This is a genomic window from Cellulomonas sp. plas2 (assembly GCF_057221735.1).
Genome location: NZ_CM170155.1, coordinates 3,720,643 through 3,778,313 on the forward strand (window position 1 = coordinate 3,720,643; position 57,671 = coordinate 3,778,313).

General features: G+C 77.2%; 46 protein-coding genes (2 of these 46 only partly in view). 24 read left to right on the forward strand and 22 right to left on the reverse strand.

The features are described from left to right. From AC2TDM_RS16475 to AC2TDM_RS16495, 5 genes are all read right to left on the reverse strand, one after another. On the reverse strand, nucleotides 1–11 hold the 5' end (the start) of the coding sequence (locus AC2TDM_RS16475; protein WP_484635347.1) for a GGDEF domain-containing protein. The gene continues 1,465 nt to the left of window position 1, outside the view; 11 of the gene's 1,476 nt are visible here — the first part of the coding sequence; the start codon lies at nucleotides 9–11; its stop codon lies beyond the left edge, outside the window. A gap of 127 nt (nucleotides 12–138) precedes the next feature. Next, the gene (locus AC2TDM_RS16480) at nucleotides 139–426 is read right to left on the reverse strand and encodes a hypothetical protein (protein WP_484635348.1); all 288 of its coding nucleotides are present in this window, start codon (nucleotides 424–426) and stop codon (nucleotides 139–141) included. Between the two features lie 42 nt (nucleotides 427–468). Further along, nucleotides 469–1,518: a chymotrypsin family serine protease gene (locus AC2TDM_RS16485; RefSeq protein ID WP_484635349.1), complete on the reverse strand. Its 1,050-nt coding sequence runs from the start codon at nucleotides 1,516–1,518 to the stop codon at nucleotides 469–471. 108 nt (nucleotides 1,519–1,626) lie between these two features. Beyond that, nucleotides 1,627–3,774: a S9 family peptidase gene (locus AC2TDM_RS16490; RefSeq protein WP_484635350.1), complete on the reverse strand. Its 2,148-nt coding sequence runs from the start codon at nucleotides 3,772–3,774 to the stop codon at nucleotides 1,627–1,629. Between the two features lie 58 nt (nucleotides 3,775–3,832). Further along, nucleotides 3,833–5,932 carry a bifunctional copper resistance protein CopD/cytochrome c oxidase assembly protein gene (locus AC2TDM_RS16495; protein WP_484635351.1) on the reverse strand — a complete coding sequence of 700 codons (2,100 nt, stop codon included), beginning with the start codon at nucleotides 5,930–5,932 and terminating at the stop codon, nucleotides 3,833–3,835. A 161-nt stretch (nucleotides 5,933–6,093) separates the two neighbouring features. On the opposite strand from AC2TDM_RS16495, the gene AC2TDM_RS16500 reads away from it, so the two are divergent. Then, nucleotides 6,094–6,531, forward strand: coding sequence for a nitroreductase family deazaflavin-dependent oxidoreductase (locus AC2TDM_RS16500; protein WP_090032618.1), 438 nt, complete (start codon nucleotides 6,094–6,096; stop codon nucleotides 6,529–6,531). 21 nt (nucleotides 6,532–6,552) lie between these two features. Here the strand turns inward: AC2TDM_RS16500 and AC2TDM_RS16505 are convergent, their stop codons facing one another. The 4 genes from AC2TDM_RS16505 to AC2TDM_RS16520 form a co-directional block, all read right to left on the reverse strand. Next, the gene (locus tag AC2TDM_RS16505) at nucleotides 6,553–8,142 is read right to left on the reverse strand and encodes a dihydrolipoamide acetyltransferase family protein (RefSeq protein WP_484635352.1); all 1,590 of its coding nucleotides are present in this window, start codon (nucleotides 8,140–8,142) and stop codon (nucleotides 6,553–6,555) included. A 31-nt stretch (nucleotides 8,143–8,173) separates the two neighbouring features. After that, nucleotides 8,174–9,166: an alpha-ketoacid dehydrogenase subunit beta gene (locus AC2TDM_RS16510; protein ID WP_239078779.1), complete on the reverse strand. Its 993-nt coding sequence runs from the start codon at nucleotides 9,164–9,166 to the stop codon at nucleotides 8,174–8,176. 128 nt (nucleotides 9,167–9,294) lie between these two features. Continuing rightward, the gene (gene pdhA / locus AC2TDM_RS16515; protein WP_484635353.1) at nucleotides 9,295–10,521 is read right to left on the reverse strand and encodes a pyruvate dehydrogenase (acetyl-transferring) E1 component subunit alpha; all 1,227 of its coding nucleotides are present in this window, start codon (nucleotides 10,519–10,521) and stop codon (nucleotides 9,295–9,297) included. Between the two features lie 44 nt (nucleotides 10,522–10,565). Beyond that, nucleotides 10,566–11,423, reverse strand: coding sequence for a glycosyltransferase family 2 protein (locus AC2TDM_RS16520; RefSeq protein WP_484635354.1), 858 nt, complete (start codon nucleotides 11,421–11,423; stop codon nucleotides 10,566–10,568). A gap of 104 nt (nucleotides 11,424–11,527) precedes the next feature. Between AC2TDM_RS16520 and AC2TDM_RS16525 the strand changes: the two genes are divergently transcribed. The 4 genes from AC2TDM_RS16525 to AC2TDM_RS16540 all read left to right on the forward strand — a co-directional run bounded on the left by AC2TDM_RS16525 (nucleotide 11,528) and on the right by AC2TDM_RS16540 (nucleotide 16,145). Next, on the forward strand, nucleotides 11,528–12,574 hold the full coding sequence (locus AC2TDM_RS16525) for a glycosyltransferase family 2 protein (protein WP_484635355.1): 1,047 nt from the start codon (nucleotides 11,528–11,530) through the stop codon (nucleotides 12,572–12,574). 290 nt (nucleotides 12,575–12,864) lie between these two features. Further along, nucleotides 12,865–13,944 (forward strand): iron-containing redox enzyme family protein, encoded by a 1,080-nt coding sequence (locus AC2TDM_RS16530; protein ID WP_484635356.1) that lies wholly within the window; start codon nucleotides 12,865–12,867, stop codon nucleotides 13,942–13,944. Continuing rightward, a complete protein-coding gene (locus tag AC2TDM_RS16535; RefSeq protein ID WP_484635357.1) occupies nucleotides 13,941–14,168 on the forward strand; it encodes a CDGSH iron-sulfur domain-containing protein in 228 nt (75 codons plus the stop codon). The genes AC2TDM_RS16530 and AC2TDM_RS16535 overlap by 4 nt, the downstream gene beginning before the upstream one ends. A 159-nt stretch (nucleotides 14,169–14,327) precedes the next feature. After that, nucleotides 14,328–16,145 carry a putative bifunctional diguanylate cyclase/phosphodiesterase gene (locus tag AC2TDM_RS16540; RefSeq protein ID WP_484635358.1) on the forward strand — a complete coding sequence of 606 codons (1,818 nt, stop codon included), beginning with the start codon at nucleotides 14,328–14,330 and terminating at the stop codon, nucleotides 16,143–16,145. A 39-nt stretch (nucleotides 16,146–16,184) separates the two neighbouring features. Here AC2TDM_RS16540 and AC2TDM_RS16545 read toward each other — a convergent pair whose 3' ends face one another. The 5 genes from AC2TDM_RS16545 to hisC form a co-directional block, all read right to left on the reverse strand. Beyond that, a complete protein-coding gene (locus AC2TDM_RS16545) occupies nucleotides 16,185–17,276 on the reverse strand; it encodes a YihY/virulence factor BrkB family protein (protein ID WP_484635359.1) in 1,092 nt (363 codons plus the stop codon). Nucleotides 17,277–17,354: 78 nt separating this feature from the next. Next, nucleotides 17,355–18,104, reverse strand: a complete 750-nt coding sequence (locus AC2TDM_RS16550) for a DUF3618 domain-containing protein (protein WP_090032632.1) — start codon at nucleotides 18,102–18,104, stop codon at nucleotides 17,355–17,357. Further along, entirely contained in the window at nucleotides 18,101–18,553 is a 453-nt protein-coding gene (locus tag AC2TDM_RS16555; RefSeq protein ID WP_373308416.1) for a phage holin family protein, read from the reverse strand. Before AC2TDM_RS16555 ends, AC2TDM_RS16550 begins: the two co-directional genes overlap by 4 nt. Beyond that, nucleotides 18,550–19,458, reverse strand: coding sequence for a hypothetical protein (locus AC2TDM_RS16560; RefSeq protein WP_090032634.1), 909 nt, complete (start codon nucleotides 19,456–19,458; stop codon nucleotides 18,550–18,552). The genes AC2TDM_RS16555 and AC2TDM_RS16560 overlap by 4 nt, the downstream gene beginning before the upstream one ends. A 427-nt stretch (nucleotides 19,459–19,885) precedes the next feature. Beyond that, complete coding sequence (gene hisC / locus AC2TDM_RS16565; protein WP_484635360.1) at nucleotides 19,886–20,941, reverse strand: histidinol-phosphate transaminase; 1,056 nt, start codon at nucleotides 20,939–20,941, stop codon at nucleotides 19,886–19,888. 164 nt (nucleotides 20,942–21,105) lie between these two features. On the opposite strand from hisC, the gene AC2TDM_RS16570 reads away from it, so the two are divergent. Continuing rightward, complete coding sequence (locus AC2TDM_RS16570) at nucleotides 21,106–21,486, forward strand: phage holin family protein (RefSeq protein ID WP_090032638.1); 381 nt, start codon at nucleotides 21,106–21,108, stop codon at nucleotides 21,484–21,486. 43 nt (nucleotides 21,487–21,529) lie between these two features. On the opposite strand, the gene AC2TDM_RS16575 is transcribed toward AC2TDM_RS16570, so the two are convergent. The 3 genes from AC2TDM_RS16575 to AC2TDM_RS16585 form a co-directional block, all read right to left on the reverse strand. Beyond that, nucleotides 21,530–22,915, reverse strand: a complete 1,386-nt coding sequence (locus tag AC2TDM_RS16575; RefSeq protein ID WP_484635361.1) for a hypothetical protein — start codon at nucleotides 22,913–22,915, stop codon at nucleotides 21,530–21,532. Beyond that, on the reverse strand, nucleotides 22,888–23,211 hold the full coding sequence (locus AC2TDM_RS16580; protein ID WP_484635362.1) for a hypothetical protein: 324 nt from the start codon (nucleotides 23,209–23,211) through the stop codon (nucleotides 22,888–22,890). Before AC2TDM_RS16580 ends, AC2TDM_RS16575 begins: the two co-directional genes overlap by 28 nt. A 161-nt stretch (nucleotides 23,212–23,372) precedes the next feature. Continuing rightward, nucleotides 23,373–24,041, reverse strand: a complete 669-nt coding sequence (locus AC2TDM_RS16585; RefSeq protein WP_484635363.1) for a DUF305 domain-containing protein — start codon at nucleotides 24,039–24,041, stop codon at nucleotides 23,373–23,375. 260 nt (nucleotides 24,042–24,301) lie between these two features. Between AC2TDM_RS16585 and AC2TDM_RS16590 the strand changes: the two genes are divergently transcribed. Genes AC2TDM_RS16590 through purB form a run of 3 tightly spaced genes read left to right on the forward strand, consistent with a single transcriptional unit; the run spans nucleotide 24,302 to nucleotide 27,642 of the window. Continuing rightward, a complete protein-coding gene (locus AC2TDM_RS16590) occupies nucleotides 24,302–24,991 on the forward strand; it encodes a response regulator (RefSeq protein ID WP_484635364.1) in 690 nt (229 codons plus the stop codon). Beyond that, nucleotides 24,988–26,118, forward strand: a complete 1,131-nt coding sequence (locus tag AC2TDM_RS16595; protein WP_484635365.1) for a HAMP domain-containing sensor histidine kinase — start codon at nucleotides 24,988–24,990, stop codon at nucleotides 26,116–26,118. Before AC2TDM_RS16590 ends, AC2TDM_RS16595 begins: the two co-directional genes overlap by 4 nt. A 51-nt stretch (nucleotides 26,119–26,169) precedes the next feature. Then, a complete protein-coding gene (purB, locus tag AC2TDM_RS16600; protein ID WP_484635366.1) occupies nucleotides 26,170–27,642 on the forward strand; it encodes an adenylosuccinate lyase in 1,473 nt (490 codons plus the stop codon). Nucleotides 27,643–27,688: 46 nt separating this feature from the next. On the opposite strand, the gene AC2TDM_RS16605 is transcribed toward purB, so the two are convergent. Continuing rightward, complete coding sequence (locus AC2TDM_RS16605) at nucleotides 27,689–27,913, reverse strand: hypothetical protein (RefSeq protein ID WP_484635367.1); 225 nt, start codon at nucleotides 27,911–27,913, stop codon at nucleotides 27,689–27,691. Nucleotides 27,914–28,026: 113 nt separating this feature from the next. Next, nucleotides 28,027–29,349: a glutamyl-tRNA reductase gene (locus tag AC2TDM_RS16610; protein ID WP_484635368.1), complete on the reverse strand. Its 1,323-nt coding sequence runs from the start codon at nucleotides 29,347–29,349 to the stop codon at nucleotides 28,027–28,029. A 9-nt stretch (nucleotides 29,350–29,358) separates the two neighbouring features. Here AC2TDM_RS16610 and hemE point away from each other — a divergent pair, with 9 nt between their 5' ends. The 7 genes from hemE to hemL all read left to right on the forward strand — a co-directional run bounded on the left by hemE (nucleotide 29,359) and on the right by hemL (nucleotide 38,597). Further along, nucleotides 29,359–30,438 (forward strand): uroporphyrinogen decarboxylase, encoded by a 1,080-nt coding sequence (gene hemE / locus AC2TDM_RS16615; RefSeq protein WP_484635369.1) that lies wholly within the window; start codon nucleotides 29,359–29,361, stop codon nucleotides 30,436–30,438. After that, nucleotides 30,435–31,925 carry a protoporphyrinogen/coproporphyrinogen oxidase gene (locus AC2TDM_RS16620; protein WP_484635370.1) on the forward strand — a complete coding sequence of 497 codons (1,491 nt, stop codon included), beginning with the start codon at nucleotides 30,435–30,437 and terminating at the stop codon, nucleotides 31,923–31,925. Before hemE ends, AC2TDM_RS16620 begins: the two co-directional genes overlap by 4 nt. Nucleotides 31,926–32,097: 172 nt before the next feature. Further along, nucleotides 32,098–33,099: a hydroxymethylbilane synthase gene (gene hemC / locus AC2TDM_RS16625; protein WP_484635371.1), complete on the forward strand. Its 1,002-nt coding sequence runs from the start codon at nucleotides 32,098–32,100 to the stop codon at nucleotides 33,097–33,099. Beyond that, nucleotides 33,096–34,022, forward strand: coding sequence for a uroporphyrinogen-III synthase (locus AC2TDM_RS16630; RefSeq protein WP_484635372.1), 927 nt, complete (start codon nucleotides 33,096–33,098; stop codon nucleotides 34,020–34,022). The genes hemC and AC2TDM_RS16630 overlap by 4 nt, the downstream gene beginning before the upstream one ends. An 80-nt stretch (nucleotides 34,023–34,102) precedes the next feature. Continuing rightward, nucleotides 34,103–35,071 (forward strand): porphobilinogen synthase, encoded by a 969-nt coding sequence (gene hemB / locus AC2TDM_RS16635; protein ID WP_090032764.1) that lies wholly within the window; start codon nucleotides 34,103–34,105, stop codon nucleotides 35,069–35,071. A gap of 135 nt (nucleotides 35,072–35,206) precedes the next feature. Beyond that, on the forward strand, nucleotides 35,207–37,132 hold the full coding sequence (locus AC2TDM_RS16640; protein WP_484635373.1) for a reprolysin-like metallopeptidase: 1,926 nt from the start codon (nucleotides 35,207–35,209) through the stop codon (nucleotides 37,130–37,132). Between the two features lie 55 nt (nucleotides 37,133–37,187). After that, nucleotides 37,188–38,597 (forward strand): glutamate-1-semialdehyde 2,1-aminomutase, encoded by a 1,410-nt coding sequence (gene hemL, locus AC2TDM_RS16645; protein ID WP_090032661.1) that lies wholly within the window; start codon nucleotides 37,188–37,190, stop codon nucleotides 38,595–38,597. Between the two features lie 97 nt (nucleotides 38,598–38,694). On the opposite strand, the gene AC2TDM_RS16650 is transcribed toward hemL, so the two are convergent. From AC2TDM_RS16650 to pulA, 3 genes are all read right to left on the reverse strand, one after another. Further along, a complete protein-coding gene (locus AC2TDM_RS16650) occupies nucleotides 38,695–39,255 on the reverse strand; it encodes a DUF2382 domain-containing protein (RefSeq protein WP_175499450.1) in 561 nt (186 codons plus the stop codon). A gap of 208 nt (nucleotides 39,256–39,463) precedes the next feature. Further along, on the reverse strand, nucleotides 39,464–40,930 hold the full coding sequence (locus AC2TDM_RS16655; RefSeq protein ID WP_484635374.1) for an HNH endonuclease signature motif containing protein: 1,467 nt from the start codon (nucleotides 40,928–40,930) through the stop codon (nucleotides 39,464–39,466). Nucleotides 40,931–41,028: 98 nt separating this feature from the next. Then, entirely contained in the window at nucleotides 41,029–47,112 is a 6,084-nt protein-coding gene (gene pulA, locus AC2TDM_RS16660; protein ID WP_484635375.1) for a pullulanase-type alpha-1,6-glucosidase, read from the reverse strand. Nucleotides 47,113–47,488: 376 nt separating this feature from the next. On the opposite strand from pulA, the gene AC2TDM_RS16665 reads away from it, so the two are divergent. The 8 genes from AC2TDM_RS16665 to AC2TDM_RS16700 all read left to right on the forward strand — a co-directional run. After that, the gene (locus tag AC2TDM_RS16665) at nucleotides 47,489–49,201 is read left to right on the forward strand and encodes a hypothetical protein (protein WP_484635376.1); all 1,713 of its coding nucleotides are present in this window, start codon (nucleotides 47,489–47,491) and stop codon (nucleotides 49,199–49,201) included. Between the two features lie 168 nt (nucleotides 49,202–49,369). Beyond that, nucleotides 49,370–49,666 (forward strand): metal-sensitive transcriptional regulator, encoded by a 297-nt coding sequence (locus AC2TDM_RS16670; protein WP_090032766.1) that lies wholly within the window; start codon nucleotides 49,370–49,372, stop codon nucleotides 49,664–49,666. A 76-nt stretch (nucleotides 49,667–49,742) separates the two neighbouring features. After that, nucleotides 49,743–49,985, forward strand: coding sequence for a heavy-metal-associated domain-containing protein (locus tag AC2TDM_RS16675; RefSeq protein ID WP_090032670.1), 243 nt, complete (start codon nucleotides 49,743–49,745; stop codon nucleotides 49,983–49,985). After that, nucleotides 49,982–52,519, forward strand: coding sequence for a heavy metal translocating P-type ATPase (locus AC2TDM_RS16680; protein ID WP_484635377.1), 2,538 nt, complete (start codon nucleotides 49,982–49,984; stop codon nucleotides 52,517–52,519). The genes AC2TDM_RS16675 and AC2TDM_RS16680 overlap by 4 nt, the downstream gene beginning before the upstream one ends. Nucleotides 52,520–52,696: 177 nt before the next feature. Next, nucleotides 52,697–53,464, forward strand: a complete 768-nt coding sequence (locus tag AC2TDM_RS16685) for a CPBP family intramembrane glutamic endopeptidase (protein ID WP_484636489.1) — start codon at nucleotides 52,697–52,699, stop codon at nucleotides 53,462–53,464. 52 nt (nucleotides 53,465–53,516) lie between these two features. Further along, complete coding sequence (locus AC2TDM_RS16690; RefSeq protein WP_484635378.1) at nucleotides 53,517–56,042, forward strand: flippase-like domain-containing protein; 2,526 nt, start codon at nucleotides 53,517–53,519, stop codon at nucleotides 56,040–56,042. 103 nt (nucleotides 56,043–56,145) lie between these two features. Beyond that, complete coding sequence (locus AC2TDM_RS16695; RefSeq protein ID WP_090032673.1) at nucleotides 56,146–56,475, forward strand: YciI family protein; 330 nt, start codon at nucleotides 56,146–56,148, stop codon at nucleotides 56,473–56,475. A 126-nt stretch (nucleotides 56,476–56,601) separates the two neighbouring features. Further along, nucleotides 56,602–57,671 carry the 5' portion of an RNA polymerase sigma factor gene (locus tag AC2TDM_RS16700; protein ID WP_484635379.1) on the forward strand. Its footprint extends 166 nt past the window's final position, so only the first 1,070 of its 1,236 coding nucleotides appear in the window; its start codon is at nucleotides 56,602–56,604; its stop codon lies off the right edge, out of view.

Genomic DNA, 57,671 nt, shown 5'->3' on the forward strand with positions numbered 1-57,671 from the left:
TGCGTCGTCACCGCGTCCTCCACGCGGCCATCATGCTGTCCCCCGGGGACGGGCACGAGGGCACGGCCCTGTCCGGGCGCACGCGTCACCCGTCCGGCAGACCCCGTGGCCTCGTCGAGGGGGGGTGAGGACGGGGGGCTACTGCGCGTGCAGCGCCCCGACCACGCGGACGTGCACGCCGACGCCGCGGACGGCCGCAGGCACGTCGTTGGTCGGCACGCCGTCGGCGGGCACGCCGTCGGTGGGCACGCCGTCCGTGGCGCCGGTCGCCGCACCGGCGCCGCGCTCGCCCGACAGGTTGACCTGGAGCTCGTAGTCGTCGCCCGGCGCGAGCCGCCGGATGCCGATGCCGCGCACGTCGTCCCGTCCCGCGAGCGCGGACGCCAGCTGCGCCTTCGCGACGCGGGCCTCCTCGATGCCGGCCATGGTCCCTGCCTCCCCCGGTCCCGCGGGGGCTGCGGGGACCGGTCAGACGAGCGTGGCGTCGAGCGCCGAGAGCACGGCGTCGATGGGGTTGACGTACGTCAGCCCGGTGCCATTCTCGCCCCCCGACTCCGACCCCGCAAAGAGCAGGCCCACGGCCACACCGTCCTGGGTGTACACGAGCGACCCGGAGTCACCACCACGGCTGAACGGGCCCGTGCCGGTGGACTCGACCTCGATCTGGTCGTCGAAGGCCAGGTCCCCCAGACCCTCGCCGTAGCCGACGACGACGTCGTCGAGCTCGATGGCGGTGATGCGACCGGCCGTGACCGCGGTGGTGCGGCCCGTCTTGCCGACCGCCTCCCCGCCCAGGACGGCCGCCGTCGTGGTGATGCGGCCCACGGGGTACGTCGGGTCGACGGCCTCGGGGTCGTCGAGCAGGGCGACCGCCGCGTCGACGAGCGCGGTCCGTCCGGGGGCGAGCGGGACGGTCGCCGCGAGGGTCCCGATCCGGTCCCGGGAGGCGGTGCCGCCGTCCGCCGGGCCGGGCTGCACGACGACGTCGCCCACCTGCGCCGCGGGCGACCCGGCGAGGACATGGTAGTTCGACAGCACGTGCAGCGCGCCGCCCACGGTGACGAACGCGCCCAGGGTGCCCGCGGAGACGTCCACGTGCGCCACCGAGATGCCCGGCCGCAGCGGCCGGGTGCGGTCGGTGGGGCCGAGCGCCAGGGCCGTGGCCACCGGTGGCCTCGGCCCGACCGTCCCCGCGAGCGGGCGGATGCGTCCGGTGCGCCGCACGTCCACCGCGCTCCCGCCCTCCTGCGCGAGCCGCCGGGCCACCGCGCGCACCTGCGGCAGCCCCAGCCGGTAGCGCACCGCCACGCCGAAGGACCCGTCGTGCCGGGGCGCCAGGCCCACGGCGACGGCCGGCCGCGCCTCCTCCGCCCCGGACGCGCGCACCCGCGTGCCCTCGAGCTCACGGGCCAGCGCCAGCAGGTCCCCCTTCCGCCGGCGCGCCTCCTCGTGGCCGAGACCCGTGCCACCCGTCGTGCCACCCGTCGTGCCCTGCCGTGCTGCCCCCGTGCCGTTCATCCTCGTCCCCTCCGGCTCAACTCGTCCGACTCACCCGTCCGGCTCACTCGTCCGCGTGCCTGCAGTGTGCCGGGGACCACTGACACGCGGCCCGTGGACCCGGCGACCTCAGCCCAGCACCTCCGGGTACGCCACCGCGTCCTCGTCCGTGCGCCCCAGCACGTGCTCGGCGAGGAACGCCTCGACCGTCCCGTACCAGACGGCCGCGTGCTGCGGGGTGAGCACCCAGTGGTTCTCGTCGGGGAAGTAGAGGAACCGGTGGGGGCTGCGCCCCTCGTCGTCGGCGGGCAGGCCGGAGCGGGACTGCAGCTCCCACCACAGGCGCAGGCCCTCCCCGATCGGTACGCGGTAGTCCTTGTCCCCGTGCACGACGAGCACCGGCGTCACGATCCGCTCGACCGAGCGGTGCGGGGAGTAGGCGGCCTCCATCTCCGGCGTCATCTCCTCGCGCCAGTAGAAGGCGGCGTCCGTGGTGGGGCCGAACTGGTCGAGGGCCCAGAGGCTGGCGTGCGTGACGATCGCGCGGAAGCGGTCCGTGTGCCCGGCGACCCAGTTGGCCATGTACCCGCCGAAGGACCCGCCCATGGCGGCCGTGCGGGTCTCGTCGACGTCAGGCCGGGCGACGGCGACGTCCGTGACCGCCATGAGGTCCGTGTACGGCTCGGCGCCCCACCGGCCCCAGCCCGCCTGCACGAAGTCCTGCCCGTACCCGGTGGACAGCGCGGGGTCCGGCAGGAGCACCGCGTAGCCGCGGGCGGCCATGATCCAGGGGTTCCAGCGCCAGGACCAGGCATTCCAGGAGCTCAGCGGGCCGCCGTGGATCCACAGCAGCAGCGGGGCGGGGGCGTCGGCACCCGCCCCCTCGGGCAGGACGAGCCACGCCCGCACGGTCCGCCCGTCCTCGACGGTGGTCGAGACCTCGGTCAGCGTCCCGGGCAGCGGCGGCAGCGGGGCCGGCGCCCGCAGGGGCTCGGCGGCCACGGGCGCGCCGCCGTCGGCGACCGCCGCCAGGTCGAGGCGCACGGGGTGCGCGGGCGCGGCGTAGGACGTGCGCAGCGCGTAGGCGGTCCGCCCGTCGGGCGACACCCGCACGTCGGTGAACGCGGCGTCGTCGGCCGTGACGCGGACGGGCTCGCCGCCGTCGAGGTCGAGGCGGAAGACGGGCGCGCGGCCCTCGTCGTCGGCCACGACGAGCACGCCGGAGGAGTCCGGGAGCCACACGGGGCCGTGCGGCCAGCGGTCCCAGTCGGGCGCGAGGACGCGGACCTCGGGCAGCCCGCCGCCCTCCACGGGCGCGAGCGGGACCACGGCGACGTGCGTGGACGGGGCCGTCGTCGGGCTCGACCGCCGCTCCGCCGCGAACGCCACCCAGCGGCCGTCGGGGGAGACCTCCGGGTGGCCGGCGTCCGTCGTCGGGTCGTCGACGAGGGTGCGGCGCTCGCCCGTCGCGACGTCCACCGCGACGAGCAGGCTGCGCTGGCCGCCGCCGGCCGTCGGCCGCATCCAGCCCGTGACGAGCGTGCGCCCGTCCGGGCTGAGCGCGACGGGCTGCTCGCGCAGGGCGCCGCGGGCGTCGGGGGTGACGTCGGCCAGGGCGACCCGGGCGTCGCTCTCCGCGGCCGCCGCCGGCGTGGTGTCGAGGCTCCCGACGAAGGCGTGCGGCGTGCCCGGGCCCAGGTCGTGGTCCCAGTACCGCACGGGGTAGGACTCGTGCAGGACGGCCGTCACCTTGCGCTCGGTGCGCAGGTCGCGCAGGCGGTCGTCGTCGGCGTCGTCCGTGGCGTGCGGCAGGACCTCGCTGGTGACGGCGACGACGGGGGCCGCCGTCGCGACGCGCAGCCCGCCGACCCCGGCGCCACGCCGGGCGACGAGGCGCGCCTCCCCGCCGTCGCGCGGCAGGAGCCACAGCGCCGGGCGGGGGTCGTCCTCGCCCTCGGCCTCCGGGTCGGGCCGGGCGGCCGTGACGAGCAGGTCGCCGTCGGGGGTGAAGGCGGCCCCGGACTCGCCGGTCGTGCCGCGGGTGAGGCGGCGCGCGGGCCGCTCACCGGCGGGGTCCACCTCCCACAGCGCCGTCACGTACGCGGTGCGCTTGCGGTCGAGCGTCGCGACGGAGGTCACGAGACGCGTGCCGTCGGGCGAGAGCACGAGGCCCGCGGTCCGCGGCAGGGCGACGTAGGCGTCGAGGTCGTGGAAGGGCGTGGGCGCGTCGTCGGAGGTCACCGAAGAGGTCACCGAGGAGGTCACGGAGGAGGTCACGCCTCGTCCTACCACGCGGGTCCGCGGGCGGTCCTGGTGGACCCGCCGCGTCCGGCCGTCACCGGCCGGCGTCGCCCCCCGAGCGGCCCGACAGCCGCGCGAGCATCGCGTTGTAGTCCTCGAGCTCGGTGTCCCCCGTGCGGGCCACGGTCCGGTCGCGGCGCCGGGCCACGCGCTCGTCGTCGCGCGCCCAGGCGAACACGAGTCCGACCGCGAGCGCCAGCGTCGGCAGCTCGCCGATGCCCCACGTGATCGCGCCACCTGCCTGCTGGTCGGCGAGCGCCGACGGGCCCCACGGCCGGCCCATGAGGCCGAACCAGTCGGCGACGAGGAGCGAGCGCCCGGACACGAGCGCGACGCCGAAGAACGCGTGGAACGCCATCGTCGAGAACAGCAGGAGCAGCCGCTGCGGGAACCCCAGCCGCGTCGGACCCGGGTCGAGCCCGACCATCGCGTTGACGAACAGGTACCCCGCCACGGAGAAGTGCAGGATCATCGCGACGTGCCCGACGTGGCTCTCCAGGGCCCACCGGAAGGCGTCGGTGTAGTAGAAGGCGATCATCGAGCCGACGAAGTTCACCGCCGCGATGACGGGGTGCGCGAGGAACGACCCCACCCGGCTGTGCACGAGCACGAGGATCCACTCGCGCGGCCCGCGGGACGCGTCGCCGGGGGTGCGCGCGGCCCGCACGGGCAGCGCCCGCAGCGCGAGCGTCACGGGCGCGGACAGCGCGACGAGCACCGGCACCACCATGACGAGCACCATGTGCTCGAGCATGTGGGCGCTGAACAGCACCTTGCCGTAGGCGGCGGGGCCGCCGGAGGTGGTCCAGAAGAACACGGCCATGCCGGTGAGGAACGAGACCGTGCGCAGCACCGGCCACCGGTCCCCGCGGGCGCGCAGCCGCCGCACCCACCGCACGTAGACGACCGCCCCGCTGACGGCCGCCGTCGCGGCGAGGAGGTCCCAGCGCCACTCGGTCAGCCAGCGCAGCGCGGTGGGCTCGGGCGGGAGCGGCGCGCCGGTGAGGATCTCGGCCGGCGTGGGGTCGGTCGGCGCGTCGTCGGGCACGGGCGGCGCGGTGGACCCGAGCGCTACCGCGACCCCCGAGACGGCCCCCATGACCGCGAGCTCGACCGCGACGAGCCGCCACAGCAGCCCCCGGACGGTGCCGACCCCCGGCCCGGCGGCGAGGCGGCCGACGACGCGGCGCCGGTGCGCCAGCCCCAGCAGCCCCAGCACCGCCAGCAGCCCGACCTTCGCCAGCAGCAGCAGGCCCCACGGCGTCGTGAGCCCGTCGAGCCCCGTCCGCAGGGCGCCGTTCACCGTGCCCGACACCGCGACGAGCACGAGGCACCACCCGGCGACGACCGAGAACCGCGACACCGCGGGTGCCACGTCGTCGCCCAGGCGGGGCCGCAGCACCGCGAGCGCCAGCAGGGCGCCCACCCAGATCGCGGCGCCGACGAGGTGCAGGAACATCGAGGAGACGGCGAGCTCGTGGCTGGCGGCCGCGGCGGAGTGGCCCGTCTGCGCCTGCTGCCACAGGGCCGCGAGCGCCACGAGGGACGTCCAGGCCGCCCCCGTCGGCGTCTGGACCAGCAGCGCCAGGACGGTGACGACGGCGGCGAGCGCGACCACCGACAGCGTCGTGCGGCCGAGCTCGATCTGCGTGACGTAGACGCCGAGCTGCGCCCCGAAGCCCGGGTCGGACGGCGGCTGACCGGCCACCTGCGCGTACCGCAGCACCAGCCCGACGAGGGCCAGCACCGTCCACGCGCCGGCCGCGCCGGCGGCCAGCACACCGGCGACCGGCCACGCCGTGCCGTCGACGACGGAGGAACCCGGTCCGCGGCGGGACCCGTCGCCCACCGCTGCCCGCCGGGGCAGGACGCCGACGGCGAGGACGAGCGCCCCCACGGTGAGCGCCGCCGCCAGCTCGGACAGCGTCGTGACGGCCGGCAGCCCCCAGCGGACGAGGGCGCCGGGGTCGACGAGCTCGGGGGCGTCGGCGGCCCCCGACAGCACGAGCCCGACGAGGACCGCGACGAGCCCGGCCGCGACCGTCAGGGCGAGCAGCGCCACGGGACCGGGCGCACGGCGCGCCGGCCGCGCCGGGGCTGCCGGGGCGGCGGTCGTGCTCACCGGCGCGTCCACGCGTCCAGGGTAGGTGGCCCTCGCCGCGCGGCGGTCGCGCCGCCCGTCCCCTCTCAGGGGCGGCCCGGTGCACGACGACGCCGGTCACGACCCGGGGGCGACCCCGGTGAACGGAGGTGCTGGCGGGAATACGCGCCGCCCGGCCGGCCGTTGGCGCCGGCATGCCCCTCACCGGTGAGTACGCCCCGTCCGACTCCGACTGGGCCCGGCAGCAGGCCGAACGCTTCGAGGCGTCGGGCGGCTCCGAGGCGAACGAGCTGCGGGGGGTGCCGATCGTCGTCATGACGAGCGTCGGCGCGCGCTCCGGCAAGCTGCGCAAGACGCCGGTCATGCGCGTGGAGCACGGCGGCGAGTACGCGGTCGTGGCCTCGAAGGGCGGCGCCCCCGAGCACCCGACCTGGTACCACAACGTCGTCGCGCAGCCGCACGTGGAGCTGCAGGACGGCCCGGTGCGCAAGGACTACGACGCCCGCGTCGTCACGGGCGACGAGCGCGCCGCCTGGTGGGAGCGGGCCGTGGCCGTGTGGCCGGACTACGCCGACTACCAGACGAAGACCGACCGCGAGATCCCGGTCTTCGTCCTCACCCCGCGCGACTGAGGCCGGCCCCGGCGACCCGGCTCAGTAGCCCCAGACGAGGGCCTGGGCCGGGTCGTGCAGGACCGCGGCCACGTCGGCCAGGACCCGCGAGCCGAGCTCGCCGTCGACGAGCCGGTGGTCGAAGCTCAGCGCGAGCTGCGTGACGTGCCGCGGCTTGACCTTGCCCTTGTGCACCCAGGGCTGCTGCCGGATCGCCCCGAACGCGAGGATGGCGGACTCGCCCGGGTTGAGGATGGGCGTGCCCGTGTCGATGCCGAAGACGCCGACGTTCGTGATGGTGATCGTGCCGTCCGCCATGTCGGTGGGCGACGTGCGGCCGGCGCGGGCGGTGGCCGTCAGGGCCGCGATCGACTCCGCCAGGTCGTGCAGGCTCTGGCGGTGCGCGTCCTTGATGTTGGGCACGACCAGGCCCCGCGGCGTCGCGGCGGCGATGCCGAGGTTGACGTAGTGCTTGTAGACGATCTCCTGCGCCGCCTCGTCCCACGCCGCGTTGATCTCGGGGTGCCGGCGCACGGCCAGCGTGAGGGCCTTGGCGGCGACGAGCAGCGGCGTCACGCGCACGTCCGCGAACTCCCGGTCGCCGCGCAGCCGCTCGACGAGGCGCATCGTCGCCGTGACGTCGACCGTCTGGAACACCGTGACGTGGGGCGCCGTGAACGCGCTGCTCACCATCGCCTCCGCCGTCCGCTTGCGCACGGACCGCACGGGCACGCGCGTCTGACGGCCGTCGGGGGACACGGTGCCGCTGGCGAGCCACGGCGTGTCGTCGGCGGCGTAGGTGGCCAGGGCCCTGGGCTCGGCGCGACGGCTGTGGCCGAGGACGTCCTCGCGCGTGACGATCCCGCCCGGGCCGGTCGGCGTGACGGTGTCGAGGTCGATGCCGAGCTCCCGGGCGAGCTTGCGCACGGGCGGCTTGGCCAGCGCGTGGCGGGGCGTGCCCGGCGCCCGCGGTGCCGGGGGTGCCGGCGGCTCGGGCGCCGCGACGACGGTCGGCGCGCCCACGGCGACCGGCGCGGCCTCGAGGCGGGCCGGCGTCGCGGTGGCGGAGACAGGGGCTGAGACCGGGGCTGGGACAGGGACAGGGGCTGAGACCGGGGCTGGGACAGGGACAGGGGCTGGGGCAGGTGCCGGGGCAGGGGCAGGGGCGTCCGCTGCCGCCGGGGCGGAGGCCGCGGGGGTCACCGACGCCGGCTGCGCCTCCGCGGCGACCGGCGCGCCCGCGCCACGTCGGCGACGGCTGCCGCCGCCCTCCCCCAGCCCGTAGCCGACGAGCACCGCGCCCGACGTCTCGTCGCCGCCGGTGCCGTCGTCCGCACCGGACGCCCGCTCCTCCGGGCCCCCCGGCGCCGGCGCCGCCCGGCCGCCCGGGTCCACGTCCATCTCGATGATCGGCGTGCCGACCTCCACGGTCGCCCCCGGCTCGACGAGCAGCCGGTGCACGACGCCCGCCCACGGCGACGGCAGCTCGACGAGCGACTTGGCGGTCTCGATCTCGACGATCGGCTGGTTGACGCTCACGGTGTCGCCCGGGCCGACGAGCCAGGTGACGATGTCGGCCTCGGTCAGCCCCTCACCGGCGTCGGGGAGGAGGAACTGCTCGTACGTGGGCATGGCGGGGAGCTCCGGGGGAGATGGGGGCCGGTCAGAAGGCGAGGGCGCGGTCGACCGCGTCCAGGACCCGGTCCGTCGTCGGCAGGTACTCGTGCTCGAGGCGGGCCACCGGGTAGGGCGTCGCCCAGCCGCCGACCCGCAGCACCGGCGCCTCCAGGTGGAAGAAGCACTCCTCCGCGACGCGGGCGGCCACCTCGCCGCCGATGCCGTGCGCCACGGGGGCCTCGTGCACGACGACGCAGCGGCCCGTCCGGCGCACCGACGCCAGCACCGGCCCGAGGTCCAGCGGGCTCAGCGTGCGCAGGTCGACGACCTCCAGGCTCGTCCCCTCGCGCGCGGCCGCCTCCGCGGCCTTGAGCGCGGTGCCGACCGTGGGCCCGTAGGCGACCACGGTGACGTCGGTGCCGGCACGCACCACCCGCGCCCGGTCCAGCCCGCCCGCGCCCTCGTCGTCGGCGGGGTGCGCCGGCGGGAGAGCGGCGTCGAGGTCGACCTCGCCCTTCTCCCAGTAGCGGCCCTTGGGCTCGAAGAACAGCACCGGGTCCGGCGAGGCCACGGCCTGCTGGATCATCGTGTACGCGTCCGCCGGCGACGAGGGCGAGACGATCCGCAGGCCCGCCGTGTGCGCGAAGAGAGCCGTCGGGTCCTCGCTGTGGTGCTCCACCGCGCCGATGCCGCCGCCGTAGGGCACGCGGATGACGACGGGTACCTGGAGGCGCCCGCGCGACCGGTAGCGCATCTTCGCGAGCTGGGTCGTGATCTGGTCGTACGCCGGGAAGATGAACCCGTCGAACTGGATCTCGCACACCGGGCGGTAGCCCCGCAGCGCCAGGCCGATCGCCGTTCCGACGATGCCCGACTCGGCGAGCGGGGTGTCGACCACGCGGTCCTCGCCGAAGTCGGCCTGCAGCCCGTCGGTCACGCGGAAGACGCCGCCGAGCCGGCCGATGTCCTCGCCCATGAGCAGCACCTTCGGGTCCTGCTCGAGGGCGCGACGGAGGCCGAGCGTGATCGCGCGGGCCAGGGTGACGCGCTGCGTGCCGGTCGTGGGCTCGGGGGCCCGGCGCGGGCTGCCCGGGCGCGCACCGGGGGCGCCGGCGCCCTCGGCGGCGGGCGGCGTGTCGGCCTGCGTGCGCTGCGGGGTCGTGGTGCTCACCGTCCGTGGCCTCCCGTCGTGCCGGTCGTCATGCCGGTCGTCGTGCCCGTCGTCGTGCTCGTCGGGCCGCCCGTGCCCTCCATCGCCGCCTCGAACCGCTCGTAGGCGGCGCGGTCGGCGTCCACCCCGGCGTGCGGGGTGGCGTAGACGTGCTCGAACATCGACGCCGCCTCGGGACGGCCCATGGCCCGCACCGCCGTGCGGACGCGCTCCCCGAGCGCGTCCGCCTCGTGCGCCAGGTCGTCGACGAACGCGTCGGGCAGCTCCCCCGTCGCCTCGAGGTGGCGGCGCAGCCGGTCGATCGGGTCGCGGTCGCGCCAGTGCTGCTCCTCGTCGGCGGAGCGGTAGCGCGAGGGGTCGTCCGACGTCGTGTGCGCGCCCATGCGGTACGTGAACGCCTCGACGAAGGTCGGGCCGCCGCCCGACCGCGCCCGCTCGAGGGCCGCGGCCGTCACGGCGTACGTCGCCAGCACGTCGTTGCCGTCCACGCGCACCGCCGGCACGCCGAAGCCCGGCGCGCGGTCCGCGATCGGCACCACGGCCTGCCGCGTCGTCGGCTCCGAGATGGCCCACTGGTTGTTCTGGCAGAACAGCACGACGGGCGCCCGGTTCACCGCGGCGAAGACGAGGGCCTCGCTGACGTCGCCCTGGGCGGTGGCGCCGTCGCCGAAGTACGTGACGACCGCGGTGTCCCGCGCGGCGTCGCCCGTGCCGACGTCGCCGTCACGCTGCACGCCCATCGCGTAGCCGACCGCGTGCAGCGTGTGGGAGCCGATGACGAGCGTGTACAGGTGGAAGCCGTGCGCGACGGGGTCCCACCCGCCGTGGTCGACGCCGCGGAACAGGCGCAGCACGTCGGCCAGGTCCACGCCGCGCGTGTGCGCGACGCCGTGCTCCCGGTAGGACGGGAAGACGTGGTCCTGCGGGGCCAGCGCGCGGCCGGAGCCGACCTGGGCCGCCTCCTGGCCCAGGGCCTGCGCGAACAGCGCGAGCTCCCCCTGCCGCTGCAGGGCGGTGGCCTCGGTGTCGAACCGGCGGACGAGCACCATGTCGCGGTACAGCCCCCGCAGGGCGGCGGCGTCCAGGTGCTCCACCCACGGGTCCCACGCCGGGTCCCCCACGCGCTCGCCCGACGGGGTGAGCAGCTGCACGAGACCCTCGGCGTGCAGGGGCCCGGGCGCCTGCGCGGACGGCGCCGGGAGCGCGGCGGGGGGCTGGGGCACGGGTGCCTCCTCGGGCGGGGACGACGAACCTACGTCAGCGTAGGCTACGGGACCGTAGGTTGGCGCGGGAGCCCCACGACCGGCGCGTCCGGGCACCCGTCGACGGGCCCGTGTGCGGGCACGCGCGCGGGTATGGGCACGACTGCGGGCCGCCGGTACCGCACCCACGGCCCCTGCTCGGGCCAGTGCACGAGCACGGAGCGGAACCCCCGCACCACGCGCCGGACGAGCCCCCGGCCGCTGCGCAGGGGCCGCGCCGAGATGCCCACGGTCATCGCCGGCTCGTACCGCACGGACCCCGTCGGCAGGTGGAAGCTGAGGTCCAGGTCGTCGTGCAGGTCCACCTCGCGGTGCACCTCGTCGCGCACCTCCCGCCAGGTCGCGGACCGCAGCGCCAGGCTCGACCCGAACAGCGGCGTCCCGCCCAGCGTGACGCCGAGCAGCCCGAAGTAGGCGCGCATGTAGAGGACGTCGGCGACGCGCCCGGCGATCGGGCCCAGCCCGCCGAAGCGCCCCGGCCCGGTGACCGCGAGGCACGCCGGGTCCGCGAAGGCCGCCTCCACCGCCGCGAGCCAGCCGGGCGGCAGCGTGCTGTCCGCGTCGCAGCGGGCGATGACGTCGCCCGTGGCGGCGTCGTACCCCCGCGCGGCGGCGGGCCAGATCCCCCGCCGCGGCTCGACGAGCACCGTCGCCCCGGCGGCCCGCGCGAGGGCGACGGTCGCGTCGCGGGACCCGTTGTCGACGACGAGCACCTCGTCGGCGGGCCGGTCCTGCGCCGCGAGCGACGCGAGGCACGCCGGCAGCAGGGCCTCCTCGTCGAGGGCGGGCACCACCACGCTGATCCGCAGGCGGTTCGCACCGCCTGCACGCCTGGACGGGCCGTCGACCCCCGCGCTCGTCACGCCGCCATCGTCGCGCGTCCGGGCCCGGCGTGCGCGATGGTGTCCGCAGGGCCCCGACGTCCAGGCCGGGCGGGCGGCGGGCCCCGCACCACCCGTGAGGTCCCGTGACGTCCGCCGTCGCACCCGTCCCCGCGTCTCCCGCGCCCCCGTCGGCGGCGTCGGGCCCGCTCGCCGACGCCCTCTACGTCCTGCCCCTGAGGTGGACCGACGACGAGGGCCTCGCCGAGCTCACCGCCTACCTCGCCGAGGTCGCGGCGCACCTGCCGGTGGTCGTCGTCGACGGGTCGCCCCCGGCCCGGTGGGCCGCCCACGCCGACGCCTGGCGGCCGCTCGTCGCCGCGGGGCGGCTGCGCCACGTGCCGCCGGCGCCCTGGCCGGGTGCCAACGGCAAGGTCGCGGGCGTCATGACGGGCGTGCACCTGGCGGACCGCGAGCGCCTGGTGCTCGCCGACGACGACGTGCGCTGGGACCGCGCCGGGCTGGAGCGCGCGCTGGCCCTGCTCGACGACGCCGACGTCGTGCGGCCCCAGAACCACTTCGACCCGTTGCCGTGGCACGCGCTGTGGGACACGGGACGCACCCTCCTCAACCGGGCGTTCGGCTCGGACTACCCCGGCACGCTCGTCGTGCGGCGCTCGGTGCTGCTGCGCGCCGGCGGGTACGACGGGGACGTGCTGTTCGAGAACCTCGAGCTGCTGCGCACCGTCGTCGCCGCCGGGGGGCGCGAGCACCGCGCCGACGACCTGCTCGTCCGGCGGCTGCCGCCCACCGCCCGGCACTTCCTCGGGCAGCGGGTGCGGCAGGCGTACGACTCCCAGGCGCAGCCGGCGCGTCTCGCGGCCGAGCTCGCGGTGCTGCCGGCGCTGCTGGCCGCGCGCCGGCGCCCGGGGCTGGTGGCCGTCGCGGCCGCGGCGGTCGTGGCCGTGGCCGAGCGCGGGCGGCGGCGCGCGGGCGGCGGCCGCGTGCTGCCGGCGCGCGCGACGCTCCTGGCGCCGGCCTGGCTGCTCGAGCGCGGCGTGTGCGCCTGGTGGGCGCTCGCGCTGCGGGCGCGCGGCGGCGTGCCCTACGCGGGAGGCCGGTTGCGCCGGGCCGCCACCCCCACCTGTGTGCTGGCGGAGCGGCTGCGCGACGTCCGGGATGCGACGCGGTAGGGGCGGCGGCACGATCGCGGCAGGCGCCCCCCGGCCGCTCCGGCCGTCGCGCGCGCCCGCTCGTCCCGCTCGTCCCGCTCGCCCGCTCGCCCGTCCGTCCCGCTCGCCCGTCCGTCCCCGCCACAGGTCCAGCCCCGGCCTGCGCCCGGCCGAGGAGGTCCTCGATGGCCCCGCACACCCTGTCCTCGCCTGCCCCGTCCTCATCCGCCCCGTCCTCGTCCGCCCCGTCTACCTCAGCGCCGGTCCTCCCCCAGCCGGCCGCGCCGACGACCACGGGTGCCCACGGCCCCATGCCCGTCCCCCCGCCGCGCGGCCCCGCCGGCCGCGCCCTCGCGGACGTGCTCCTCCGCCCGTCGCCCGGCCCGGCGGGCGACCTCGTCACGGAGGCCCTGCTCGCGACGTTCGACGACGCCGTCGTCGCCGCGCTGGCCGCCACCGACGACCTCCTCCGCGACGACGACCTGCAGGTCACGCTCCTGACCCTGCAGGAGCTGCACTACGGCGGCCTGGCCGGTGTGGACGACCGGTGGGAGTGGTCCCCGGAGCTGCTGCGCACGCGCGGTCGTCTCCAGGACGCGCAGGAGGCGGTCCTGCGCGAGCTGGTCCCCGTCCCCGACGTGCCCGCCGGCGCCACCGCGCAGGAGGTCGCCGAGGCCCTCTTCGCGCTCACGGGCGCCGAGGGCGGACCCGGGCTGTCGACCTACCTCGCCCGGACGGCCACGCTCGAGCAGGCCGCCGAGCTCGTCGTGCACCGCTCCCTGTACCACCTCAAGGAGGCGGACCCGCACACCTGGGCGATCCCGCGGCTGTCCGGGGTGCCGAAGGCGGCGCTCGTGGAGATCCAGGCCGACGAGTACGGCGGGGGCCTGGCGGACCGGATGCACGCGGCGCTGTTCGCCCGCACGATGCGGGCCCTCGGCCTCGACGACCAGCCGGGCGCGTACGTCGACCACATCCCCGCCGTGACGATCGCCTCCCTCACCACCATGTCCCTGCTCGGGCTGCAGCGCCGGCTGCGGGGCGCGGTCGCGGGGCACCTCGCCGCGTTCGAGATGACCTCGACCACGCCGAACCGGCTGTACGGCAACGGCTTCCGGCGCCTCGGCTTCGACGAGGAGGTCACGCGCTACTTCGACGAGCACGTCGAGGCCGACGCCGTGCACGAGCAGATCGCCGCCCGCGACCTCGCCGGGGCGCTGGCCGTCGACGACCCCGCGGTGCGCGACGACGTGCTGTTCGGCGCCGCGCTCTGCCTCGCCCTCGACACGTGGGTCGCCGAGGCGCAGGTCGGGGCGTGGCGCGAGGGCCGCTCGTCGCTGCGGCGCCCGCTGCCCGCCGGCGACGGCGCGACCCGGGACGGCGCCGCGTGAGCGGGGCCCCCACGCGCGTCGTCGCGTGCCCGGACGGGCCCCTCCTCGTGCGCGGCGACTTCGAGGTCGTCGACGCCGACGGCCGCCCCGTCGAGCGCACGCGCCGCACGGTGGCGCTGTGCCGGTGCGGCTCGACGGGCATCCCGCCGTGGTGCGACGGCTCGCACAAGGTCGTGGGCTACCGGACGCCCCGGACGGCGGCGGAGGACCCCCCGACGGGGTGACGATCGGGTGACGGTCGGGCGTGCGCCACCCGACCGGGGGACCGCGCGCTCACGCCGCGCCGGGCGGCCCCGATGGACGGGGTGGTCGGGGCGTCAGCGCGCCGCGGCCGGCCCGTCCAGCAGCGGCGGGCGTCGCGTCGCGCGCCGTGAGGAGGCCGCATGTCGAGCGCCCCCTCGCGCCCGCGGCGAGCCGCCCGCACCGCCGTGCCGACGTGGGCGGCACCCGCCGTGGCCAACCCGCGGACGATGGGTGCCGTCGCCGGCGGGTTCCGGACCGCCGGCGGCCTGCTGGGGCTGCTCGCGCTCGCCGTGCAGGGCGGCGACGTCCCGCACCTCGTGCCGCTGGCGACCCTCGCGGTGCTGTGCCTGGTGACGGGCCTCGCGCTGCTGCCCTCGGGGCCACGCCTCCCGCGCGCGGCCTTCCTGGTCATGCCGCCCGCCGGGGCGCTGGTCGTGACGACGGTCGTCCGGCTCGGCGCCGGCACCCCGCTCGCGGACGCCTACGGCACCTTCTACCTCTTCGTCGTCGTCGACACGTTCTTCTTCTTCTCCTGGCGGCTGGCCGCGTCGATGATGGCGGTCAGCGCGGCCCTGCACGTCGGCGTCGTCGTCGTGACCGGCGCGTCGACCACCCTCGCGGTGCTGCAGGAGGGCGTGTTCCTGTGCTGCGGGTCCTTCGTCGGCTGGCTGGTGCGGCGGGCCGCGGCGGCGACGGTCGACCCCGTCACCGAGCTGCCCAACAAGGCGGGCTTCGACCGGCTGCTCACGGAGGAGCTGCGCGCCGGCCGGGGCGCCCCCGCGGTGGTCCTGCTCGACCTCGACGGGTTCCGCCGGCTCAACGAGGTGGCGGGCGCGGAGGCCGGTGACCGGCTGCTGCGCGTCGTCGCCGCCCGCTGCCGCCGCACGCTCGGCGACGGCGTCGTCCTGGCCCGCTACGGCAGCGACGAGTTCACGGTGCTGCTGCCGCGCACGGGCGTCGACGAGGCCGCGGCGGTCGCCGACGCCCTCCGCGCCGCGTTGCTCCCCACGACGGCGGCCGCGGGTGCCGCGGTCGCCGAGCCCGACGACAGCCCGGCCGTCCTCCTGCACCGCGCGAAGACCGCCGCCTACCGTGCCCGGTCGCTCGGCGGCGACCGCACGGTGGTGCTCGACGCGGGCGGCACCAGCGCGGCCCGGCTGCGGCGCGCCATCGCCGAGGGCGAGCTCGTCGTGCACTACCAACCCGTGGTCACGCTCCCCGACGGCGCGGTCACCAGCGCGGAGGCCCTCGTGCGCTGGACGGACCCGGAACGCGGCCCCGTGCCGCCGGACGTCTTCGTGCCCCGCGCCGAGCGGGACGGGTCCGTCGTCGAGCTCGGGCGCTTCGTGCTCGACGAGGCCGTTGCCCAACTCGTCGCCTGGCAGGGTCGGCCGGGCCTGCCGCGGACGGTCGCCGTCAACGTCTCCTACCTCGAGCTGTGCCGGCCCGACTACGCCGACGACGTCCTCGTGACGCTGCGCGCGGCCGGCCTGCCGCCGGCCGTCCTCGTCGTCGAGGTCACGGAGACCACGCTGGGCCGCAGCGAGGAGCACGTGCTGGAGAACCTCCGGGTGCTGCGCGAGGCGGGCGTGGGCGTGTCCATCGACGACTTCGGCACCGGCTACTCGTCCCTCAGCCGCCTCGAGCGGATGCCCGTCACGCAGCTCAAGGTCGACCGGTCGTTCGTCGCGCGGCTGGGGCCCGGCACGGAGCGCACGCCGGTCCTGGCGGCCGTCGTCGCGCTGGCCCGCGGGCTGGGGCTGCCCGTGGTCGCGGAGGGCGTGGAGACGGCCGAGCAGGCGGCGGCGCTGGCCGCGCTGGGCTGCACCCACGCGCAGGGCTACCACTTCGGCCGCCCGGCGCCGGCCGCGGTCCTGGGCACGGGCGACCCCGTGACGCGGCAGCGGGGCACCGGCGGCGTCGTCGTGCCGCTGCCGGTGCCCCGCCGGACCGCCTGAGGGACCGCCCGAGAAGCCGCCCGGGAGACCACCTGAGGGTCAGGAGCGGCCCTTCACCTCGTCCTTGGCGTCGTGCTCGCCGTGCGACATCCGCAGGGCGCGGCCCATCGCCTCGTCCTCCTCGCGCTTGGCCTGCTTCTTCTTCAGGCTGCGTACGTCGCGGGCGGGGAGCTGCAGCGCGATCTCCGCCGCGATGCCGCCCTGGAGCTCGCGGCCCCGCTCGATCTCGGCGTCGAGCTCCGCGCCGAAGAGCAGCGCGAGGTTCGTGATCCAGAGCCACAGCAGGAACGCGATGACACCACCGAAGGTGCCGTAGGTCTCGTTGTAGCTGCCGAAGTTCGCGACGTAGAAGCCGAACGCCACGGTGGCGAGGGCCCACGTGACGATCGCGAGCGCGGCGCCGAGGCTCGTCCAGCGGAACTTCGGCTGCTTGACGTTGGGCGTGAAGTTGTACAGCACGGCGACGGCGAGCACGACGAGGGCCACGATGACCGGCCACTTCGCGATGTTCCACACCGTGACGGTGACGTCGCTCAGCCCGACGAGGTCGCCGATGGACCGCGCGACCCCGCCGCTGAGCACGAGCGCGGCGATGACCACGGCCACGATGACGACGGTCACGAACGTGACGAGGATGTTCGTCGGGCGCAGCTTCCAGAACGGCCGGCCCTCCTCGACCTCGTACACCCGGTTCATGGCCCGGCCGAAGGCGCCCACGTACCCGGAGGCGGACCAGAGGGCCGTCGCGAGACCGATGACGAGCGCGAACCCGGCCGCCGGGGTCTGCGTGAACGCCGTGAGGATGGGGCCGATCGTCTCGCCCGCGTCCGGCGCCACCTGCTCCACGACGCCGACGGCCTGCTCGACGAGCTGCGCGCCGTCGCCCACGAGGCTGAGGACGCTGACGAGCGCCAGCAGTGCCGGCGCGAGCGCGAGCACCGCGTAGTAGGTGAGCGCGGCGGCGAGGTCGGTGCACTGGTCGTCCGTGAACTCGCGCACCGTCTTGCGGAGCACGTACTTCCAGGACGGCTTCGTCAGGTCGTCCGGAGAGTCCGGCTTGCGGGGGTCCTCGGGGTCCGGGCCCTGGGCCTGCTGGTCCGCGTCCTCGTGGACGGATGGGGACGTGCTCATGTCGGTCCTCCGGGGATGTGGGGCGACCCGCCCCGACGCGGGGCGTCGGGGCGGGCCGGGGGTCCTACGGGTGCCGGGTCAGGAGGACGAGGAGGCGCGCACGTTCTGCGCGGCGTCGCCGGCCTGCTGCTTGACGCCCTGGGCGGCGTCGACGCCCTGCGCCTTGACGTCCTGCGCGGCCGCCTGGCCGTGCTCCTTGACGGTGGTGGCCGCCTCGGTGGCCCGCTCCTTGACGGCCTGGGCCGCGTCCTGCGCGGGCTCCTTGAGGTCCTGTGCGATGGAGCGCGCGACGCCCTTGGCCTCGTCGACCAGGCCCGACGCCTGCTCCTTGGCGGCCGAGGCCGCCTGGCGCTCCTTCTCGGAGCTCGGCAGCAGCGAGCCGAGGAGCCAGCCGGCGCCGAAGGCGATGAGACCGGCGGCGAGCGGGTTGCCCGTCGCCTGGTTCTTCACGCCGGCGGCGGCGCCGCGGGCGGAGCCCGTCGTCGAGTGCAGGGCGCCCTGGACGGACCCGGCCACGCCGTGGGCGCTGCCGGAGGCGTGGTCCTTGGCGCCGTGCAGGGTGCCGGAGACCGAGTCCTTCGCGCCGTGCAGCGAGTCCTTGGCCGAGTCGGTGGCGCCGTGCACGGTGTCCGTCACCTGGTCTTTCACACCCATCACCTTCTCGCGGACGGTCTCGACGGCGCCGCCGACGGCGCTGCGCGCCTTCTCCTTCTGGCGCTCGACGACGTTGTGCGGGTTGACCTTGTCGGTGAGGGCGTCGACGTCCGCGCTGAGCTCGCTACGGGTCCGCTCGATGTCGGCGCGGATCTGGTCCGGGTCGGTGCTCATGCGTTCTTCTCCTCGTGTCCGGTCAGTGCGTTCGGGATCTTCTTCGCCGTCTCCTGGGTGCGCGGGACGCCCTTCGTGCGGGCGAGCTCCTTCTTGCCGCGCAGGGCGAGGACGGCGGCGACGATGCCCCACAGGACCGCGACGACCACGGCCGCCCAGCCCAGGCTGTCGAACAGGGTGCCCAGCGCCCACATGAGCGCGAGCGACAGGAACAGCAGGACGAAGTGCCCCGCGACGCCCGCACCCGCGAGCATCCCGGCGCCCTTGCCCGCCTGCGTGGCCGACTCCTTGGCCTCGGCCTTGGCGAGCGCGACCTCCTGGCGCATGAGCGTCGACAGGTCGCGCGTCACCTCGCCGAGGAGCTCGCCCACGCTCGCCGACGGGCCCGGGCCGACGCCGGCGGAGCCGGCGGCGCTGGACCCGCCCGTCGTCTCGTAGGACGTGCTCACGGCAGGTCCTCCCGTCGCGTGGTGCCCGTGCCCGTGGCGTAGGAGTCACCCGTGGCGCCCGTGGCGGCGTCCGGGGTGGCCCACGGCTGGTCCGGGGAGCCGGAGGCGCCCAGCAGCGGGTCGGCGTCGTCGTCGACGAGGCCGGCCGTGCCGCCGAGGACGCCCGTGCCCGTGCTCGAGTCGTCGTCGTAGCCCGCCGTGTAGTCCGACGTGCCGGTCGCGAGGCCCGACGTGGCGTAGCCCGTCGTGGCGGGCGCACCGAGGCCGTACGACGAGGTCGTCGGCGCCGGCGTGTAGAGGCCGGCCGACGTGCCCGACGTCACGGAGCGGGGCACGGAGGACTGCTCGGAGGACTGCTGGGAGGCCGCGTCCTTGGCGCCGCGCGTGAGGCGGCCGAGCACGAGCCCCGTCGCGCCGGCGATGAGGAGGAACGTGCCCGGACGCTGCCGCGCGAAGCGGCGCACGTCGTCGAGCAGCTCGGCCGGCTCGGCGTTCTCGAGGCGCTGGGCCAGGGTCCCGACGCGCGAGGAGATCTCGTGCACCAGGTCGGTGGCGATGCCGCCCTCGGACGGGGTGGAGGCCATCTCGCCCAGCTGGTCGCTGACGGTGCGGAGCGTGCCGGCGAGCCGGCCCTGCTGCTCGCCCGCCTGGGAGGACAGCTGCGTCCGGGCCTGGCCGAACAGGTCGCGGGCCTGCTGCGTCGCGGCCTGCGCCACGCCGCTCGCCTCGGCCTTCGCGTCCCCGAGGACGCCCTTGGCGGCCTCGGCGCCGGATGCGGCGACGTCCTTGGCCTGGTCCTTGGCGGTGTGCGCGACGCCCGACGCCTCGTCGCGGGCGGTCTGCGTCGTCCCGGCGGTACCCGTGGTCCCGCCCGTGGCGATCCCACCCTCGGCTACGTGAGTCATGTCGTCTCCTCCAGGAGGGCCGCGCCCGGCGACGGGCACGACCGGGCGGCCGCCCCGTGGCGGTCGCCGTTGCGTGGTGGGGTGCACGCCCTGCCCGGGGTGCACCCGGTCGTGCTGGACGGTGGGAGGACCGTGTGTGCTCACGGCCCGCCCGCGGCCGTGGCCGCGGTGCTGGCGTCCCGTCCGGCCGGGCGGTCCGCCTGTGCAGCTGTGCCGGCACGAGCGCCGGCGGCCGGGTCCAGGAGGACCCGTCTGACGTCGACGCTAGGGCGACCCCGGCGGGTGCGCCACCGGAACGGGCGCGCAGCCGGGCTTACGGGTGCAGCCGGGAGGAATCGGGCAGGTCGGACGCAGGTCGGACGGAGCTCGGACGGAGCTCGACGGCCTCCGTCAGCCGGCCGGGTCGGACGGTCCGCCAGACCGTCCGTCAGGCGGGCAGGTCCGCCGTCCACGACAGCAGGAGGTCCGTGGCCTCGGGCTCGCCGACGGAGACGCGCACGCCGTCGCCGGCGAAGGGGCGGACGAGCAGCCCGGCGGCGGCGGCCGCGGACGCGAAGGCCGCGGCGCCCTGGCCCAGCGGCAGCCAGACGAAGTTGGCCTCGCTGTCCGGCACGGTGCGCCCCTGCGCCCGGAGGCCGGCCAGGAGCCTGGCCCGCTCGGCGACGACCGCGTCGACCCGCGCCCGCATCTCCCCCTGCGCCCGGAGCGACGCCAGGGCGGCCACCTGCGCGAGGGCGTTCACCCCGAACGGCGTCGACGCCGCGCGGATGCCGGCGGCCAGCCGCGGCCGGGCCAGCGCGTAGCCCACCCGCAGCCCCGCCAGCCCGTACGCCTTGGAGAACGTGCGCAGCACGACGACGTTCGGGTGCTCGCGCAGGGCGGCCAGGCCGTCGGCCGCGTCGGGGTCGCGCACGAACTCGACGTAGGCCTCGTCGACGACGACGAGCACGTCCGACGGCACGGCTGCCAGCAGCGCGGCCAGCTCGGGCGCGCGCACCGCGGGCCCCGTCGGGTTGTTCGGCGTGCAGACGAGGACCACGCGGGTGCGGCCCGTGACGGCCGCCGCCATCGCCGGCAGGTCCAGCCGCGCCTCGGGGGTCAGCGGCACGGGCACCGCCTGCGCCCCGGCCAGCCGGACGGCGATGGGGTAGGCCTCGAAGGACCGCCACGGCAGGACCACCTCGTCGCCCGGCTCGCACACCGCCGCCAGGACGTGCTCGAGGACCGCGACGGAGCCGCACCCGGCGACCACGCCCGCCGGGTCGACGCCGTGGTGGGCCGCGACCGCCTCGACGAGCTCCGAGGCGTACATGTCGGGGTAGCGGTTGAGGTCCGCGGCGGCGTCGGCCACGGCGGCGACGACCGAGGGCAGCGGGGGGTAGGGGTTCTCGTTCGACGAGAGCTTGTAGGCCGCGGCCCCGACGGCCGCCCGCGCCCCGGGCACGTAGGGCGGCAGGTCGGCGAGGGCGCGACGCAGCGGCACGTGCGGACGGTCCCCGCCCCGGTCTCGGCTCACGGTCGCCAAGGATGCCACCCGGGCGGGCGTGCCCGGGCAGGCGTGCCCGGGCAGGCGTGCCCGGGTGGGTCCGTCCGCGGCCGCCCGGGATCCGACCGCGGTCCCGGGGGTGCCTCTGGCAGGATCGCCGCATGGCCTTCGTCGGACGCGTGCTCGTCTCGGGGGCGGCGATCTGGGTCGCCACCCTGCTGCTGCCCGGCATGCGGCTGGTCGGCGCGGAGACCCTGCCCGGGCAGGTCGGGGTCGTGCTGCTCGTCGGGCTGCTGTTCGGGCTCGTCAACGCGGTCGTCAAACCGGTCGTCGCCGTGCTGTCGCTGCCGCTGTACGTCCTCACGCTCGGGCTGTTCCACCTCGTCGTCAACGCGCTCATGCTGCTGCTCACCGCCTGGATCAGCGAGCAGACGACGCTCGGCCTGCGCGTCGACGGCTTCGGCACGGCGTTCGTCGGCGCCCTGGTGGTGTCGGTCGTGAGCTGGCTGCTCTCCGCGCTGACGCGGCGCGACCGGGACTGAGCCCGCGCCGGGCCGGGACCACCCGTCCCGCCCTCGGGCGGCGTCACCGGTCCTCCGGCGGCCGCGCGAGCTCGACGACCGTCGTCGTCGCCGTGGTGCCGGCCGGCCCGAGCACGGCCGCGAGCGCGGCGTCGACGGCGGCCGTGCGCGGGTCCGGCCCGAGGGCCTCCGCGGCGCGGGCCGTCGCCACGTACGCCCCCAGCCCGTGGGCACGGCTCGCCGGCAGGCCGGGGTCCCGCCGCACGACGGTGACGTCCCCGCCCACCACGTCCGGCAGGCCGTCGAGCTGCGGCACCGGGTCCGTGGGGTGGCGGTAGTGCCGGACGGGGACGCCCGGCGGCAGCGCGCGGGGCACGTCCGGCGACCCGGCGGTCAGCACGCCCCGCACGGCGTACGTCCCGGCGGCGGCGCCCGCCACGGCCTGCACGACGAGCCCGCCCTGGCTGTGCCCGGCGAGCAGCACGGGCTCGTCCGGCCCGACGCCCGCGCCCGCCAGCACCGCGAGCGCGCCGGCCGTCAGGGGGTCGGACCGCCCGGCGACGAGCTGCAGGTCGCTCGTGAGGTCGGCGGGGACCGACGTCCCGGGCCGCCACTCGACCGTCCCGGGCACGAGCAGCAGCCACGCCCGGCCCCCGTCGGGGTGGTCGAGCCGCTGCAGGCCCACCACCGCCCGCGCCCCGGGCCGGCAGGCCCAGCCGGAGGCCACCGCGCCCACGGCGGCCAGCACCCCGGCGGCGTCCCGCGGCGCCGGCACCTGCGGCGGGTCGACGACGGGCCGCACGACGACGCCGTCCCCACCCGGCCCGTCGACGAGCCCGGCGAGGCGACCCGCGGCCACCGGCACGCCGCCGGGACCACCGACGACCTGACCCAGCACGGTCACCGCCGCGCCCGGCAGGCCCCCGCCGACGAGCGCGGTCCAGGCACCCCGCCCCGTCTCCGCGCCGTCGAGGGGCAAAAGCGCGCGGGCGGCCGCGACCTGCGCGCGCAGGGCGAGCAGCGCCCGGCGCACCCCGTCGTCGGCTGCCGCGTAGCTCACCCGCACCTGACGCAGGTCCGCCGCCAGCGCCTCGGCGGACCGGGCCAGCGCGGCCGCTCCCCGGGGCGGCGCGGCGGCTGCCGCGATCGTCGCGCGCCCGGCGAGCGCCCCTGACGGGATGCCGCCCGGCCACCCGGCGGACGACCCCGGGTCGGCGAGGGCCCGGTCCGCCGCGTCGAGGGCGGCGGCGGCGCGGCGCAGGTCGGCGGCCACGCCGTCGAGGCGCCCGGCCACCACCGCGAGCAGCGCGAGGTCGGCGACGGTCGGCCCGGTCCCGCCCAGCACCTCGACCGGACCCGGCCTGACGACCCCCGCCGTGCCGACGGACCCGGTCACCACCCGCCCGGCAGCAGCCCCGCCCGTCACGGCCACCCCCGCGACGACCGCCACGACGCCGGCGCAGCCGTCGGCCAGGCCGCGGCCGACCTGCCGCCGACCCCGCCCCCCACCGCGGCGTGCACCGCACCCGGCAGGTCGTCCACCGCGTCGCGCAGCGCGGCCAGGCCGACCCGCAACCGCGTGAGCCGCTCCGTCGCCCCGTCCGCGGCCGGCCCGCGCCAGGCGTCGTCGAGCCCCGGCGGCAGCGCCGCCTGCGCCGACGCCACCGCCACCGCCGCGTGGTGCAGCAGCACGAGGACGTCGACCGGGAGGTCGGCGCCGGGCGTGGACGAGGGGGAGAGCGGCACGCGGGCGACGGTAGGAGCGCACCGGCGCCCGCAGGGTCGACGGCGGCCGCGACGTGGGCGCGCGCGGCCGACGACGGGCTGGGGACGGCCCGATGACAGGCCCCGTCCCGCGACTGCCGGGACGCGGGGGGCGACCGGCGCCCCGGCCGCCTGCACGCGTCCTAGAGCCCGGCGAGCAGCTCCCGCATCTGCGCGATCTCCGCCGTCTGGTCCTCGACGACGCGACCCGCCAGCTCGGTCGCCTCCGGCGCCCTGCCCTCCTCGAGCTCCTGCTCGGCCATCGTCACCGCGCCCTCGTGGTGGGCGATCATGAGCTCGAGGAAGCGCCGGTCGAACGCCGCGCCCTCGAGGGCCTCGAGCTCGGCCATCGCCTCCTCCTGCGTCAGGCCGTCCATGGTCATGCCCGCCATGTCGTGCCCGGACCCGCCGTGACCCTCCATGTCGTGGCCCTCCGTGTCGTGACCCTCCATGTCGTGGCCCGCCTCCGCGTCCGCGGACACGTCCTCGCCCCACGCCTCGAGCCACCCGGTCATCGTCGCGATCTCGGGCCCCTGCGCCGCGGAGATCCGCCCGGCCAGCGCCCTCACGTCCTCGCTGCCGGCGCGCTCCACGGCGAGGTCCGCCATGTCGATCGCGCCCTCGTGGTGCACGACCATCATCTGCGCGAACGCGACGTCGGCCGCGGCGTGGGTCGCGCCGGCGGACGCGGTCGCGCCGTCCGCCCCCGACGCCGCCCCCGCGCCGCCGTCCGACCCGCCGCATGCGGCGAGCCCGGCGGCGACGACGAGGGCGGTCGCACCCGCGAGGAGGCGGTGGGTCGAGCGGGTCACGGCGGACCTCCGGGGGTCGGCACGGCGCGGCGGCCGGGCGAGGGGGGACGGGGGCGTGCATGACAGCACCTCCAGCATCACCCGCCCCCGGCCGTGCCGCGGCCCGGCGACCATGAAGATCCGATGTCGATCGCCCCCGCGGCGCCCGGGACGACCCGCGTCCTCGCGATGATGACCGGGTGCAGTCCTCCTCCCGGCCGTTTCCGGCCCCCGCGTCCGGCGCGCCCGGAGCGTCCGGACCGCCCCGGCGGCGGGCGGTCGTGGTGGACGACGAGGTGCCGCTCGCCCGGCTCGTCGCCGGGTACCTCGAGCGCGAGGGGTTCGAGGTGCGGCTGTGCCACGACGGCGCCGCCGCCCTGCCGCTGCTGCGCGAGGTCGACCCGGACCTCGTCGTGCTCGACCTCGGCCTGCCGGGGCTCGACGGCCTCGACGTGTGCCGTCGGCTGCGCGAGTTCTCCGACTGCTACGTCCTCGTGCTGACGGCACGGGCCGAGGAGTCCGACACGCTCGTCGGGCTCGCCGCGGGTGCCGACGACTACGTCACCAAGCCCTTCAGCCCACGCGAGCTCGTCGCCCGCGCGCAGGTGCTCCTGCGTCGGCCCCGCCGGCCCGTACCCGCGCCGGACGCACCGCGCCCGCCGCGGCCGCCCCTCGTCGTCGGGGCCCTGGTGCTGGACCCCGAGGCCCGCGAGGTGCGGCTCGACGGCGTCGAGGTGCCGCTCACCCGCACCGAGTTCGACGTCCTGCACGCGCTCGCCGCGCGGCCGGGCACCGCGCTGACCCGCCGCGAGCTCGTCGACGCGGTGTGGGGGCCGGGCTGGGTGGGCGACGTGCACCTCGTCGACGTCCACGTGCTGCACCTGCGGCAGAAGCTCGGCGACACGGCCGAGCGGCAGCGCGTCGTCCGGACCGTGCGCGGCGTGGGCTACCGGATCGGGGAGGGACGGTGAGCGCGTCCACCCGGTGGGGCCTCGGCCCCCGTCTCATGCTGGCCCTCGCGCTCGTGCTGCTCGTCGGCGGGCTCACGGCCGCGGCCGTCGCCCTCGCCGTCGGGCCGGGCGTGTTCCACGAGCACATGGTCCGGGCCGGGGTCGACGACCACGACGCCGCCGTCCTGCACGCCGAGGAGGCGTTCCGCTCGGCCGGCGGCTGGTCGCTGGCCCTCGCCCTCGGGGCGGCGGCGGTGACCTCGCTGGCCGTGTGCGCGCTGCTCACGCGCCGGGTCGGCCGGTCGCTCGGCGCCCTCGCGCACGCCGCGTCCGGCATCGGCGCCGGCCGGTACGGCGCACGTGTCGCACCCCCCGGGCTGGGGGCGGAGTTCGACGACCTCGCCGCGGCCTTCAACCGCATGGCCGACGACCTGGCGGAGGCGGACCGGCTGCGCTCGCGGCTGCTGGCCGACGTCGCGCACGAGCTCCGCACGCCGGTCGCGACGCTCGTCGGCTACCTCGAGGCGGTCGAGGACGGGGTGCAGCCCCTCGACGCCGGCACGGTCGCCGTCCTGCGGGCCCAGGGCGACCGGCTCACGCGCCTGGCCGGGGACCTCGCCGCCGTCACCCGCGCCGAGAGCGGAGACCTCGTCCTCGACCGCCGACCGGTGGCCGCAGGTGCGCTGCTCGACGCCGCGGCGCGGGCCGCGGCGGACCGGGCCGCCGCCGCGGGAGTGGGCCTGACGGTGACGGGCTCGTCGGGCGCCGTGGTCCACGTCGACGCCGACCGGGTCGCGCAGGTGCTGGACAACCTGCTCAGCAATGCGCTGCGGCACACGCCGCGCGGCGGGCGCGTGGTCCTCGACGCGCGGCGGGAGGGCGACCGCGTGCTGCTGCGCGTCGCCGACACCGGCGAGGGGATCGCGGCGGAGCACCTGCCGCACGTCTTCGAGCGCTTCTACCGCGCCGACACCGCCCGCGACCGGGACCACGGCGGCTCGGGCATCGGCCTGGCGATCAGCAGGGCCCTCGCCGAGGCGCACGGCGGCACGCTCACCGCGACGTCGCCGGGGCCCGGGCGCGGTACCGAGGTCGTGCTGGCGCTCGCCGCGGCGGACGGCCCGGCCCCGCGTGCGACGGCCGGCTGAGGCACGGGCACCCCGTCCGGCGGTGGGGGACGCGGTGGGATCATGACGCCCATGACGGCCCCCGACACCGCCCTGCCCCCGGTCCCCGCGCGCGTCGTGCTGGCCGACGTCGAGCCGGCCATCGCGCTGGGCCCGCTCGACGGCCGCTACCGCCCGACGGTCGCCCCGCTGGTGGACCACCTGTCGGAGGCGGCGCTCAACCGGGAGCGGTTGCACGTCGAGGTCGAGTGGGTGCTGCACCTCACCGAGCACGGCGTGGTGCCCGGCGCCCCGACGCTCGACGCCGTCGAGGCCGACTACCTGCGCGAGGTCGTCACGTCCTTCGGCGCCGACGAGATCGCCGAGCTGGCGGAGATCGAGCGCACGACGGTGCACGACGTGAAGGCCGTCGAGTACTTCCTCAAGCGCCGCCTGGCCGCCGCCCCCGAGGTGCTGGGCCGGCCGACCGTGCTGCCCGCCGCCTCGGAGCTCGTGCACTTCGCCTGCACCAGCGAGGACGTCAACAACCTGGCGTACGCCCGCATGGTCCGCGGCGCGGTGCGGGACGTGTGGGCACCGGCCGCCACGGCCCTCGTCGACGAGGTCGCGGCCCTGGCGCACCGGTACGCGGAGGTGCCGCTGCTGGCGCTCACGCACGGGCAGCCCGCCACGCCGACGACGCTGGGCAAGGAGCTGGCCGTCCTCGCGCACCGGCTCCGGCGCCAGCTGCGGCGCGTGGCGGGCGACGAGTACCTCGGCAAGATCAACGGCGCCACGGGCACGTACGGCGCGCACGTGGTGGCGGTCCCCGGGGCGGACTGGGAGGTCGTCGCCCGGACGTTCGTCGAGCGCCTCGGCCTGACGTGGAACCCGCTGACCACGCAGATCGAGTCGCACGACTGGCAGGCCGAGCTCTACGCCGACGTCGCCCGCTTCCACCGCGTCCTGCACAACCTGGCGACGGACGTGTGGTCCTACATCTCGCGCGGGGTGTTCCGGCAGGTGCCGGTGGCGGGCGCGACGGGCTCGTCGACGATGCCGCACAAGGTCAACCCCATCCGGTTCGAGAACGCCGAGGCCAACCTCGAGATCTCGTGCGCGCTGCTCGACACGCTGTCCGCGACCCTCGTCACCAGTCGCCTGCAGCGCGACCTGACGGACTCCACCACCCAGCGCAACATCGGCCCGGCCTTCGGGCACGGGCTGCTGGCCATCGACAACGTCCGCCGCGGGCTCCGCGCGCTCGACGTCGACACGGACCTGCTGGCGCGCGAGCTCGACGAGAACTGGGAGGTCCTCGGCGAGCCCGTGCAGTCCGTCATGCGCGCCGCGGCCGTCGCCGGGGTGCCCGGCATGGACAACCCCTACGAGCGGCTCAAGGACCTCACGCGCGGCCGCCGGCTCACGGCGCAGGACATGCGGGAGTTCGTCGCGGGTCTCGGGCTGCCCGACGAGGCCGCCGCGCGGCTGGCCGCGCTGACCCCGGCGGCCTACACGGGTCTGGCCGCGTCGCTCGTCGGGCACCTGGAGGACGCGCCGCGCTGACGGGCCCTCGCCACCTCCGGCGCGCTGCGCGCCGGAGGACGAGGGGTCAGCGGCGCCCGCGCCGCCGCTGCCGACCGAGCAGGTCGGCCGCGCCCTGGACGCCACGCGTGAGACGGGTGCGGCCGGACCGGCGCTCGAGGCCGCGGCCGGCGGCGCCCAGCGCCTTCGCGCCCAGGGGCACCAGCACGGCGGCGATCACCCAGCGCCGCAGCGCTCGGGACAGGAACATCCACATGCGGGTCTCCTTGGGGTGGCGGTGTGCGCGGCGCACGTGCGCCGCCTCTGCCCCGATGCTCGCCCAGGTCGGTCCGCCCCGCGCGCCGAGGGGCGCACCGAGGGGTGCGCCGGTGGCGGCACCGAGGACGGCACCGAAGGGCCGTGGCGTCAGGCCGGGGCGCCCGCGTCGAGCGCCAGCACCGGCACGTCGATCGCGGCGAGCTGCGCCAGGGCCGCGGCGAAGCCGGCCCCGTCGCCGTCGCGGGCCGCCGCCCGCGCCCGCACGGTCGGACCGTGCAGCGCCCGCCGCACGCGCCGGCGCAGCGCCCGCTCGGCGCGCTCGTCGCGGGCGTCCTCCGGCAGGGCGGCCAGCGCCGCCTCGAGCCCGCCGAGCACGCGCGTGCGCTCGGCGACGACCGCCGGGTCCCACGCGCGGATGCGCCGCTCCGCCTCGAACCCCGCCGCCATCTCGGCGGCGACGGCGCGCGCCTCCGCGACGGCCGCGTGCTCGGCCGGCGCGTGCTCGGCGACCGTGTGCAGCGTGACGAGGTGCACGCCGGGCAGGTCCCCCACGCGGGGGTCGATGTCGTGCAGGAGGGCCAGGTCCAGCACGGTCAGCGGGCGCGGCGCGGCACCGTCCCGACCTGCCTCGTGCCGGGCCGCCTCGAGGTGCTCCGCGGTGAGCACGGGCCCGGCCGCGCCGCTGCAGGCGACGACGAGGTCGGCGTCGCGCACCTCGTCGGCCAGGTCGCGCCCCGGCGGGACGGCGTCGACGCCGCGGGCGGACGCGAAGTCCCCCGCGCGGCCGGACGGGGAGAACACGCGGACGTCGCCGCAGCCCCGGGCGCGCAGGGCCGCGAGGCTCGCACCGGCGTAGGACCCCGTGCCGACGAGCACGCAGCGCACCGCCGACCAGTCCGGCAGGTCCCGCTCGGCCAGGTCGAGGGCGACCCCGACGACCGACCGCCCGGTGGCACCGATACCCGTGCGCGCCTCGACCGCCCGCGACGAGCGCGAGGCCGCCTGGAACAGCGTCTCGAGGTCCGGGGTCGTCGTGCCGTCCCGGCGCGCGGAGGCGAGGGCGCGCCGCACCTGGCCGGCGATCTCCCGCTCCCCGACGACCATGGACTCCAGGCCGCTGGCGACGCCGAAGAGGTGGGCGCTGACCTCGCGGTCGACGAGCAGGCGCAGGTGCGCGGCCACGTCGGCGGGCGCCAGGCCGGAGCGCGCGCCCACCGCCCGGGCCACCGCGGTGCGGGCGTCGCCCACCGCGTCGGCGTCGGGGACGTCGACGTAGAGCTCAAGACGGTTGCACGTGGCGAGGGTCACGGCCCCACGGACCGGACCCCTGGCCGCCACGAGCTCGGCTCCGACGGCCGCAGCATCCGTGGAGAGCCTGTCGAGCACCGACAGGTCGAGGTCGTGGTGGCTCGCGACGAGACTGACGAGCACCACGTGCTCGATTGAAACACGCCGGTAATTGTCCGGCACAATCGTGTGGTGAGCCTCCCACAGCAGCACCCCCTCGTCGACGGCCGGACGACGAATTCGCCCCTCGTCCAGGCGTATTCCGGACGGGGCGGCGCGACCCGTCCGGTGTGGTTCATGCGGCAGGCGGGGCGGTCGCTGCCGGAGTACCGGGCGGCCCGCGCGGGCACGGCGATGCTCGACTCGTGCCTCGACCCGGCGCTGGCGTCGGAGCTGACGCTGCAGCCCGTCCGGCGGCACGGCGTGGACGCCGGCATCTTCTTCTCGGACATCGTCGTGCCGCTGCGGCTCGTCGGCGTCGACGTGGAGATCAAGCCCGGCGTCGGGCCGGTCATCGCGGACCCGGTGCGCACGGCCGACGACGTCGCGCGGCTGCGCGACCTGGGACCCCTGACCGCGGAGCGCCTCGCGCTGGTGGCCGAGGGCGTCGCGCTCACGGTCGCGGCGCTGGGCACCACGCCGCTCATCGGCTTCGCGGGGGCGCCGTTCACGCTGGCCGCGTACCTCGTCGAGGGCGGGCCGTCGCGGGACCACCTGGCCGCCCGCACGCTCATGCACGCCGACCCGGCGGTCTGGGACGACCTGCTGACCTGGGCGGCCGACGTCACGGGCACCTTCCTGCGGGCCCAGGTCGAGGCGGGCACGAGCGCCGCGCAGCTCTTCGACTCCTGGGCCGGGTCGCTGTCGCTGGCGGACTACGAGGCACGGGTGGCGCCGGCGTCGGCGCGGGCGCTGGGGCACGTGCGCGACCTGGGCGTCCGCACCGTGCACTTCGGCACGGGGACGAGCGAGCTGCTCGTGGCCATGCGCGACGTGGGCGCGGACGTCGTCGGGGTGGACCACCGGCTCCCGCTCGACGAGGCCGTGCGCCGCCTCGGCGGCACCACCCCCGTGCAGGGCAACATCGACCCCGCGCTGCTGTTCGCGCCCTGGCCGGTGCTGGAGGCGCACGTCCGGGACGTGCTCGCGCGCGGTGCCGGCGCCCCCGGGCACGTGGTGAACCTCGGCCACGGCGTCCCACCGGAGACGGACCCCGACGTGCTCACCCGCGTCGTGCGGCTCGTGCACGACGTGGAGGTCGGGGAGGCGTGACCGCGGCGCCGGACGGCGACGCCCGGGACCCCCACGCCTGGGACGTCGTCGTCGTCGGCGGCGGGGTGGCCGGGCTCGTGGCCGCGCGCGACCTCGCGCGGGGCGGGCGGCAGGTCCTGCTGCTCGAGGGCCGCGACGAGGTCGGCGGGGTGGTGGCGGCGCACCGCGTGGACGGGCTCGCGCTCGACGCCGGCGCGGAGTCCTTCGCGACGCGCGGCGGGGCCGTGGCCGCCCTCGCCGCCGAGCTCGGGCTCGCGGAGGCGCTGGTCAGGCCCGCGGAGGGCGGCTCCTGGGTGCACTCCCCGCGAGGAGACGGGCCGCTGCCGCGGACCGGGGTGCTCGGCATCCCCGGCGACCCGTGGGCCGCGGACGTGCGCGCGACGCTCGGCCGCCGCGCCGCCGCCCGGGCCGCGCTCGACCTCGTGCTCCCCGCCCGCGTGGGCGCGCGAGAGACCACCCTCGGCGGGCTCGTGCGCGCACGGATGGGGGACGCCGTGCTGACCGGGCTCGTCCGGCCCGTGGTCGGCGGGGTGCACGCGGCCGACCCCGACGCGCTGGCCCTCGACGCGGTGACGCCGGGGCTGGCGCAGGCCCGGGCCCGGGCGCGCTCGGGGTCGCTCGCCCGCGCGGTCGCGGCGCAGCGGGCGGCGGCTCCCGCGGGCAGCGCGGTGCTCGGCGTCGCCGGCGGGCTGCACCGGCTCGTCGGGGCGCTGCTCGACGACCTCGTCGCCGCCGGCGGGACCGTCCGGACGGGTGCGCAGGTCACCGGCCTCACTGCGGCACGGACGTCCTGGGGGGGCCACGCGGCCGACGGGCCCGACCCGGTGCACGTGCTGCACGTGGCCGGCGACGCGGCGCCGACCCGCGCGCGGGCCCTGGTCCTGACCACGCCCGGCGCGGCCTCGCTGCTCCCCGGTGTCCCCGCGGGCACCGCCACCGACCCGGGGGCGCGCATCGCGCTCGTGACCCTCGTCGTCGACGCCCCCGCCCTCGACGCCGCCCCGCGCGGCACGGGCGTGCTCGTCGCCCCCGAGGCGCGGGACGTGACGGCGAAGGCGCTGACCCACGCCACGGCGAAGTGGGCGTGGCTCGCGGCGGAGGCCGGACCGGGGCGGCACGTCCTGCGGCTGTCCTACGGGCGCGGCGGGGAGGACCCCGGGGCCGACGACGAGGCGCTCGTCGCCACGGCCCTGGCCGACGCGGGCACGCTGCTGGGGACGCCGCTCGCGGCGGCCGCGCTGCGGGCGTCGGCCGTCGTGCGGTGGTCGCAGGCGCTGCCCCGCCCGAGCGCCGCGCACCGGGCGGCCGTGGAGGCCGTCGCCACGGCGGCCGCCGCCCTGCCCGGGGTCCTGCTGACGGGTGCGTGGGTGGCCGGCAACGGCCTGGCCTCGGTCGTCCCGCACGCCCGGGTCACGGCTCGGACGTGCGTCCGGGGAGGCCTGCCCGCGAGCGCGGCCGACGCCCGGGACCCCCGGAGAAATGCGTAACTGACGCGTTGTCAGGATCGTCCTGACGGGCCGTCAGGAAAGGCTCACAAGAATGCGCCGCAGAGCCCGGGACCGCGGTCCCACGAGCATTCTGAGGGTCGCCCCCGACCGGTGTCCACGGCACATGCCCGGCGGATTTCGCGCCCCCGACCGACGGGGTGACACTGGACGCATGCCCGCTGTCCGCATCGGCACCCGCGCGAGCGCGCTCGCCCGCACCCAGACCGGCCACGTGGCCGACGCGCTCGTGGCGCTCGGCTGCCCCGCGGTCGAGACCGTGCACGTCCGCACCGAGGGCGACGTGTCGACCGCGCCGCTCTCGAGCCTGGGCGGGACGGGCGTCTTCGTCACGGCGCTGCGCGACGCGCTGCTCGACGGGCGGTGCGACGTCGCCGTCCACTCGTTCAAGGACCTGCCGACGGCCGCCGCCCCCGGGCTGCGCATCGCGGCGGTGCCCGTGCGCGAGGACACCCGGGACGTCCTGTGCGCGAGCGGCGGCCGGACGCTGGCCGACCTGCCCGCGGGCGCCCGGGTCGGCACCGGCTCCCCGCGGCGCGCGGCGCAGCTCCGGGCCGCGCGTCCCGACCTGGAGGTCGTCGACCTGCGCGGCAACGTCGACACCCGCCTGGGCCGCGTCACCTCCGGCGACCTGGACGCCGTGGTGCTCGCGCGGGCCGGCCTGGCGCGGCTGGGCCGGCTGGAGGCCGTCACGCAGACCTTCGGGCCCGACCTCATGGTGCCCGCGGCCGCGCAGGGGGCGCTGGCGGTCGAGGTGCGGGCCGACGAGGCCGACCGCGCGCTCCTCGCGGCCCTCGCCGCGCTCGACCACCGCACGTCCCGCCTCGAGGTCCTGGCCGAGCGTGCGGTGCTCGCCCAGCTCGAGGCCGGCTGCGCCGCGCCCGTGGGCGCCACCGCCTGGATCGACGAGGGGCGGTCGCCGGAGGGCGGGACCGGCCCCGTGCTGCACCTGCGGGCGGCCGTCGTCGCCGTCGACGGCCGGCGCGCGGTGCACCGCGAGGCCAGCGCCCCCCTGCCCGCCCCGGCCGCCGACCCCGGTGCCGCGACGGACCACCCCGACGACGCCGCCGTCGCGGCCACCCTGGGCGCCGGGCTGGCCGAGGCGCTGCTGGACGCGGGCGCCGCGGACGTCGCGGACCTCCGGGCGGCCAGGTGAGCGAGGCCGGAGGCCCGTCAGCAGGCCCCTCGGCAGGTCCGTCGGCAGGTCCGTCGGCAGGTCCGTCGGCAGGCCCGTCGGCAGGTCCGTCGGCAGGCCCGTCGGCAGGCCCGGCCGGCACCGGGCCGCTCGTCCTCGTCCCCGGCACCCCCGCCGGCGGCCCGGCGGCACGGACGTCGCTGGAGGCCGCCGGCGCGCGCGCCCTCGTCGTGCCGCTGCTGGTCACGGCCCCGCCCGCCGACCCCCGCCCGCTCGACGAGGCGCTGGCCGCCCTCGCGGCGGGCCGCCACGCGCACCTCGCCGTGACGAGCACGGCCGCCGTCGCGTCCCTCCTGGAGGCGGCGGCCCGGTCGGGGCAGGCGCTGCCCGACGTGGTCGCCGCCGGCGGTGCGCGGGTCGCGGCCGTCGGGCCGGGCACCGCGCGGGCGCTGCGCGACGCGGGCGTGCGCGTGGACCTCGTGCCGCCCGCCGCCGTCGCCGCGGGGGCCGCCGGGCTGCTCGCCGTGTGGCCGCCGGCCCCCGCGGGCGGGGCCCGGGTCCTGTTCCCGCGCGGCGACCGCGCGCTGCCCACGCTGCCGACCGGGCTGCGGGCCCGCGGCTGGGACGTCGCGGAGGTCGTCGCCTACCGCACGGTCGACGGGCCCGACCCGGCGCCCGAGGTCGTCGCCGCCTGGCGGGACGGCGCGGTCGACGGCGTGCTGCTGACGTCGCCCTCCGCGGTCGACGCCGTGCTCGCGCGTCTCGGGCCGCCGCCCCCGACCACCCGGACCGCCTGCATCGGCGCCACCACCCGCGACGCCGCCGAGCGCCACGGGCTGCGCGTGGACGCCGTCGCCGACCGGCCGACCGCCGCCGCGCTCGTCGCCGCGCTCCTGGCCGTCCTGACCACCCCGCCGCCCCGTCCCCACCGGAGGACCCCGTGACCACCACCAGCACCAGCCTGACCAGCACCACCCCCGAGGGCGTCACCCGCGACGTCCCCCGCGTCGCCGTCCCGGGCCGCGTGCGCCCGCGCCGCCTGCGCGCCACGCCGACCGTCCGGCGGCTCGTGCAGCAGCACCGCGTGCACGCGTCCGACCTCGTGCTGCCGGTCTTCGTCCGGGAGGGGCTCGACGAGCCGCGCCCGCTGCAGGCCATGCCCGGCGTCGTCCAGCACACGCGGGACTCCCTGCGGCGCGCAGCCGTCGAGGCGGCGGAGGCCGGGCTCGGCGGGGTCATGGTCTTCGGCATCCCCGAGCACCGCGACGCGGTCGGGACGATGGCGAGCGACCCGGCCGGGGTCCTCAACGTCGCGCTGGCCGACCTCGCGGCGGAGGTCGGCGACGCGCTGTCGGTGCAGGCCGACCTGTGCCTCGACGAGTTCACCGACCACGGGCACTGCGGCGTCCTGACCGCCGACGGGCGCGTCGACAACGACGCCACGCTCGTGCGGTACGTGGACATGGCGCTCGCGCAGGCGGAGGCCGGGGCGGCGCTGCTGGGCCTGTCCGGGATGATGGACGGCCAGGTCGGGGCCGTGCGCGACGCCCTCGACGCGGCCGGGTACGGCGACGTGGCGGTCCTCGCGTACGCCGCGAAGTACGCCTCGGCGTTCTACGGGCCGTTCCGCGAGGCCGTGGAGTCGGAGCTGCAGGGCGACCGCCGCGCGTACCAGATGGACCCCGCCAACCGGCGCGAGGCCCTGCGCGAGGTCGAGCTCGACATCGCCGAGGGCGCCGACGTCGTCATGGTCAAGCCCGCGATGAGCTACCTCGACGTGCTCGCGGACGTCGCGGCGGTCTCGACCGTGCCCGTCGCCGCCTACCAGGTGTCCGGGGAGTACGCGATGATCGAGGCGGCCGCCGCCCAGGGGTGGATCGACCGGCGGCGGGCGGTCGAGGAGTCCGTCCTGGGCATCCGGCGCGCCGGTGCGGACGTCGTGCTGACGTACTGGGCCACCGAGCTCGCCGGCTGGCTGGCCGAGGGCCGCTGACCGGGGCGCCGTCCCCCGCACGGCGTCCGGTCGGGTGACGGGCCGGCGTCCGGCCGGGTGACGGGCCCGGCGCCGCCCGGGTGACCCGACGAGGTGCCGCTCACCGCCTCCGCGAGGTCGGTCGACCGGCCCGGTATGGGACGTGTGCACCGCCGGGGGACCGGCTCGCCCTCGCCGACCGGGCGGGTGCCGCTGCGGCGGGTCGTCGCGGGCCTGGCCGTCCTCGTGCTGACGGGCGGCGTCGCGGCCTGCGGGGTCGACGCGCGCACCGCGACGGGTCGGGGTGCTGCCGGCACGTCCGGCACGGCCGCCCCCCGCGCCGGGACCGACGTCCCCGCCCCGCCGCTCACGGCCGGCGCGTCGTCGACGACACCGCGGCGCGCCACGTCCGCCGGCACCGCGACGCCGCCGGCCGCCGGCCCGTCGGCGCTCGCCGCCGCGACCCCCGCCACGTCCGCCCTCGACCTCTCCACGGCCACGCCGTCCGCGAGCCCCTTCGGCACCGCCGTCGCGAGCCGGGCCGTCGGCGCGCCCGAGGAGGGCGGGCCGCCGGGGGTGGCGCGCGCCCAGGACGTCCGCCTCGACGTCGCGGCCCTGCCCGCACCCGGACCCGCGGCGGATCACGTGGCGGACCCCGTCGCGGACCCCGTGGCGGGCGGGGCCCCGGGCCTCGCGACCGAGGGCGCCGACGAGGCCGGACCGACCACCGTCACGCTCGGGCTGCTCGACGGGGTGACCCTCGACGTCGCGCTCGCCGCGGACCCCTCGACCACCGTCTGGGAGGGCGGGCTCGTCGACGACCCGGACGCCGCGACGGTGATCGTCGAGCGGGAGGGGTACCTCGCGGGCACGGTCACCGGCCCCGACGGGACGGTCTACGCGCTGCGCGCCGACCCCGACGGCACCGGCCGCGTGGAGGAGGTCGACCCCGACGCGCGCCCCGAGCACGACGACGGCGTCCGGGCCCCCGCCGAGGCGCTGACCGACGCCCCCGCGGGCGACGCGGCGGAGGACGCCGCTGCCCTCGCCGTCGCGACGGCCTCGACCGCGACGTCGGTCACCGCCGACGGCGCCGTCCCCGTCGCCGACGTCCTCGTCGGGTACACCACGGCCGCGCGCGTGGCCGCGGGCGGGCAGGGCCGCATCGAGGGCCAGATCGCCCTCGCGGTCGCGCAGACCAACATGGCGTTCGTCAACTCCGGCGTCACCGCCCGGCTGCGGCTGGCGCGCGCCGTCGAGGTGCCGACCGACGGCGCCGTCACGGTCGCCACGCTCGATGCCCTCCGGCAGGCCGACGGCTGGAACGACACGCTGCTGGCGCTGCGGGACACCTCCCGCGCGGACCTCGTCTCGCTCGTCGTGGAGGGGACGTCCAACGGGTCCTGCGGCATCGGGTACGTCGCCGGCGGCGCGGGGTACGCCGGCCTGGCGTTCTCGGTCGTCGCCCGGTCGTGCGCCACGTCCCAGTACAGCTTCACGCACGAGCTCGGCCACAACTTCGGCGCGGCGCACGACCGCGGCGACTGGTCCGGCACGCCGCTGGCCGACTACGGCTACGACTGGGTGGACCGCGCGGGCGGCTGGCGCACGGTCATGGCCTACCAGAACGCGTGCGCCGGGTGCGGGCGCATCCTGCGGTTCTCCAACCCCGACCAGCTCTACGGGGGAGCGCCCCTCGGTGCCCCCGCGAGGGCCGCGAACGCCGCCGACAACCGCCTCCTGCTCTCGCTCACCGCGCCCACGGTGGCCGCCTACCGCAGCGCGGTACCCCTCGCGGTCACCTCGCCGGCGACCGGGGCCCTCGGCACCGGCCGCACGACGACGGTGGGCTGGACCGCGGGGGCGACGAGCCTCGGCGGCACCGTGCGGGTCGACCTCGTCGCCGCGGACGGGTCGGTCAGGACCCTGGCCACCGGCGTGCCCGCGAGCGCCGGGAGCTGGACGTGGACGCCCGCCGCGACGCTGCCCGGCGGCGCCGGGTACCGGGTGCGGGTCACGGGCACCGGGGACGTGCCGGTCACCGCGGAGTCGCAGCCGTTCGTGCTGGTCGTCTGCCCCTGAGAGGGGGTCGGCACCGGCCGCGGCCGGTGCCGGGCCCGCGGCTAGGGTGGCGGGCATGAGGCATGCCAGCACCGACAGCACCGGGACCGCGGACGCGCTGGACGTGACGGGTGCCGGTCGCGTGGGCCGGGCCGGCACGACGACGAACGCCGACGCCTTCAGCCGCGCGCAGGGCGTCATCCCCGGCGGGGTAAACTCCCCCGTGCGCGCCTTCGGGTCCGTCGGCGGGACGCCCCGCTTCCTCGCCTCCGCGTCGGGGCCGACCGTCACGGACGTCGACGGGCGCACGTACGTCGACCTCGTGTGCTCCTGGGGCCCGGCGCTGCTGGGGCACGCGCACCCCGCCGTGGTCGCCGCCGTGCAGGAGGCCGCGTCCCGGGCGCTGAGCTTCGGCGCGCCGACGCTCACGGAGGTGGAGCTGGCCGACGAGGTCCGCCGCCGGGTGCCGGGCGCGGAGCGCGTGCGGCTCGTCTCGACGGGGACCGAGGCGACGATGACCGCGCTGCGCCTCGCCCGCGGTGCCACCGGCCGCGACCTCGTCGTGAAGTTCGCCGGGTGCTACCACGGTCACGTCGACGCGCTGCTGGCCGCCGCGGGTTCCGGCGTGGCGACCCTGGCCCTGCCCGGGTCCGCCGGTGTCACCGCGGCCGTCGCCGCCGAGACGCTCGTCCTGCCCTACAACGACCTCGCCGCCGTCGAGGCCGCCTTCGCGGCGCACCCCGGCCGGATCGCGGCCGTCATGACGGAGGCCGCGCCGGCGAACATGGGCGTCGTCCCGCCGGCGCCGGGGTTCAACGCCGGGCTGCGCCGCCTCACGGCCGAGCACGGCGCCCTCCTGGTCCAGGACGAGGTGCTGACCGGCTTCCGCGTGTCGGCCGCCGGGTGGTGGGGGCTCGAGGGCGCGCACGAGGGGTGGGCGCCCGACCTGTTCACGTTCGGCAAGGTGGTCGGCGGCGGGCTGCCGGTGGCCGCGCTGGCGGGCCGTGCCGAGGTCATGGACCTGCTGGCGCCGCTCGGCCCCGTGTACCAGGCGGGGACGCTCTCGGGGAACCCGGTCGCGACGGCCGCGGGCCTGGCGACGCTGCGGCTCGCCGACGAGGCCGTCTACGCCCGGGTCGACCACGTCGCCGACGTGCTCGGTCGCGAGGTCTCGGCGGCCCTGTCCGCCGCGGGGGTGCCGCACCGCGTGCAGCGCGCCGGCAACCTCTTCAGCACGGTCTTCGGCGAGGGGGCGGCCGAGGCAGAGGTGCGTGACTACGCCGGCATGCTGGCCAGCGAGTCCTGGCGCTACGCCCCCTTCTTCCACGCGCTCCTCGACGCCGGGGTGTACCCGCCGCCCTCGGCGTTCGAGGCCTGGTTCGTCTCGGCGGCCCACGACGACGACGCGGTCGGCCGCATCGTCGACGCCCTCCCGGCCGCCGCCCGCGCCGCCGCCGAGGCGACGCCGCCCACCCTCGCCGCGTAGGAGGAGCAGCCGACGCCCCGCACGCCCTCCGCCGGGCGCGGACGCCCCGGAGCGCGCGCTCCTCGGTACGGGCGGGACGGCCGGCGACCCCGTGACGTCACACGCTGCCGCGCAGCGCCCTCCCCGTCGCGACGTCGAGCACGTCGGGCGACCGCTCGTCCTCGTCGCGTGCGTGCGCGGCAGCGCCGTCGGCGTCCACCTCGACCACCTCGCGCGCGAGCGTCGTCGGCACCTCCACGGTCGAGCGCACCGCGTCCACGTGCACGCGGACCCGCTCCCGCGGCACGACACGGGTGACGACCTCGACCTCCTCCTCGGACAGGACGAGATCGAGCACCGGCTGGTCGGGCACGCGCAGCCGCCAGTCGTCGGCGGTCGGGCCGGTGCCCCCGGTGCCGGTGCCGGGAGCGTCCCCGTCGACGAGCGGCCGCTCCTCCACCACCAGCTCCTCGCGCCGGACCTGGACGGTGACCGTCCGCTCCTCCACGACGACGCGCTTGCCGACGACGACGCGCGCGACCGGGACGCGCTCGACCCCGGCCACCGCCCGCTCCTCGGACCGGAGGACCTCCGCGCGGTCGGCGGCGGCGACGGCGCCCGGGACGGGGACCCCGGGGGCACGGTCGGGGGACGCGGCCGTCAGGTGGTGCTGGTCCACGGTGGAGCTCCTTCGGTAGGACGACATGGCCCCCTCGTCGGAGGCACCCGTCCACCCTCGCGCGGCCGGGACCGCCCGGCATCCCGAAGGAGCCGGGCTGTGCTGGGCCGCGCCCGCACACAGCGGCCGGCAGATGGTCCGGCCGACACCCGCATCCAGCAGCTCCGTGCACTGAGCACACCCGCACTGCGCATCACCCGCCCTGTTCTCAGAAGGGTGGGTCATCCGGTTCGAGGTCGACCGCTCTCGCTTCCGGCGCTCGTGGTGGAGGCGGTGGGGGCGCCGGTGGGAACGCCGGGTGGGTGGTGCGGGTCCGCCCCGTCGGGCTGGTCCAGGTGAGCGTGCCGTCCTCTGCCTGCGTCATCCGCCACCGCGTCCGGTGCTTCAGCCGGTGGTGGTGCCGGCAGAGGTGGGCGTTGTTGCCGCGGTCCGAGCAGCCCCCCGCGGCCCACTCGACGGCGTGGTCCACGTCGCACGCCGTCGTCGACCGCGAGCAGCCCGGGAAGCGGCACGTGCCGTCGCGGACCTGCAGGAACCGGCGACGGGCGCCGGTGACCGCGTACGTCGCACGGTCCACGTCCGTCACGGCGTCCGTGACGGGGTCGGTGAGCAGCCGGGTGAACGACGAGGCGGACGCCAGCAGCTCCCGAGCCGTGCGCGCGTCGACGGGCCCGTACCCCGCCAGCTCACCCGGCTCGTCACCACCGAGCGCGGACCCGAGGGGCACGGTCACGAGGACCGTCGGCCGCCAGGCACGCCCGCGGCACCGCGGGTCCGTGCACCGCGGCGATCCAGAGCCGTCGTCGACCGCGTCCCGCACGTCGTCCGACACGCGTGGTCCGTTGGTGTCGCGCGACGGGTCGGGCGTCGACGTCCCGGTCAGCTCGGGCAGCAGCAGGTCGACGAGCAGGTCCGCGCGGAGCTGCGGCACGAGGGCGTCCTGCGGGGACGCCGTCTCGTCCGCGCGCAGCATCCGGGCGCCGAAGGACAGCCCCTCGTAGATGGCCTGCGCGTGCGGCGCCGGCAGGAGCGCGTGCAGCCACGCCATGCCGTCGCGGTCCGGCTCCACCCACACGCGCCGACCCGCGCGTGCGCGCTCGTACCGCTCCGACATGGTGGTCGGGTCGTGCCGCTGCGCCCAGGACCGCGCGCGCCGGGCCAGCTGCGTCGGCGTCCAGGAACCGCAGCCCGGCAGCAGGGCGGCGTCCGCCTCGGCCTGCACGTCGGCGGGGAGGTGCCCGGTCTCCCGCAGCAGCACCTGCACGTGGCGATAGGCCACCCGGCCCGACGCCAGCGCCTCCAGCACCGCCGTCCGGGGCCCGGTCAGCGCGACGGCGTCGTCGAGCAGGCCACCCGTCGTGACCTCCGGGAGCTGCAGGACCGTCGCCAGCTCGGCCGTCACCGCGCGCTCCGCGAGGTCCCGGTCCTCCCGGCTGAGCTCGAGACCCTCCGCCGCGGCAGCCACCGTGTCGGCCAGGGCGGCCGTCCGCGCCGCCGTGGCGAGGGCGACCGCCCGGGCAGCCGTCGCCGCGCGCACCATGGCCTCGCACCGCTCGACGAACGACACCAGGTCGGCGTACCGCGCCCGCAGCGACTCCTCCGTCTCCGGCAGCGCGTCGTGCGGCGGGAGGGCCTCGAGCCCTTCCGGCGCAGCAGTCGCCGTCGTCGTCGTCATGGGGAGAGCCGACCACCGACCACTGACACGCGACGAGCACGTCACCACCCCTGTCCGGGGGTGGTGACGTGCTCGTCACCCGGGGTGGAGCAGGACCGCTACGCCTCGCAGGCCGGCACGGCGACGTCCCGCGACAGGTCGCGGTGCCACGCGCGCTGCAGGACGGGGCCGAGCAGGCCCTCACCCGTCGCGCGGTCGATCACCGCCGGCGGGTCGCCCTGCAGGCCGACCGTCCAGTCCTCCTGCACCGCCCAGCCGCGCCCGCACACACCGGCCGGCAGCTGCTCCGCGGTCACGCGCACCCGCTGGTGCCCCTCGACCGCGGCCACGAGCGTCTGCCGCCCGCTGTTGCTCCACATCGGCGGCAGGCCGGCGTCGAGCTTGCGGTAGACGTAGACGAGCGTGTGCTCGGCCGGCGCGGCGTCCTCGACGAGGACCGCGACCGTCCGGGCCGGCACGGTGACCGTGCCGGTGGCGGCGTCCCACGTCGTGCCGCGCACGACCGCGTCCGACCCCTGCTGCTGCACGTCGGACAGGCGGTACTGCCGTCCCGCCAGTGCCGCGACCGGCACGGACACCGGCTCCGGCGAGGCGTTGAGCACGGTGAGCACCCCGTCGAGCTCCGGGTCGACGTCGGTCCCGACGGTGTCGTCCACGTGCATCGCCACGACACCCGGCAGCGCGTCCGGGCCGGAGCCCGGGAACGTCAGCTTCTCCCGGATCAGCCCGGCGTCGCCGAGGCGGAACAGAGGCGTCGACGTCCGCAGCCGCAGCAGGTCCTGCGCCGCGGCGGTGGCGGTGGCCACGTCGGCGGCCGTCGGCTGCAGGGACGCGTCCGCCAGGAGCGGGCGCATGTACGGCCACTTCGCCTCGTTCGGCCCGGCCGGCGGCAGGCCCCGGCCGAAGCCGTTGTCCTCCCCCGTCCAGTCGAGCACGTTGAACCAGTCGCCCGAGTCGTAGCTGTCCCGGTCGAGCGACTTGGACCGCAGCAGGTCCGTGCCGGCGTGCCAGAACGAGGGCGTCTGCGCCAGGGCGGTCGTCGCCAGCGAGACCGTGTTCATGCGCACGCGGTCCGCCATGGGCGTGCCGGCGGGCAGCTTGTACGTCAGCGCGTCCCACAGCGTCTCGTTGTCGTGCGCGTCGACGTAGGTGACCACCTCCTCGGGGGAGTCGGCGTACCCGGCGGGCTGCCCGTTGTAGTCGAGCTCGTCGCCCCGCTGGACGACGCCCTCGCTCGTGAGGAACGCGTAGTCGCGCAGGTTGCCCGCCATGCCGAGCCGGACGAGGTCCGTCTCGTGCGCCAGGCGCGCCGCCTGCTCCTCGGGGGTGCCGTTGACCGCCACCCCGTTGTCGTCGGTCGCCAGCCCGCTGCCGAAGCCCTGCCGGCGCGGGTCCTCGTCGAAGGGGCCGCCGCCGCGCACCGCGTCGCGGAGCCGGTCGGAGAAGGTGCCGATGCCCGTGCCGCCGAGGTTGCCCTGCCGGGCCTGCTCGAACAGCGCGTCGTCCGCCACCTCGCCGAAGTTCCAGCCCTCGCCGTACAGGTACACCGCCGACCCGTCGACGCCGTCCTCCGCCACGGTCAGCGCGTCGAGCGCCGCCCGCACCGCGAGCATCGACGCGCGGCTGTGGTGACCCATGAGGTCGAAGCGGAAGCCGTCGACCTTGTAGTCCCGCGCCCACGTGACGACGGAGTCGACCATCATCTTCTCCGCCATGGCGTGCTCCGTGGCGATGTTCTGGCAGCACGTCGACGTCTCGACCGCACCCGTGGCGCTGAGCCGGTGGTAGTACCCCGGCACCACGCGGTCGAGCACGGACCGGGCGTCCTGCCCGCTCGCGCTCGTGTGGTTGAACACCTGGTCGAGCACGACCTGCAGGCCGTCGGCGTGCAGCGCGCCGACCATCGTCCGGAACTCCGCCACGCGCGCCCCGCCGAAGGGGTCACGGGCGTAGGAGCCCTCGGGCGCCGACCAGTGCAGCGGGTCGTAGCCCCAGTTGTAGCCGTCCCCCGGGCGCACCGGCTCGATGCACTCCTGCTGCCTCTCGGAGTCCGGGGCGTAGGAGCCGAGGTCGCACGCCGGCACGTCCTGCGCCGCGCGGTCCTCCTCGATCGTGGCGATGTCGAACGTCGGCAGCAGGTGCACGGTCGTCAGACCGGCGTCCGCGAGCGCCCGCAGGTGCTCGCGACCCGCGGTGCCCTCGGCCGCGAAGGCGCCGTACGTCCCGCGCAGCTCCGCCGGCACCGTCGTGTCGGAGATGGAGAAGTCCCGCACGTGCAGCTCGTAGATCGTCTGGTCGACGGGCGCGACCACGGGCTGCGCCGCCTTCTCCCACGCCTTCGGCCGGAAGGCCTTGTCCGCGAGGTCGACGAGCACCGAGTGGGTCGAGTTCACGGTGAGCGCCACCGAGGCGGGGTCGGTCACCTCGTTGACCTCGACCTGGCCGGTCGAGGGCACGAAGACCGTCACGGCGTACCGGTACGCGGCCCCCTTCCAGGAGGACTGCCCGCGGACCGACCACGTGCCGTCCGCGGCGCGCGTCATGCCGACGCGCTGCGGGTCGGCCGTGAGGTCCGGCTGCGCGCCCTTGCGAGCAGCAGGCCACAGCAGCACGTCGACGTCCGTGGCCGTCGGCGCCCACAGGCGCAGCGTGGGCCGGTTGCCCTGCCACGACGCCCCGAGCACGGCGTCGGCCGCCGCGTCGGCGTAGAGGTCGTCGACCACGCCGGGGATCTGCACGCCGGTCGCGGCGACGAGCGCGTCGTCCGCGCCCGACCCCACGACGAGCAGCTGGCCCTGCAGGAGGGACGCGACCGTCGCCTCGTCGGGCCCGGTGCCGTCCGCCGTGCGCACCCGCAGGACCGTCGCGTCGACGAGGTGCGGGAACGCCTCCGCCAGGTCCGCCGGGAGGCCGGCCGGATCGGGCTCGAGCGCGAGCTCGGTCGCCCCCTCCGGCACGGTCACGGCGCCGTCCTCGACGACGAGCCCGCCGGACGCCGCACCCCACAGGGCGTAGGTGCCCGCCGGGAAGTCGCCCGGGACCACCAGCACGTCCTGCGCCAGCCACTGCGCGGCCGCCTGGCCGAGCCCGGCGACGCCCTCCGTCGCCCCGCCGACCGTGAGCAGGTGGGTGACGGGGTCGTAGGTCAGCGTGACGGCGTCGCCGTCCGCGACCTCGACGGGGATGTTGCCGCCGCCCGGGGCGCCGCCGGCTCCGTAGTTGACGTCCCAGGACATGCCGTGCGTCACCTTCACCTCGTAGCTGCCACCCGGCAGGGCGTCCGTCGTGTAGGTGAAGAGCCCGTCGTCGTCCGCGTCGGTCAGCATCGTGGCCAGGCAGTCCGGCGACCAGTCCGCCGGGCAGCCGAGCTCGCTCTGCAGGCTCCCCGCGAGCGTGTACACGGGGTGCATCGCGGTGGTGAAGAGGTCCTTCGTCGCCGGGTCGAAGTACATCGACACGCTGCCACCGCGGTGCGTGTACGGCACGTTGGGGCCGTTGAGCGCGCCGCCGGCGCCGAAGTTGACGTCCCAGGCGCCGTCGACGGCGGCCTTGAACTCGTAGTCGCCCGCCGGCAGGTCGAACGTGCCCTCCCAGACGCCGTCCTCCCGTGCGGTCAGCTGCGCCTGCGCGCAGGCGGGCTGCCAGTCGGCCGCGCAGCCCATCTCGCTGTTGTGGCTGCCGGGCACGGACACCGCGTCGTACAGCGGCACCTCGCCGGACCCGCCGTCGTCGACGACGCCGTCCACCGCGACGCCGACCGAGGCGAACGTCGAGGCGGCCGTGCGCGTGCCGGCGGCGTCCACGGACACCGCCCGGTACTCGACGAGGGTGCCCTCGGCCAGGTCGCGCACGTCGGTGTAGACGCGCGGCTCGTCGTCCTCCGCCGTGCCGAGCGGCGTCCACGCGTCGTCCCCGACGACGCGCCACGCGAAGGACGTCTCCGCCCACCGGTGGTCGGCCACGTCCGCCTGCACCGGCGCGAGGTCGGTGACCGCAGCGCCCGCCGAGGGCACGGTGACGGTGAGCGTCGGGTCGGCCGTCGCGGCGACCTCGCGGTCCGCCACGAGGAGCACGACCCCGCGGGCGGGCACGGTCAGCGTCACGGCGCCGGCGTCGTCGGCGGTCACGGACGCGTCCGTGCCGAGCAGCGGCTCGTAGGTCGCACCCGGGGTCAGCGTGGTCACGGTGACCTCCGCCGCCGCGTCACCGGAGTTCGCGGCGACGAGGTGCTCCACCTTCTCGTCCCGGTCCACCCGGGCGAAGGCGTACGTCGACCCCTCGGCCAGCAGCTCGACCTGGGCGCCCTGGCCGAGCGCCGGGTGCGCCTCCCGCAGCGCCGCGAGCGCCGCGATGTGCTCGTACAGCGGCGCGTCGGTGTCGTACCGGTCCACCGACCCCGCGACCTCACCGGTCAGCAGCGCCTGGTCGGCGTACTCGCCCACCTGCGTGGCGAAGAGAGACTGCCGCGCGGACTTGTCGTTGATCGACCCGTCGGCCCCGAGGCCGACGAAGCCCTGCTCGTCGCCGTAGTAGACGACGGGCTGCCCGCGGGTGAGGTACATGAGCGAGTGCGCGAGCTCCGACCGCTCGAGCGGCGCCTGTGCGGTCCGGACGAAGGCGCCGATGCGCCCCATGTCGTGGTTGCCGAGGAACGTCGGCAGGGCGGTCGCCGACGAGTCCGGCGTCGTGTACCGGTCGTCCCCGGCGAAGAGCCGCTGGAGCTGCGTGGCGGGCCCGCCGGCGGCGAACGCGCTCGTCGCCGCCTGGAAGGTGAAGTCGAGGACGGAGCTCATCTCCGTCTCGCGCACGTACGGCGCGAGCAGGGCCGGGTCGGCGTCGTACACCTCGCCGAACATGAAGAAGTCGTCGTTGCCGATCGAGCGGGCGTGGTCCATGACGCCGGCCGACCACTCCTCCCAGAACTCGCGGTTGACGTGCTTGACCGTGTCGATGCGGAAGCCGTCGATGCCGAGGTCGACCCACGTGGAGTAGACGTCGACGAAGCCGTCCACGACGCGCGGGTCCTCCGTCATGAGGTCGTCGAGCCCGTCGAAGTCGCCGTACGTCACCGACTCGCCCTCCCACGTCGTGTTGCCACGGTTGTGGTAGACGGTCGGGTCGTTCAGCCAGTCCGGGACGAGCGTCGGCGCGTCGGGCCCGCGCACCGGCGTCCGCGGGAAGGACGTCGCGGGGTCGAGCGCCGGGAAGGCGTCCGAGCCGGCCAGCGCGGCGACGTCCACGGGCGCGCCGGCGGCATCGGTCCAGGGGCGGTCGGCGATGTCGACGTAGGAGTAGTCGTCGCCCTCGTACGAGATCACGTCGGCCGTGTGGTTCGTGATGATGTCGAAGTAGACCTTGATGCCCCGCGCGTGGGCCCCGTCGATGAGCTCCGCCAGCTCCTCGTTGGTCCCGAGGTGCGGGTCGATGCGGGTGAAGTCCGTGACCCAGTAGCCGTGGTAGCCCGCGGAGGCGTCGGCCCCGGTGCCCTGGACGGGCCGGTTCGCGAAGGACGGGGTCAGCCAGATGGCGGTCGTGCCCAGGCCCTCGACGTAGTCGAGCCGGTCGATGAGGCCGCGCAGGTCCCCGCCCTGGTAGAAGCCGCGGTCCGTGGGGTCGAAGCCCGTCGTCCCGCGGTCGCCCGTCAGGCCGCCCGTGTCGTTCGCGGCGTCCCCGTTGGCGAAGCGGTCGGTCATGACGAAGTAGAAGCGCTCGTCGCTGCCCGGCTGCCGGACGGGCGGGGCGACGAGGGACGCGTCGTCGGCGCCGTACGCGCCGGCGAGGTCCAGCGGGGTCACCGCGATGCGGTGCGTCGTGTCGTCGTACGTGAACCGCACGGGGGTGCTGCCCGCGACCGTCAGCGGGACGTTCGCGTCGCCGCCGTCGCGGCCGTACGCCTCGTCCCACGCGCCGTCCAGCGCGACCTTGTACTCCCACGAGCCCGCCGGCACGACGAGGTCGGCGGCGTAGACACCGGCGGCGTCGGTGGGCGCCAGCACCGTGGCGGTGCAGTCCGGCTGCCAGTCGCCCGGGCATCCGAGCTCGGACTGCAGGGACCCGACGAGCGTCACGGTCCGCGCCGCGGCCGGCTCGACCGCGGCCGCGAGCGCGGCGCGCGCAGCACCCGCGCTGGTCAGGGCCCCGGGCCCGGCGCCCGCGGCGGGGAGCGACGCGCCGGCGAGCACGCCGGTGAGCGCGAGGGCCGCCGAGGTCGCGGCCGCCAGCGGGCGGCGCGTGCGCGCTCGTCGGCCGGTCGGCGGGGTGGGGCGGGGGTGCTGACGTGCGGGCAGGGGACGGCTCCACGATGAGCGCAACGTGACTCCCTCGTCACTCGGGCCGCGGCCGGTCGGCCGACGTGCTGGCGCAGCATACCGCGCACCTCCTCTGCGGTGCAACGGTCCTGCACAGCGTGAACACGGTTTGCAGTGGCGAGGGCTGCATCCCATCTCGCGGACGCCGACCACCCGGGGAGGTGACGCTCCTCCACGACGCCTCACACGGGTAGGGGTCCCGTCGAAGGGAGGGGGACCCACGCAGCCCCTTGCCAGCAGGAGCCCTCCCATGTCCTCGACCACCCGTCGACGCCCCGCGAGGGGCGCGGCCGTCATGACCGTCCTCGGCGCGGTCCTGCTGACCACGCTGCCGGTGATGGAGCTCCTGCCGGCTGCGGAGGCGGCACCGTCCAACAAGGTGACGATCTGCCACCGGACGGCGTCCCACACGAACCCCTACCGGCGGATCACCGTGGCCAAGACGGCGGTCGACGGCGGCGGGGGCAGCGACCACACCTCGCACACCGGCGCGCCGTACAGCTCGACCACGACGTACCAGCCGAGCCAGAAGTGGGGCGACATCATCCGGCCCGTCCGCACGGGCGGCAACACCTCCACCGCCGGGCTGAACTGGCTGGTGCCCACCACGAGCACGCTCGACGCCGCCATCGCCGCGGCCGGCCTCCCCGCCACGGCGTGCCGGGGGATGACGGCGCAGAAGTTCGTCAACGTGCAGCTCGACGCCGGCGTGCCCCTGGCGGACGTCCTCGCCGACCTCAAGGAGCAGGGGACCATCGGCGACCCGGCGCCCGAGCAGATCGACACCATGGACCGGGACCCGAACCTCGGGCCCGGGGACGGCTTCACGGTCGTCGACGAGGAGACCGGCGAGGAGACGACCGCCGCACCGACGACGACGGCGCCTGGGACGACGTCCCCGGCGACCACGTCCCCCGCGACCACGCCGGCCACGACGCCCAGCGCCACGCCGTCGGAGACACCCACCGGCACCCCGTCCGGGACGCCCACGCCCACGCCGACCGTGACCCCGTCCGAGACGCCCACGGCCACGCCGACCGCGACACCCACCGCGACACCCACCGCCACACCCACCGCGACGCCCACCGCCACACCCACCGTCACCCCGACCCCGACCCCGACGGCCACCCCCACCGCGACGCCCTCCCCGACCCCGGGCGCGCCGCTGCAGACCATCGACGGCACGGTGTGGCTGGACCTGGACGCCGACGGCGTCCAGGACGCCCGCGAGCGCGGCGTCCCCGGCATCCGCGTGCAGCTCGTGCGCACCAGCATCACGCCGGCCGACATCGCCCCCGGCGTCGGCGGCCCCGGGCGCGTCGCGTCGGCCCGCGTCGCGGCCGCGTCCACCGTGGAGGCGACCCAGGTCACCGACGCCTCCGGGGCCTTCAGCTTCGGGGAGCTGCCCGCCGGGGACTACGTCGTCGTCGCGGAGCAGCCGGCGTCCCTCGCGATCACGTACGACGAGGACCAGGACCTGGACGGGTCCGCCGCGGTGACCCTGCCCGAGGGCGGGCACGAGCAGGCGGACGTCGGGCTCGTCGGGTCCAGCACCGTGCGCTCGGCCGTCCTCACCCCCGGCGGCACGCCGGCCACGGGCGACGTCGTCGTCCGGTGGTCGGGGCTCGACGCCGTCCTGCGGACCTCGGACGACGTGCTCCTGACCGTGACGCTCGTCGACGGCGTCCTCGTCCAGGGCGGCCTGCCTGCCGGGCCGGTGTCCCTCGAGACCACCGAGGGGCTGGTCTCCGCGGTGTTCACGCTGACGGACGGCGGCACCTACACCGCCCCCGTCGCGCTCGTGCCCGCGGTCACGCCGAGCCCGACGACCGTGGCGGCGTCCCTGCCGACGCGGCTGGCGGCCACGGGCGCAGGCGTGCGCGCCGCGGCCCTCCTCGGAGGTGTCCTGCTGCTCGCCGGCAGCGGCCTCCTCCTCGTCGAGCGGCGGCGCCCGACCGCCTGAGCCCACCCGCGAGCCGACGCGCAACGGCCGGTCCCGTCCTCGACGGGGCCGGCCGTCGTCGTGCGCCCGATGCGGTGCTCGCGCCGCGCCGGACGCCGGCGGGCAGCACGCCGACAGCCGCGGGCCGGGCACCGGAATACCCCGGGGGGGTACCGTGTTCGGGTGGGCATGACGGACAGCGCGCAGCACGGGTACACCGACGCCAAGGCCGAGTACCTGCGTCGGCTCAAGCGCATCGAGGGGCAGGTCCGCGGCATCGCGCGGATGGTCGACGAGGACGTGTACTGCATCGACGTCCTCACGCAGGTCTCCGCCGTGACCAAGGCGCTGCAGGCCGTGAGCATCGGCCTCGTCGAGGACCACCTCGGCCACTGCGTCGTCGACGCCGCCCGGCGCTCCCCCGAGGAGGGCGAGGCGAAGGTCAAGGAGGCCGCCGACGCCATCGCCCGCCTCGTGCGGAGCTGAGCGCGCCGGCCGCAGGCCGTCCCGTCCGTCCCCCGACCGCGCCCAGCGACCCACCACCATCCCGAGAGGCACGCCCATGAGCACCCAGACCGTCACCACCACCCTGTCCGTCGACGGCATGACCTGCGGCCACTGCGTCCGCGCGGTCACCGAGGAGCTGTCCGCGCTGCCCGGCGTCGAGGACGTGCAGGTCGACCTCGTCGCGGGCGGCTCGTCGCCCGTGGTCGTCACCTCGCAGGGCCCGCTCGACGACGCCGCCGTCGGCGCGGCCGTCACCGAGGCCGGCTACGCCCTCACCCCGCGCCGGAGCCTGCTGTGAGCGCCCCGACGACCCGTGGCGACGGGCGTGGCGACGCGCGCGACCCGGGCGTCGTCAGCGTCGACCTCGCGGTCGAGGGGATGACCTGCGCCTCGTGCGTCGCGCGCGTCGAGAAGAAGCTCAACCGCGTCCCGGGCGCGACCGCCACCGTCAACCTCGCCCTCGAGTCCGCGCACGTCACGCTCGTGCCCGACGAGGGTGCCGGCACGTCCACGGGCACCGCCGACCCCGAGGCCCTGCTGGCCGCCGTGCGCAGCGCCGGGTACGACGCGCGCGTCACGGCCGTCCACGACCCGAACGCCCCAGTCCGGCTCACCGCCGGGCGCGCCGAGCACGGGCAGGAGCACGGGCACGGGCACGGGCACGACCCCCTCGACCACGCCCTGTCCGGCCACACCATGGCCCCCGGCCACGACATGGACCCCGACGAGGACACCTCCGCGCCGACCGACGCCCGCGGGACCGAGCTGCGGTCGCGGCTGCGCGTCGCGGCGGTGCTCACCGTGCCCGTCGTCGCCCTGTCGATGCTGCCGGCGCTGCAGTTCGGCGGCTGGCAGTGGGTGGTCGCGGCGCTGGCCCTGCCCGTGGCGACGTGGGCGGCCTGGCCGTTCCACCGCGCCGCCGCGCGTGCGGCCCGGCACCGCGCGTCGACGATGGACACGCTCGTGTCGATCGGGATCGTCGCGGCGACGGCCTGGTCGCTGTGGGCCCTGCTCCTCGGGGGCGCCGGACGGCTCGGCATGACGATGGAGCCGACGCTCTGGCCCGCCGCCAGCGCCGCGCACGCCGGCATGCCCGAGCTGTACTTCGAGGTGGCGGCGGTCGTCACCACGTTCCTGCTGGCGGGTCGGTACCTCGAGCACCGCTCGCGCCGCCGCGCCGGCGACGCCCTGCGCGCCCTGCTCGACCTCGGCGCCAAGGACGTCACGCTGCTCGTCGCCGACGACCCCGGCGGCCGCCGCCGCGAGGAGCGCGTCCCCGTCGACCGCCTGGCCGTCGACGACCTCTTCGTCGTGCGCCCCGGGGAGAAGGTCGCCACCGACGGCGTCGTCGTCGAGGGCACGAGCGCCGTGGACACCTCGCTGCTCACGGGCGAGCCCGTGCCGGTCGACGTCGGCCCCGGCGACCCCGTCACCGGCGCGACCGTCAACAGCGCCGGCCACCTCGTCGTGCGGGCCACCCGCGTCGGCGCGGAGACGCAGCTCGCGCAGATCGGGCGCCTCGTCGCCGCCGCGCAGACGGGCAAGGCCCCCGTGCAGCGCCTCGCGGACCGCATCTCGGCGGTGTTCGTGCCCGTCGTGCTGGTGCTCGCGCTCGGCACGCTCGTCACGTGGCTCGTGCTCGGCGGCGACGTGCAGGCCGCCTTCACCGCGGCCGTCGCCGTCCTCATCATCGCGTGCCCCTGCGCGCTGGGGCTCGCGACGCCGACCGCCCTGCTGGCCGGCACGGGCCGCGGTGCGCAGCTCGGCGTGCTCATCAAGGGCCCCGAGGTGCTCGAGCGGACGCGCCGCGTCGACACGGTCGTGCTCGACAAGACCGGCACGGTGACGCAGGGCCGGATGGCCCTCGTCGACGTCGTCCCGCTGGGCGGCACCGACCGCGACGAGGCGCTGCGCCTCGCGGCCGCGGTCGAGGCCCGCGCGGAGCACCCCATCGGCCGGGCCGTCGCGGCGGCGGTCCCGGTGCCCGCCGACGACGCCCCCGTCGGCGGCGACGGCGTCGTGGTCGGCTCCGACCAGGTCCTCGACTTCCGCGCCGACGCCGGCCACGGCGTCAGCGGGGTCGTGCGGACGGCGCACTCCGGCGTCGGGCTGGGTCGGCGCGTCCTCGTCGGACGCCTCGGCTGGCTCGCCGACCAGGGCGTCGACGTCGGTCCCGCGCGCGCCGAGGTCGCGGCGGCGCAGGACGGCGGCGCGACCGCGGTCGTCGTCGCGTGGGACGGGAGCGCCCGCGGCGTGCTCGTCCTGCGCGACCCCGTGAAGGACGACGCCCGCACCGCCCTCGACGAGCTGCGCGCCCTCGGGCTGCACCCCGTCCTGCTGACCGGCGACAACGCCGGTGCCGCCCGGGCCGTCGCGGCCGAGGTGGGCATCGCGCCCGACGACGTCGTCGCCGAGGTGCTGCCCGCCGACAAGGTGGCTGTCGTGGAGCGGCTGCAGCGCGAGGGCCGCACGGTCGCGATGGTCGGCGACGGCGTCAACGACGCCGCCGCCCTGGCCGCCGCGGACCTGGGGCTGGCCATGGGCACGGGGACGGACGTGGCCATCGAGGCCGCCGACCTCACGCTCGTGCGCGGGGACCTGCGGTCGGTGGGCCGCGCGATCCGGCTGTCGCGGGCGACCCTGCGGGTGATCCGCCAGAACCTGTTCTGGGCGTTCGCCTACAACGTCGCCGCGATCCCGCTGGCGGCGCTGGGCCTGCTCAACCCGATGATCGCGGGCGCGGCGATGGCCTTCTCCTCGGTGCTCGTCGTCGCGAACTCCCTGCGGCTGCGGGCGTTCGACCGCGTGCCGGCCGCCGCCCCGCGGGCGTGAGGACCGGCCTGCGGACCAGCACGAGGACCGGCACGAGAGCCGGCACGACGCCGACGCCGCCCCGGCGGCGCCCAGGACTCTCCCGGGCGCCGTCCAGGGGCGGCGTCTAGCGTGCCGCGGGTGAGCGCCGACGTCCCCGCCGCAGCCGTCCCCGGAGCCGGCGCCGGAACCCCGCCCGTGTCCGGCGCGGCGTGGCGGCGACGGCTGACGGTCGAGGTGTGGATCGTGCTGGGGTTGTCGCTCGGGCGGTCCGGCGTCTACGCCGTCGTCACGATCCTCGACCGCGTGACCCGGCCCGAGGCCCTCGGCGCCCAGACCGCCACGCTGAACCCGAGCCGCGCCGACCGGCCCTGGCTCGACCTCACCTACCAGCTCCTGTCGCTCGGGTTCGCGCTCGTGCCGGTCGCGCTGGCGCTCTACCTGCTCTCCGCCCAGGGCCGGTCGGCGCTGCGGCGCATCGGGCTGGACCGGGCGCGGCCGGGCCGGGACCTGCTCGTCGGGGCCGGGCTCGCGGCCCTCATCGGGATCCCCGGGCTGGGCCTGTACGTCGTGGGGCGCCTGCTGGGCGTCACGGTCGAGGTCCAGGCCGCCGCGCTGGACGCCGCCTGGTGGACCGTGCCCGTCCTCCTGCTCTCGGCGCTGCAGAACGCGCTCCTCGAGGAGGTCGTCGCGGTCGGCTACCTCGTGGAGCGGCTGCGCGAGCTGCGGTGGGGGCCCGTGGCGACCGTCGCCGCGAGCGCCCTGCTGCGCGGGTCGTACCACCTCTACCAGGGGTGGGGGCCGTTCGTCGGCAACGTCGTCATGGGCGTCGTGTTCGCCGAGTACTACCGGCGACGAGGGCGCGTCGGCCCGCTCGTCGTCGCCCACACGCTCATGGACGCCGTCGTGTTCGTGGGCTACGCGCTGGTGCCCGACGACATCAGGACCTCGCTCGGCCTCTCGTGAGGCGCGCGCCGGACCCGGCCCGCGCGCCGGACCGGCTGCCTAGACTCGCGGCATGTCGGTGACGGACCAGCCCGCGGACCCGCGGGCCACCGACGACCCCGCGCGGCCGGACGGCGGCGCCGCCGCAGGCACCGCGCGCCGCCGGGGGGCCTCCGCGTGGGACGGACGGTCCACGCCCGTCCCCGTCGTCGGCGACGAGCCCGGGGACGGCCGGGCGCGCCGCGTGCACCACCCCTCCGACCTCGTCGACACGGTGGTCGCCGCGCTCGGCGTCGTCCTCGTCATGGTCGCCGCGGTCTACGCGCAGAACACCGCGACGGGCGTCGCGGAGGACGTCCAGGCGTCCGCCGAGCTGCTGCGCCGCGTGCTCTTCGTCCCGGTCGCGGTGCTCGAGGGCACTGTCACGCTGCTCGCGCCGCTGGCCGTCCTCACCGAGCTCGCCGTGCGCCGCCTGGGCCGGCAGGTCCTCGAGGTGCTGGCCGGCGCGGTCGCCGCGGTCGTGCTGAGCGCGGTCCTCGTCGCGCTGGTCCGGGTGCTCGGCTCCGCGGAGCTGCAGGCCGGGCTGTCCGTCGTGCGCGGCGGTGCACGCGTCGTGGAGGTGCCGGGGTACCTGGCGATGCTCGTCGGGCTGCTGACCGTCGCCGGGCCGCGCACGCGTCGCCGCAGCGTGCGGTGGTCGTGGAACGGCCTGTGGGTCGCCACGGGGGTCCTGCTCGTCACGGCTCAGGCGGCCCTGCCGGCCATCGCCGTGGCGCTCCTCGTCGGGCGCACGGCGGGGCAGGGCGTGCGGTACGCGCTGGGCGTCCGGTCCGAGCGGGCGTACGGCGTGCGGCTGGTCGAGGCCGTCCGACGGGCGGGTTTCGCCGCGGCGTCGCTACAGCGCGCGGGCGACGACGAGCCGCTCACCCGGACGACCGACCACCGCGTCTACACGCTCACCACGACCGACGGGGGCCGGCACGCCCTCGTCGCCATGGACGGGGACCGGCAGGTCGTCGGCGGGCTCGCGCGGCTGTGGCGGTCCCTGCGGCTGCGCGGGATCGAGGGGCGGTCGGTGGTGTCGCTGCGGCAGGCGGCCGAGCGGTTCGCGCTGCTCAACCACGCCGCGCAGGCGGCCGGCGTGCGGGTGCCCGCGCTCGAGGGCATGGGGCAGGCGGACGACACGATGGTGCTCGTCCTGCAGGAGCCCGCGCGCGCCCGGGCGCTGTCCGACGTGCCGGCGGCGGAGATCACCGACGCCGTCCTGCGGGCGGCCTGGGAGGAGCTGGCGCGGGCGCACGCGGCCGGGGTCGCCCACCGCGGCATCACCGCCGACGCGATCCTCCTCGCCCCGGCCGACGAGGGGACGCCCCAGGTGTGGTTCACCGCCTGGGACCAGGGCGACGTCGCCTGCTCGGACCTGGCCCGCCGGCTCGACCTCGCCCAGCTCGTCGCCGTCCTGGCGCTGCGCGTCGGCGCGACGCGGGCCATCGCCGCGGCCGCCGACGTGCTGCCCGACGCCGACCTCGTCAGCATCGGGCCGCTCCTGCAGCCCATCACCCTGCCGCGCCGGACGCGCATGGAGCTGCGCGACCACAAGGAGGTGCTGCCGGACCTGCGCGAGGAGCTCGTCGCCCGCATCCCCGAGGCGGACGTCGCACCCGAGCAGCTGACGCGGTTCGGCGCGCGGACGCTGCTGTCGATCCTCGTGACGATCCTCGCGCTGTTCGTCGTCCTCACGTCGATCAACGTCTCGACGATCGCGGAGGCGCTCGAGCAGAGCGATTGGCGGTGGAGCGTCGTGGCGTTCGCGCTGGGGCTGGTGACGCTGCTGGGAGCGGCGCTCACGATCGTCGCGTTCTCGCCCGTGCGGCTGTCGGTGTGGCGGGCGACGATCGTGCAGACGGCCGCGACCTTCGTCGCCCTGGCCGCACCCGCCGGGGTGGGGCCCGCGGCCCTCAACCTGCGCATGCTCACACGGCGGGGGGTGAGCACGTCGCTCGCCGGCGCCACCGTCGCGCTCGTGCAGGTGAGCCAGTTCGTCGTCACCGTCCTGCTGCTGCTGGGGCTGTCCGTGGTGACCGGGCGGGGCGAGGAGTCGACGCTGCCCATCTCGCCCGCGATGCTCGTGGCGGTGGGCGTCATCGCGGCCCTCGTCGCCGCCGCGCTGCTGGTGCCCAAGGTCCGGCAGTGGGCGGTCGCCCGGATCCTGCCGGTGCTCGCGCAGACCTGGCCGCGGCTCATCGCGGTGCTGGGGCAGCCGTGGCGGCTGGCGCTGGCCGTGACGGGGAACCTCGTCATGACGCTGGGGTACGTCTTCGCGCTGGACGCGTGCCTGGCCGCGTTCGGGCGGGACGCGCTGCTCGTGCCCGTGGCGCTGGCGTACCTGGCGGGCAACACCGCGGGCTCGCTGGTGCCGACCCCCGGCGGCGTGGGCACGGTCGAGCTGGCGCTGGCCGGTTCGCTGGCGAGCCTGACGGGTGTGAACGTCGGCATCGCGACGTCCGTGGCGGTGCTGTTCCGCGTGCTGACCTACTGGCTGCGGGTGCCGCTGGGCTGGGCCGCGATGCGGTACCTGCAGAAGCGGGGCGAGCTGTAGGGCCGGTCCGGCCGGCCCGGGTCGGCGTCGATGTCCTCCCGGGCCGTGGTGGTGCGTCAGGGGGTGGAGTGGCCGCACGGGCCACGGCTGAGGAGGAACGACCATGCAGTTCGTGCTGTTCATCTGCACCGACCCGACCGGTGAGCCCTACGACGAGTCGGCCGACGACGTCGAGGCCTGGTTCACGACGCTGCAGGAGCAGGGCCGGCACCTGGCCGGGGACCGGCTGCGGCCCGTCGAGGACGCCGTCACCGTGCGCGTCCGCGGTGGCGACCGCCTGGTGACCGACGGGCCGTTCGCCGAGACGCGGGAGTGGATCGCGGGCTTCGACCTGGTCGAGGCGGCGGACCGGGACGAGGCGGTGGCGATCGCGGCGGCCCACCCGATGGCGCGGTTCGGGCGCATCGAGGTCCGCGCCGTCTGGCCGCTGTGAGCCGTGCCGGCGGGGGCGGGTGCTGGGGCGGGTGCTGCGGCGGTGCCGGTGGCCGACGCGCCCGTCGCTGACACGTCGGTCGCGGCCGCCCTCGCTCGGGCGGTCGCGACCGACCACGCGCGGGTCATGGCCGCCGTCATCGCGACGGTCGTCGACTGGCAGGTGGCCGAGGACGCCGTGCAGGACGCCTGCGAGCGCGCGCTGACGGCGTGGGCGCGCGAGGGCGTGCCCGCCAACCCTGCGGGGTGGCTGGTGACGACCGCTCGTCGTCGGGGCATCGACCTGCTGCGCCGGGCCGGGGGGCGCCGCGCGACGCTGCAGCGGTACGGGGTCGCGGTGGAGCGGGGGCTGCTGGAGCCGGCCGGGCCCGGCGAGGCGGAGGACCCCGACGAGCGCGTCGGCGACGACCGGCTGCGGCTCGTGCTCACGTGCGCGCACTCCGTCCTGCCGCTCGGGTCGCGCGTCGCGCTGACGCTGCGGACGGTGCTGGGCTGGACGCCCGACGAGATCGCGCGCGCGTTCCTCGTCTCGGAGGCGGCCGTCGCCAAGCGGCTGGTGCGGGCGCGGGCGGCCCTGGCCTCGTCGGGCCTGCCGTACCGGGTGCCGGGACCGGCCGAGCTGCCCGAGCGGGTCGACGGGGTGCTGGCGGTGGTCTACCTCGTCTTCACCGAGGGGTACGCCGACCCCGCGAGCCGCGGGGCCCTCGCGCCGGAGGCGGTCCGGCTGGCGCGGCTGGTGCGGGACCTGCTCGACCCCGCGCGGCCCGAGCGCCTGGAGGCGTCGGGGCTGCTCGCGCTGCTGCTGGCCCAGCACGCGCGGCACGGGGCACGGGTGGGGCCGGACGGCGGGACGGTCCCGCTGGACCGTCAGGACCGGTCGCTGTGGGACCGGGCGGCGCTGGCCGAGGCCGAGGGGCTCGTCGCCGACGTGCTGCAGCACGCCGCGCACAGCCTGCGCCCCGTAGGGCGGTACACGCTGCAGGCGGCGATCGCCCTGGAGCACGGCCGGCCGTCGACCGCGCAGGAGACGGACTGGGTGCGGATCGCGCGGCTGCACGAGCTGCTGAACCGGCTCGACGACGTGCCGGCGCAGCGCATCGCGTGGGCCGTGGCGGTCGGGCGGGCCGAGGGGCCCGAGCGCGGGCTGGCGGTGCTCGACGGCGTGCGGCGCGGCGAGCGGCTGCACCTGCTGCACGC

Bases quoted from the DNA above. Each gene is read 5' to 3' on its own strand.
- hemC (WP_484635371.1), top strand. From the start codon at position 32,098: ATGCCCGCTGTCCGCATCGGCACCCGCGCGAGCGCGCTCGCCCGCACC.
- AC2TDM_RS16655 (WP_484635374.1), bottom strand. From the start codon at position 40,930: ATGACGACGACGACGGCGACTGCTGCGCCGGAAGGGCTCGAGGCCCTC.
- AC2TDM_RS16540 (WP_484635358.1), top strand. From the start codon at position 14,328: ATGTCGAGCGCCCCCTCGCGCCCGCGGCGAGCCGCCCGCACCGCCGTG.
- AC2TDM_RS16640 (WP_484635373.1), top strand. From the start codon at position 35,207: ATGGGACGTGTGCACCGCCGGGGGACCGGCTCGCCCTCGCCGACCGGG.
- AC2TDM_RS16560 (WP_090032634.1), bottom strand. From the start codon at position 19,458: ATGACTCACGTAGCCGAGGGTGGGATCGCCACGGGCGGGACCACGGGT.
- AC2TDM_RS16690 (WP_484635378.1), top strand. From the start codon at position 53,517: ATGTCGGTGACGGACCAGCCCGCGGACCCGCGGGCCACCGACGACCCC.
- AC2TDM_RS16550 (WP_090032632.1), bottom strand. From the start codon at position 18,104: ATGAGCACCGACCCGGACCAGATCCGCGCCGACATCGAGCGGACCCGT.
- purB (WP_484635366.1), top strand. From the start codon at position 26,170: ATGACGGCCCCCGACACCGCCCTGCCCCCGGTCCCCGCGCGCGTCGTG.
- AC2TDM_RS16545 (WP_484635359.1), bottom strand. From the start codon at position 17,276: ATGAGCACGTCCCCATCCGTCCACGAGGACGCGGACCAGCAGGCCCAG.
- AC2TDM_RS16480 (WP_484635348.1), bottom strand. From the start codon at position 426: ATGGCCGGCATCGAGGAGGCCCGCGTCGCGAAGGCGCAGCTGGCGTCC.
- AC2TDM_RS16500 (WP_090032618.1), top strand. From the start codon at position 6,094: ATGCCCCTCACCGGTGAGTACGCCCCGTCCGACTCCGACTGGGCCCGG.
- AC2TDM_RS16670 (WP_090032766.1), top strand. From the start codon at position 49,370: ATGACGGACAGCGCGCAGCACGGGTACACCGACGCCAAGGCCGAGTAC.
- AC2TDM_RS16505 (WP_484635352.1), bottom strand. From the start codon at position 8,142: ATGCCCACGTACGAGCAGTTCCTCCTCCCCGACGCCGGTGAGGGGCTG.
- AC2TDM_RS16695 (WP_090032673.1), top strand. From the start codon at position 56,146: ATGCAGTTCGTGCTGTTCATCTGCACCGACCCGACCGGTGAGCCCTAC.
- AC2TDM_RS16485 (WP_484635349.1), bottom strand. From the start codon at position 1,518: ATGAACGGCACGGGGGCAGCACGGCAGGGCACGACGGGTGGCACGACG.
- AC2TDM_RS16675 (WP_090032670.1), top strand. From the start codon at position 49,743: ATGAGCACCCAGACCGTCACCACCACCCTGTCCGTCGACGGCATGACC.
- AC2TDM_RS16530 (WP_484635356.1), top strand. From the start codon at position 12,865: ATGCCCGTCCCCCCGCCGCGCGGCCCCGCCGGCCGCGCCCTCGCGGAC.
- hemL (WP_090032661.1), top strand. From the start codon at position 37,188: ATGAGGCATGCCAGCACCGACAGCACCGGGACCGCGGACGCGCTGGAC.
- AC2TDM_RS16665 (WP_484635376.1), top strand. From the start codon at position 47,489: ATGTCCTCGACCACCCGTCGACGCCCCGCGAGGGGCGCGGCCGTCATG.
- AC2TDM_RS16570 (WP_090032638.1), top strand. From the start codon at position 21,106: ATGGCCTTCGTCGGACGCGTGCTCGTCTCGGGGGCGGCGATCTGGGTC.